The organism is Aquirufa sp. ROCK2-A2, assembly GCF_054558485.1.
Window position 1 is genome coordinate 1 of the sequence record NZ_JBPXKA010000007.1, and the last position, 57,671, is coordinate 57,671.

Annotated in this window: 43 protein-coding genes and 1 tRNA gene (1 of these 44 running past the window's edge); 26 read left to right on the forward strand and 18 right to left on the reverse strand. The window is 35.7% G+C overall.

The genetic code is table 11. The features are described from left to right. Positions 1 to 283 precede the first annotated feature (283 nt). Complete coding sequence (locus V7S76_RS09535) at positions 284 to 1,717, forward strand: circularly permuted type 2 ATP-grasp protein (RefSeq protein ID WP_459509870.1); 1,434 nt, start codon at positions 284 to 286, stop codon at positions 1,715 to 1,717. Here V7S76_RS09535 and lysA read toward each other — a convergent pair. Beyond that, entirely contained in the window at positions 1,714 to 2,946 is a 1,233-nt protein-coding gene (lysA, locus tag V7S76_RS09540) for a diaminopimelate decarboxylase (protein WP_459509871.1), read from the reverse strand. The two genes, V7S76_RS09535 and lysA, sit on opposite strands and share 4 nt — an antisense overlap. 43 nt (positions 2,947 to 2,989) lie before the next feature. Between lysA and V7S76_RS09545 the strand changes: the two genes are divergently transcribed. Genes V7S76_RS09545 through V7S76_RS09555 form a run of 3 tightly spaced genes read left to right on the forward strand, consistent with a single transcriptional unit; the run spans position 2,990 to position 5,560 of the window. After that, positions 2,990 to 4,324 carry an alkaline phosphatase D family protein gene (locus V7S76_RS09545; RefSeq protein WP_459509872.1) on the forward strand — a complete coding sequence of 445 codons (1,335 nt, stop codon included), beginning with the start codon at positions 2,990 to 2,992 and terminating at the stop codon, positions 4,322 to 4,324. A gap of 1 nt (position 4,325) precedes the next feature. After that, complete coding sequence (locus V7S76_RS09550; RefSeq protein ID WP_459509873.1) at positions 4,326 to 4,763, forward strand: OsmC family protein; 438 nt, start codon at positions 4,326 to 4,328, stop codon at positions 4,761 to 4,763. Between the two features lie 2 nt (positions 4,764 to 4,765). Beyond that, positions 4,766 to 5,560 carry a thymidylate synthase gene (locus V7S76_RS09555; protein WP_459509874.1) on the forward strand — a complete coding sequence of 265 codons (795 nt, stop codon included), beginning with the start codon at positions 4,766 to 4,768 and terminating at the stop codon, positions 5,558 to 5,560. Between the two features lie 83 nt (positions 5,561 to 5,643). On the opposite strand, the gene V7S76_RS09560 is transcribed toward V7S76_RS09555, so the two are convergent. The 8 genes from V7S76_RS09560 to V7S76_RS09595 form a co-directional block, all read right to left on the reverse strand. Next, positions 5,644 to 6,603, reverse strand: a complete 960-nt coding sequence (locus tag V7S76_RS09560; protein ID WP_459509875.1) for an AAA family ATPase — start codon at positions 6,601 to 6,603, stop codon at positions 5,644 to 5,646. Between the two features lie 2 nt (positions 6,604 to 6,605). After that, on the reverse strand, positions 6,606 to 7,967 hold the full coding sequence (locus V7S76_RS09565) for a peptidylprolyl isomerase (protein WP_459509876.1): 1,362 nt from the start codon (positions 7,965 to 7,967) through the stop codon (positions 6,606 to 6,608). A gap of 7 nt (positions 7,968 to 7,974) precedes the next feature. Next, on the reverse strand, positions 7,975 to 10,236 hold the full coding sequence (locus V7S76_RS09570; protein ID WP_459509877.1) for a peptidylprolyl isomerase: 2,262 nt from the start codon (positions 10,234 to 10,236) through the stop codon (positions 7,975 to 7,977). 84 nt (positions 10,237 to 10,320) lie between these two features. Next, positions 10,321 to 11,037, reverse strand: coding sequence for a hypothetical protein (locus tag V7S76_RS09575; protein ID WP_459509878.1), 717 nt, complete (start codon positions 11,035 to 11,037; stop codon positions 10,321 to 10,323). Continuing rightward, positions 11,034 to 12,086: an agmatine deiminase family protein gene (locus V7S76_RS09580; protein WP_459509879.1), complete on the reverse strand. Its 1,053-nt coding sequence runs from the start codon at positions 12,084 to 12,086 to the stop codon at positions 11,034 to 11,036. The genes V7S76_RS09575 and V7S76_RS09580 overlap by 4 nt, the downstream gene beginning before the upstream one ends. After that, complete coding sequence (locus V7S76_RS09585; RefSeq protein WP_459509880.1) at positions 12,083 to 12,856, reverse strand: type III pantothenate kinase; 774 nt, start codon at positions 12,854 to 12,856, stop codon at positions 12,083 to 12,085. The genes V7S76_RS09580 and V7S76_RS09585 overlap by 4 nt, the downstream gene beginning before the upstream one ends. Before the next feature lie 9 nt (positions 12,857 to 12,865). Beyond that, positions 12,866 to 14,797: an NAD(+) synthase gene (gene nadE, locus V7S76_RS09590; protein WP_459509881.1), complete on the reverse strand. Its 1,932-nt coding sequence runs from the start codon at positions 14,795 to 14,797 to the stop codon at positions 12,866 to 12,868. Beyond that, on the reverse strand, positions 14,797 to 15,099 hold the full coding sequence (locus V7S76_RS09595) for a hypothetical protein (RefSeq protein WP_459509882.1): 303 nt from the start codon (positions 15,097 to 15,099) through the stop codon (positions 14,797 to 14,799). The genes nadE and V7S76_RS09595 overlap by 1 nt, the downstream gene beginning before the upstream one ends. Before the next feature lie 96 nt (positions 15,100 to 15,195). Here V7S76_RS09595 and V7S76_RS09600 point away from each other — a divergent pair, with 96 nt between their 5' ends. Then, complete coding sequence (locus V7S76_RS09600) at positions 15,196 to 15,843, forward strand: 7-carboxy-7-deazaguanine synthase QueE (protein WP_459509883.1); 648 nt, start codon at positions 15,196 to 15,198, stop codon at positions 15,841 to 15,843. 1 nt (position 15,844) lies between these two features. After that, a complete protein-coding gene (locus V7S76_RS09605; protein ID WP_459509884.1) occupies positions 15,845 to 17,065 on the forward strand; it encodes an OmpA family protein in 1,221 nt (406 codons plus the stop codon). Positions 17,066 to 17,643: 578 nt separating this feature from the next. Here the strand turns inward: V7S76_RS09605 and V7S76_RS09610 are convergent. Both V7S76_RS09610 and V7S76_RS09615 read right to left on the reverse strand, forming a co-directional pair. Next, positions 17,644 to 18,090: a septal ring lytic transglycosylase RlpA family protein gene (locus tag V7S76_RS09610; RefSeq protein WP_459509885.1), complete on the reverse strand. Its 447-nt coding sequence runs from the start codon at positions 18,088 to 18,090 to the stop codon at positions 17,644 to 17,646. A 95-nt stretch (positions 18,091 to 18,185) separates the two neighbouring features. Continuing rightward, a complete protein-coding gene (locus V7S76_RS09615; RefSeq protein WP_459509886.1) occupies positions 18,186 to 19,457 on the reverse strand; it encodes a citrate synthase in 1,272 nt (423 codons plus the stop codon). Between the two features lie 182 nt (positions 19,458 to 19,639). Between V7S76_RS09615 and pepT the strand changes: the two genes are divergently transcribed. After that, positions 19,640 to 20,896: a peptidase T gene (gene pepT / locus V7S76_RS09620; RefSeq protein ID WP_459509887.1), complete on the forward strand. Its 1,257-nt coding sequence runs from the start codon at positions 19,640 to 19,642 to the stop codon at positions 20,894 to 20,896. A gap of 143 nt (positions 20,897 to 21,039) precedes the next feature. On the opposite strand, the gene guaA is transcribed toward pepT, so the two are convergent. Together guaA and V7S76_RS09630 are read right to left on the reverse strand one after the other, a co-directional pair. After that, on the reverse strand, positions 21,040 to 22,563 hold the full coding sequence (gene guaA / locus V7S76_RS09625; RefSeq protein ID WP_459509888.1) for a glutamine-hydrolyzing GMP synthase: 1,524 nt from the start codon (positions 22,561 to 22,563) through the stop codon (positions 21,040 to 21,042). Between the two features lie 66 nt (positions 22,564 to 22,629). Beyond that, positions 22,630 to 23,805 (reverse strand): exo-beta-N-acetylmuramidase NamZ family protein, encoded by a 1,176-nt coding sequence (locus V7S76_RS09630; RefSeq protein WP_459509889.1) that lies wholly within the window; start codon positions 23,803 to 23,805, stop codon positions 22,630 to 22,632. 73 nt (positions 23,806 to 23,878) lie between these two features. Between V7S76_RS09630 and V7S76_RS09635 the strand changes: the two genes are divergently transcribed. Together V7S76_RS09635 and V7S76_RS09640 are read left to right on the forward strand one after the other, a co-directional pair. Next, on the forward strand, positions 23,879 to 25,087 hold the full coding sequence (locus V7S76_RS09635; protein WP_459509890.1) for an ABC transporter permease: 1,209 nt from the start codon (positions 23,879 to 23,881) through the stop codon (positions 25,085 to 25,087). Continuing rightward, positions 25,087 to 26,946 (forward strand): M61 family metallopeptidase, encoded by a 1,860-nt coding sequence (locus tag V7S76_RS09640; RefSeq protein ID WP_459509891.1) that lies wholly within the window; start codon positions 25,087 to 25,089, stop codon positions 26,944 to 26,946. The genes V7S76_RS09635 and V7S76_RS09640 overlap by 1 nt, the downstream gene beginning before the upstream one ends. Here V7S76_RS09640 and V7S76_RS09645 read toward each other — a convergent pair. Beyond that, on the reverse strand, positions 26,939 to 29,215 hold the full coding sequence (locus tag V7S76_RS09645; protein ID WP_459509892.1) for an NADP-dependent malic enzyme: 2,277 nt from the start codon (positions 29,213 to 29,215) through the stop codon (positions 26,939 to 26,941). The two genes, V7S76_RS09640 and V7S76_RS09645, sit on opposite strands and share 8 nt — an antisense overlap. Positions 29,216 to 29,240: 25 nt before the next feature. Then, positions 29,241 to 30,497 carry a cation:dicarboxylate symporter family transporter gene (locus V7S76_RS09650; protein ID WP_459509893.1) on the reverse strand — a complete coding sequence of 419 codons (1,257 nt, stop codon included), beginning with the start codon at positions 30,495 to 30,497 and terminating at the stop codon, positions 29,241 to 29,243. A gap of 130 nt (positions 30,498 to 30,627) precedes the next feature. Between V7S76_RS09650 and trxB the strand changes: the two genes are divergently transcribed. The 3 genes from trxB to bshB1 are packed head-to-tail and all read left to right on the forward strand — an operon-like array spanning position 30,628 to position 33,398. After that, positions 30,628 to 31,566, forward strand: a complete 939-nt coding sequence (trxB, locus tag V7S76_RS09655) for a thioredoxin-disulfide reductase (RefSeq protein ID WP_459509894.1) — start codon at positions 30,628 to 30,630, stop codon at positions 31,564 to 31,566. A gap of 9 nt (positions 31,567 to 31,575) precedes the next feature. After that, positions 31,576 to 32,673, forward strand: a complete 1,098-nt coding sequence (locus tag V7S76_RS09660) for a peptidoglycan DD-metalloendopeptidase family protein (protein WP_459509895.1) — start codon at positions 31,576 to 31,578, stop codon at positions 32,671 to 32,673. A gap of 11 nt (positions 32,674 to 32,684) precedes the next feature. Beyond that, the gene (bshB1, locus tag V7S76_RS09665; RefSeq protein ID WP_459509896.1) at positions 32,685 to 33,398 is read left to right on the forward strand and encodes a bacillithiol biosynthesis deacetylase BshB1; all 714 of its coding nucleotides are present in this window, start codon (positions 32,685 to 32,687) and stop codon (positions 33,396 to 33,398) included. Positions 33,399 to 33,460: 62 nt separating this feature from the next. On the opposite strand, the gene pdxH is transcribed toward bshB1, so the two are convergent. Beyond that, the gene (pdxH, locus tag V7S76_RS09670) at positions 33,461 to 34,093 is read right to left on the reverse strand and encodes a pyridoxamine 5'-phosphate oxidase (RefSeq protein ID WP_459509897.1); all 633 of its coding nucleotides are present in this window, start codon (positions 34,091 to 34,093) and stop codon (positions 33,461 to 33,463) included. A 65-nt stretch (positions 34,094 to 34,158) separates the two neighbouring features. On the opposite strand from pdxH, the gene polA reads away from it, so the two are divergent. Then, complete coding sequence (gene polA, locus V7S76_RS09675; protein WP_459509898.1) at positions 34,159 to 36,987, forward strand: DNA polymerase I; 2,829 nt, start codon at positions 34,159 to 34,161, stop codon at positions 36,985 to 36,987. An 11-nt stretch (positions 36,988 to 36,998) separates the two neighbouring features. Continuing rightward, complete coding sequence (locus tag V7S76_RS09680) at positions 36,999 to 37,994, forward strand: glycosyltransferase family 2 protein (protein WP_459509899.1); 996 nt, start codon at positions 36,999 to 37,001, stop codon at positions 37,992 to 37,994. Between the two features lie 131 nt (positions 37,995 to 38,125). On the opposite strand, the gene V7S76_RS09685 is transcribed toward V7S76_RS09680, so the two are convergent. Both V7S76_RS09685 and V7S76_RS09690 read right to left on the reverse strand, forming a co-directional pair. Next, a complete protein-coding gene (locus V7S76_RS09685) occupies positions 38,126 to 38,992 on the reverse strand; it encodes a carbon-nitrogen hydrolase (protein WP_459509900.1) in 867 nt (288 codons plus the stop codon). Further along, positions 38,989 to 39,954 carry a glycosyltransferase family 9 protein gene (locus V7S76_RS09690; RefSeq protein WP_459509901.1) on the reverse strand — a complete coding sequence of 322 codons (966 nt, stop codon included), beginning with the start codon at positions 39,952 to 39,954 and terminating at the stop codon, positions 38,989 to 38,991. Before V7S76_RS09690 ends, V7S76_RS09685 begins: the two co-directional genes overlap by 4 nt. 98 nt (positions 39,955 to 40,052) lie before the next feature. Between V7S76_RS09690 and V7S76_RS09695 the strand changes: the two genes are divergently transcribed. The 12 genes from V7S76_RS09695 to V7S76_RS09750 all read left to right on the forward strand — a co-directional run. Beyond that, a complete protein-coding gene (locus V7S76_RS09695) occupies positions 40,053 to 41,531 on the forward strand; it encodes a glycine--tRNA ligase (protein WP_459509902.1) in 1,479 nt (492 codons plus the stop codon). A gap of 23 nt (positions 41,532 to 41,554) precedes the next feature. Further along, entirely contained in the window at positions 41,555 to 43,591 is a 2,037-nt protein-coding gene (locus tag V7S76_RS09700) for a DUF349 domain-containing protein (protein WP_459509903.1), read from the forward strand. A gap of 72 nt (positions 43,592 to 43,663) precedes the next feature. Then, positions 43,664 to 43,736 (forward strand) — tRNA-Thr (locus V7S76_RS09705). Positions 43,737 to 44,155: 419 nt separating this feature from the next. Continuing rightward, positions 44,156 to 45,163, forward strand: a complete 1,008-nt coding sequence (locus V7S76_RS09710; protein ID WP_459509904.1) for a helix-turn-helix transcriptional regulator — start codon at positions 44,156 to 44,158, stop codon at positions 45,161 to 45,163. Between the two features lie 65 nt (positions 45,164 to 45,228). Then, complete coding sequence (locus V7S76_RS09715) at positions 45,229 to 47,676, forward strand: N-6 DNA methylase (RefSeq protein ID WP_459509905.1); 2,448 nt, start codon at positions 45,229 to 45,231, stop codon at positions 47,674 to 47,676. A gap of 2 nt (positions 47,677 to 47,678) precedes the next feature. Then, positions 47,679 to 48,827 (forward strand): hypothetical protein, encoded by a 1,149-nt coding sequence (locus V7S76_RS09720; RefSeq protein WP_459509906.1) that lies wholly within the window; start codon positions 47,679 to 47,681, stop codon positions 48,825 to 48,827. 11 nt (positions 48,828 to 48,838) lie between these two features. Beyond that, positions 48,839 to 51,205, forward strand: coding sequence for a type I restriction-modification system subunit M (locus tag V7S76_RS09725; protein WP_459509907.1), 2,367 nt, complete (start codon positions 48,839 to 48,841; stop codon positions 51,203 to 51,205). A 23-nt stretch (positions 51,206 to 51,228) separates the two neighbouring features. Continuing rightward, positions 51,229 to 52,530, forward strand: a complete 1,302-nt coding sequence (locus tag V7S76_RS09730) for a restriction endonuclease subunit S (RefSeq protein WP_459509908.1) — start codon at positions 51,229 to 51,231, stop codon at positions 52,528 to 52,530. A gap of 2 nt (positions 52,531 to 52,532) precedes the next feature. Further along, positions 52,533 to 53,606 carry a DUF4917 family protein gene (locus V7S76_RS09735; RefSeq protein ID WP_459509909.1) on the forward strand — a complete coding sequence of 358 codons (1,074 nt, stop codon included), beginning with the start codon at positions 52,533 to 52,535 and terminating at the stop codon, positions 53,604 to 53,606. Beyond that, a complete protein-coding gene (locus tag V7S76_RS09740; RefSeq protein ID WP_459509910.1) occupies positions 53,603 to 56,707 on the forward strand; it encodes a type I restriction endonuclease subunit R in 3,105 nt (1,034 codons plus the stop codon). Before V7S76_RS09735 ends, V7S76_RS09740 begins: the two co-directional genes overlap by 4 nt. Positions 56,708 to 56,740: 33 nt before the next feature. Next, the gene (locus tag V7S76_RS09745; protein WP_459509911.1) at positions 56,741 to 56,995 is read left to right on the forward strand and encodes a hypothetical protein; all 255 of its coding nucleotides are present in this window, start codon (positions 56,741 to 56,743) and stop codon (positions 56,993 to 56,995) included. Between the two features lie 51 nt (positions 56,996 to 57,046). After that, positions 57,047 to 57,671, forward strand: the 5' portion of a protein-coding gene (locus V7S76_RS09750) for a 3'-5' exonuclease (protein ID WP_459509912.1). 275 nt of this gene lie beyond the right edge of the window; 625 of the gene's 900 nt are visible here — the first part of the coding sequence; its start codon is at positions 57,047 to 57,049; the stop codon falls past the right edge of the window.

Genomic DNA, 57,671 nt, shown 5'->3' on the forward strand with positions numbered 1-57,671 from the left:
CGATTGACAACTTCTTTGCGAAGTTCTTCCGAAAAGATCAGCTGAACTCTAAATGATGTTTTTTTCATGTTTCTTCTTGTTTAAAAAGAAGAAAGATGTGTCAACTTTTTTCAGGCACCGTCAGTAATAGGTAATAGGTATTAGGTATTAGGTAAACAATTGTACCATTTCAATAAATAAAAGTCTAATTCCATTCTAATTGAAAATTATTATTCATATTTTTAATATAATCGAAAATAAAATTTTAAATTATTCCTAATCATGCATCTAAAAAATTATATCAATGGCAAATTTCAGTTTTAACAATTATGAAACCGAGGGATTTTTCGATGAAATGTTCACCTCCGAGAATCAAGTTAGAGAAGGCTACAGCCACTTTAAGGACCGAGTAGAACAATTAAGTGTAGAGGAATTTACTCGTAGACAATTATCTGCTGAAAGAGCCCTTATGGCCATGGGCATCACTTTCAATGTATATGCTGAAAATGAAGGGACCGAACGGATTATGCCGGTTGATATTATTCCTAGAATATTAAATTCGAATGAATGGGATAAATTAGAACGAGGGTTGAAGCAACGAATTACTGCACTCAATTTATTTTTATCGGATATTTATTCAGATCAAAAAATCATCAAGGATGGGATAATTCCCAGAGAAGTGATTTATTCTTCCAAAAACTTTCTAGAGCCGTGTATGGGAATTAAACCACCCAAAAATATTTGGATTCACATCACTGGAACTGATTTAATTAGGGGAAATGATGGAGAATACATGGTTTTGGAAGATAATTTACGTTGTCCATCTGGGGTTTCCTATATGTTGGAGAACAGGGAATTATTGAAACAAACCTTCCCTGAAGTTGTGGCCAAAACGCAAATTAGACCCATCTCAGATTATCCACACAAATTGCTTCAAATGTTGCAATTTATTAGTGACCGACCAGATCCAACAGTGGTTGTGTTGACACCCGGTATATATAATTCTGCCTATTTTGAGCATTCCTATTTGGCACAACAAATGGGCGTAGAATTGGTAGATGCACGTGATTTAGTGGTGCATGATGGGTATGTCAAAATGAGAACGACCAAAGGATTTCAAATTGTGGATGTGATTTACCGACGAATTGATGACACATTTTTAGATTCAACGACATTCAATCCGGATTCATTGATTGGAATACCGGGTATTTTTGATGTGTATAAAAATGGAAAAGTGGCTTTGGCGAATGCTCCTGGAACCGGTGTAGCAGATGACAAAGTAATATATGCCTATGTTCCCAGAATTATCAAATATTATTTAGGAGAAGACCCCATCATCCCTAACGTAGAAACGTACATCTGTGGTGAAGAAAAGGATCGCAATTATGTATTGGAAAATATCGAAAAATTAGTGGTCAAAGAGGCTAATGAGGCGGGTGGATATGGCATGCTGATTGGACCAAAATCAACAAAAGAAGAACAAGAGAAATTCAAACAATACATCATTGAAAATCCAAGAAATTACATCGCTCAGCCAACTATTTCACTATCACGAGTTCCATGTTTAATCAATGACCATGCGGAAGGAAGGCACGTGGACTTAAGGCCCTATATTTTATATGGAGATGGTGTTCAAGTAATTCCAGGTGGATTAACTCGGGTAGCTTTAAGAAAAGGATCCTTGGTCGTAAATTCTTCTCAAGGTGGAGGTTCCAAAGATACTTGGGTACTTTATTAAACCTGGTTTCTTAAAATATCATCCATGGTTTCTCTCTTACGAATCAATTTAGCTTTGCCGCCATCGATTAAAACCTCTGCTGGCAAAAAACGGGAATTGTAATGAGAAGCCATGGTGAATCCATAGGCTCCGCCATTTGCAAAAGCAATGACATCTCCTTCTTGAGCTACATTCAACAAGCGTTCATTTTGTTTTCCATCCAGACCAAAAGAAAAGGTGTCGGTTTCACAAATATTACCTACCACTCTATATTCTTCTTTTTGGGATTCATCGGCATTGGACGCATTAAATATATAATGAAAAGAACCGTACATCATTGGACGAATCAAATGATTTAAACCCGTATTCAATCCCAAAAAAGTTTTAATCGGATCATTTTTGACCACGGTCGCAGAAGCTAAGAAGGTTCCCGCTTCAGACACTAGGAATTTTCCTGGCTCTACCCATAATTTCAATGGTTTGCCATATTGCTCACAAAATTTCAAAAAAGCATTTCCCATCCCCTGACCTACTTCCTGCATATTAACTCCGGGATCTTGAGGCGAATATGGTACCTTAAAACCACCTCCCAAATCAATTAATTCCAAGTCTTTGAAATCAATCGCAAATTCAAAAATCGCTTTAGCCGCTTCTTGAAAGGTATAACTATCCTTAATATCCGAACCCGTATGTTGATGTAATCCAATTACTCTTATGCCATATTCTTTCACTAAATCCAAAATTTCCGCTTTTTGATGAATCGAAATTCCAAATTTGGATTCCGGATGAGCCGTCATAATTTTCTCGTTCCCTCCACCAAAAACATGTGGCTTGATTCGAATTAAGCATGGCTGACTAGAACCGTATTTTTTTCCGAATTTTTCTAATACGGAAAGATTATCCAAATTAACAATGGCACCATTTTCAACCGCATATTCTACTTCAGAAAAATCGACGCCACTGGGTGTAAACGTAATTTCAGAACCTTGAAATCCTGCTAATAAACCCAATTCCAATTCCTGAGGCGATACCACATCCAACTCCACGCCCTCTTGCTTCATCAACCTCAAAATTGATAAGTTCGTATTCGCTTTACATGCATACTTGATATGTAATGGAATTTGCGCAAAACTGTCTCTTAAAACTGAGATTTTTTCTCTAATTTTGTCAGCGTCATATACATACAGAGGTGTACCAAATTCTTGTGCTAAATTAACTAAAGGGATTCCTTGGATTGCGTAATATGCCATTTGCTTTGAATTAAGGCACAAAGATAATCTAAACTTTTGATCAATGAATTCAAATTCACTTTTTAAACGAACATTTCAACTTATTTGCGTCGTACTATGGGTCGTTTCTGGTCCGGTTTTCGCACAAGTCAAAAGTGGTCCTATGTTGGGATATTCAGAAATGAAGGAAGTTTTGGTTTGGGTTCAAACAGAAAAATCAGCGAAGGTCGTATTGAAATATTATGAAAAAGGTCAAAATCAAATATTTAGTACTGAACCCATCACAACTGAAAAAAAATCAGCATTTTCTGCCAAATTGATTGCTGATCAGGTAAGCATGGGAAAAAAATACACCTATGAAATATGGGTCGACAATAAAAAAGTAGCATTTGATTATCCTTTGGAGTTTCAAACTCAAACATTGTGGCAGTATAGATCAGATCCTCCTAATTTCTCCTTTGTCTTTGGGTCCTGCAATTACATCAATGAAGCTGAAACGGATAGGCCAGGAAGACCATACGGTGGTGCGGATGAAATTTATCAAGCTATGTACGACAAAAAGCCAGATTTCATGATTTGGGGTGGTGATAATTTCTATTACAGAGAACCAGATTGGAATACTCGGACTGGTATGATGCACCGAAATGATCACACCCGAGGTCAAAAATCGGTTCAAGCATTATTAGCCAACACCCATCATTATGCCATTTGGGATGACCACGATTATGGTCCGAACGATGCCGACAGATCCTTTGCCAACAAACATACCTCTTTGGAATTATTTAAAATGTATTGGGGTAATCCAAATTATATTTTCCCCAATGAAGGCATCACTGGTCAATTTCAATGGTCGGATGTGGAATTTTTCTTAATGGATGATCGTTGGAATAAAGCACCTAACGATTTGGTCGATCCTGCCAAAGATTACTTTGGACAAAAGCAATTAAATTGGTTGTTAGATGCCATGACAACCAGTAAAGCACCTTTTAAAATAGTGGTCAATGGTGGTCAAATTATCAATCCAGCCAAGATTTTTGAAAATATGGCGAATTACGAAAAAGAACGAAATCAATTATTAACCGAAATTCAAAAACGTAAAATTCAAGGCGTAGTCTTTTTATCTGGAGACCGTCATGTTTCCAATTTGTGGAAATTAGATCGTCCAGGTACTTATCCTTTATACGATTTAACGGTTAGTCCATTTACTGCGGGTGGCGCAAAAGCAAATATTTTAGACAAAAATGCGCAATTGGTGGAAGGAACTACGATTGAGGATAGAGCATTTTCGATATTATCCGTTTCGGGTCCAATGAATGATCGCACATTAACGATTACCTTATATTCCTCCACAGGAAAAGAATTTTGGAAAAAAGAGATCAAAGCAAAAGAATTAAAATAACATGGAAGTAGTATTAAATAGATTAGATAAAGATTTTCATTTTGAAGCATTGGGAAGTTCCGCTATCCCTGTTCATATAGATGCCGCAGAAGGTATCGGTGGGCATAACGCAGGTGCTAGACCTATGGAATTATTGTTAATGGGATTAGGCGGGTGTACAGCCATTGATGTCATTTTGATTCTAAAAAAACAGCGACAAATAGTGGAAGATTTTCAAATCCGTGTTTCAGGAACTAGAGAAAAAATTGAAGGTACTGAAAAAACGCCATTTCGTACCATCAATATTCAATTTGAATTAAAAGGTGAAATTGACGCGATCAAGGCCTTAAAAGCCATTGTATTATCCATGGAAAAATACTGCTCAGCGACAGCGCAATTAGAACCAAGTTCAATCATCACACACAGCCTAATGATCAATGGGCAGAAAATCGAAGAATAAAAATGAAAGCATATTTAGATCTACTGCAACATATCAAGGCAAATGGAACGTATAAATCTGATCGTACTGGTACAGGCACTACCAGTGTCTTTGGCTATCAAATGCGATTCAATTTAGAAGAAGGATTTCCGTTGGTGACGACAAAAAAAACCCATTTGAAATCAATCATCTATGAATTACTTTGGTTTTTAAAAGGAGAAACGAATACGGCTTATCTCAAAGAAAACAATGTGAGTATTTGGGATGAATGGGCTGACGAAAATGGAGATCTTGGACCCGTTTACGGAAAGCAATGGAGATCATGGGAGGCGCCAAATGGGCAAGTGATTGACCAAATTAAGGATGTTATTGAAACCCTAAAAAAGAATCCAGATTCAAGACGAATCATTGTTAGCGCGTGGAATGTAGCCGATTTACCTAAAATGGCATTGATGCCTTGTCATGCCTTTTTCCAATTCTATGTGGCAGATGGTAAATTATCTTGTCAATTATACCAAAGATCTGCCGACGTATTTTTAGGTGTTCCTTTCAATATTGCAAGTTATGCTTTATTAACCATGATGGTCGCTCAGGTGTGCGATTTAGGTTTAGGAGATTTTGTATGGACGGGCGGAGACACCCATTTGTATTCGAATCATATGGAGCAAGTTGACTTGCAACTGACTAGAGAACCTCGTAGTTTGCCCATTATGAAAATCAACCCAGCCGTAAAAGATATTTTTGAATTCCAATTCGAAGATTTCACTTTAGAAGGATATGATCCATATCCAGGAATTAAAGCTCCGGTGGCGGTTTAATATCAATGATGAATCAGAGTTTATCATTGATGAGAACTAGTTTTTAAAATGATTATCATTTTAAAAAAATAGAAAATTCATAATTACATAATAATTTCCCCTATCAAATCCTCAGCACTAAAACCTTTAGCCTCGGCTTTATAATTGGGTATAATACGATGTTGGAGAACGGGAATCGCGATAGAACGAAGATCCTCTAAGTTAGGAGAAAATCTACCATGTAGAATGGATCTACATTTAGCTGCTAAAATTAAATTTTGAGATGCTCTAGGTCCAGCGCCCCAAGAAATATACTCTTTACTAATGCTGGCTGCCTTTTCAGATGTAGGTCGAGTGGATTGAACCCATTTAACAGCGGTTTCAATTAAATGATCTGGCACTGGGACTTTTTGAACCAATTCTTGATACTCCAACAACTGATGTATGGTTAAAATCGAATGACTTACATCATGGTCCTCTGAATTATTCATTTTTACTACTTCTAATTCTTCTTGGTAAGAAGGATAATCCAATTTAAGCATGAACAAAAATCGGTCCAACTGTGCCTCTGGAAGCGGATAAGTCCCCTCCTGCTCAATCGGATTTTGAGTTGCTAAAACAAAAAATGGATTAGGTAATTCATGACTAATACCACCAACAGAAACGGTCTGTTCTTGCATGGCTTCCAATAAGGCAGATTGAGTTTTGGGTGGCGTTCGATTTATCTCATCAGCTAAGACAATATTGGTGAAAACAGGACCTTTATTGAAAATAAAGTTTCGTTGATTATCCAACATTTCAGTTCCAATAATGTCAGAAGGCATCAAATCTGGCGTAAATTGAATGCGATGGAAATCTAGATCAATTAGGGAGGATAAGGTTTGAACCAAACGAGTTTTGGCTAAACCAGGAACACCCACCAATAAACAATGCCCTTTACTAAAAAGGGCATTAATTAATAATTCAACGGTTTGATGTTGACCAACAATTCGCTTTGATATTTCTTTTTTAAGTAATTCAAAGTGATTGGATAAGTTTTCGGCTAATTGAACATCATTTCCCATCCTTATTCGCTTCGGGACTCGCCACTTAAAATTTTACAATCTACATAATCCTCGTCAATGTAAATGAACACATCTTTTTTGGCTGTTAAAAACCAATTATCAATCGCATCATTTCTTTTTCGGTTCAATGCTATCACAGATAATTTTTGATAATCGTCGTTTAAATTAGCAAAATGAGGTGGATGTTTTACTTTGTAAAATAAAATCCTCACCGCACTACGGCCATCTTCTGTACGATAAGAAATCGGTGCAGAAACAGTTCCTACTGTCATGGAATCTAAAGAAAAATACAACCCCGGTTCCATGCTGCTATCAAAAGGAATTCGCATGGTTCTAGTACTTGGATCCAATAACATTCCTCCAGCATCCTGTGTCATTTTGTCCTCCGAATGTAAGGCAGCAGCACGATCAAATTTCAAGGAATCTCTTTGAATCAAAACTCGAATACTGTCCAAAAATTTAGTAGGTTCAGTTAAATCCAATTTTTGATAATCAGGACGCAATAAAATATGTCTGGCATGATATTCTTGACCACGCGTTTCCAACAATTGAATTAAGTGAAAACCAAATTCAGATTCGATGATATCTGACATCATATTAGGTTTCAACTTTAAAGCAGCAGCTTCAAAAGGTGCTACCATTTGTCCACGCTTAGAAAATCCTAAATCGCCACCTTTTCTTCCACTACCCAAATCTTCCGAATAAAGTTTGGCCAAATCTTCAAAGGCTTCCCCCTTTTCAATTCGTTTTTTGTAGTCCAAAAGCTTGTTAATTAAATCTTGTTTTTCATTGGCATTCGGTTTCGCTAGGCGAACGATATGACCAACCTCCACTTCCGATGGCAAATAAGGCAAGGAATCTTTGGGAATGGAATTGAAAAATGCTTCTACTTCTTTCGGAGTAATTTTGACATTCTCCGAAATTTTTTCTTGCATTTTTCGGCCAGTCAATTGCTCCTTTAATGAAACTCGTAAATCTTCTTTCAAATTAATGATTGATTTTCCAAAGGCTTCAACAATATTCTTGGAAGATCCATATTGTTGCTCCATTTGTTCCATTCTAGAGTTTAACTCTGCTTCTACCCTTTTATCTTCGACAATAACAGAGTCAATTTCTGCTTTTGCAAGCATCAATTTGTTAATCACCAAACTCTCCAAAATTTGGCATTTTCCCGGAGTATTGGGTTGACCACTTACTTGATACTGTTGATATTGTTGTTCTACTTCCGATTTTAGCACAAAATGGTTATCCACCTTCGCCACAATCTTATCCAACAATTCACCTTTTTTCTCATCTTGAGAATATGCCATTCCACTACTTAAAACCAATCCTAAAAGGCATACCCACTTTGTCAATTTCATCATATAATTTCTATTGCATTAATTTTTGTAGTTCTTCTTGCTTTATTTCTACTGGATGGGACTTTTTCAAATTTTCCATCCACTCTTTTTCAAACTTAACTTGCAAGTTACGAATAATTGTACTTCTAGACTCATCAAAACTCTTAATTCGTTCAGGTTCCGACTTAATTATTTCAACATAGACATTTCTACCATTGTCTTCTATGTTTCTTTTGCCAATTTGGGATTCAGATGCATCCACAAAAACATTATCACCTTTGTAAAAATATAACTCTTTTGCCTCTAAACTATTCGGTTTGATGGAATTAAATCGTTTCACCACATCTTCCATTGATTGCGAATAAAATTTAAAACTAACTCGAGCATTTTTGGCTTTATCGGTTTTCGATATTGGACTTAATTTACCTTCTTCTTTTTCAATAAATCGATGAGAAAGAATACCTTTCTTACTAATTTCCTTCACAATCTTATTTATTCTAGAAGCTATTAAGGTATCCATTTCTGAAGCATCTATATGTCCTGAAACCTCCAAAACATAGTCTTTATTTTTCAACATTACCAATTGCAATTCGGAAATCAACTTTTTAGCGTTATCAGTTAAATCACTCGTACCCAATTTAAAAGTAACATCTGGATACCTTTTATTCATTGGATAAGGCGCATTTTTCAATAAATCCAATGCATCTGCTAATGTTTTTGGACTATCTGCTGAAATAAATTTGGCATATACTCGTGCTGGTAAAATAAACTCAGTTGAATGAGCCTTGTAATAATTAGATTGATTCAATGAATCCAAAGAAGGTTCATAAATCATCTTTTCCGTGATTTTACTATAAAGACTGCCCTCTAAAAACTCCTGCATTTGCTCTTTAAATGCTGGATATTTTTTCTCCAACTGCTGTTCCTCTAATTGTAAGGTATTTTGATCAATGAACTCATCCAACCAATCTGCCTCAGAAATACTAGGTAAAAATCCAAGTTCCTTTAATTTGCGTTTTTGTTGGGCAACTATGAAACTATAAAAATCTTGAATGGAAAAGGATCTATCCGAAATCTGAAATAGATTATATTTCAAAAAAGGTTCATCCCCAACTCGGTCCCGAGTAAAACGATCAATAGCCATTTTTTTATTGATCTCATTGACCACTAAACTATTTTCTTTACGAACCCGTTTCATAAATGCCAATCGAATCAAATTCGCGCGTTCGGGGTCTGTCGTTACCTTTTGACGAAGGTATTCACTCATTTCATCAAAGGTCAACAAAGGCTTTTTATCCAATAACTTAAAAATTTGCCAGCCAAGATTGGTTCGAATAGGTTTCGAAATATCACCCAAACGCTGCAAGCCAAAAAGTTTATCCTGTAATTCCTCACTTAAATCAGAAGAATAATACCATCGGCGAAGCTCTCCTCCCCGACCTGTAGAATATGGATCTTCCGAATAATTCTTACAAACCACTTCAAAGGATTCACCAGCTGCCAAATATGCTTCCACTTGTTCGATTCTCTTTTTGGCTTCTACTTGTAGGTTGGTATTGGCATTGACAGCGACAGACACCAAAATATGGGCTAATCGTATCTTTCCCTGATTCGGTCGTTGATTGATCAATTTAATAATATGATAACCTGTTTTTGTTCGAACAGGTCTAGAAAAAGACCCTAAACCCAATTGATAGACCGTATTTTCAAAGGCATATTGTGTCTGTAAACTAGTTATATAACCTAAATTTCCACCTTTGGCAGCGGTCAAATCATCTTCGGAATATTTTTGTGCAACTGCTGAAAAATCTTCATTTAATTTCAACTTTTTGTAAATATTTTCAATTTTTTGATAAGCAATTAGGGTGTCGCCAGGACTTGGATTGGCAGGTAATTTCACCAAAATATGCGCTACTTGTTTTTCATCTTTTAATCGAGAATAGGCCTCTTTAACGAATTCATCCACTTTTTCATTATCAATTAAATACGGACTTGCCAGTTCCTTTCGAAATCCTTGATATTCTTCTTGAAAACCTACTGATTCAGGAATTTTGGTTAATTCCGCGGATAATATTTTATAATGATAATCGATATAATCTTGTAAAAACTTATCCTTATTTTCAGCACGTACACTATCACTTTCAATTAATCTTCGATAATCGGACAAAAAACGTTCAGAACTGATTTTTTTAGGACCTAATTGAATGATATCTTTTGTTTGAGCAAAAATTGAATTACCCAACAGAGAAAAGAAAAGGAAAATGTAAACTTTAAATATGTTCTTAATTGACATGTTAACTAATTTGCATGAAGGCTATTTCGTTAAAACGAAAAGCAGCCTGTAAAATTACGAATTATACTCAATAAAATATTTTATTTAATTCGCCACTGAAATTATATGATACGAAAATTGATAATCATAGCTATCTAAGGCATTTTTTCCGCCTTTCCAATTTCCTCTTTTGAATCTGTTGACCTTCCCATTTGGTATTTCTTCAAAGTCCCAAATCAATTCAGAAACGCCTAGCAAATCATTTTGATCAAATTTAGATAAAAAATACATCCCCATTCCTCCAGCTCTCGTTCCCCACAAAAACCATCCCAATGGATTACTCACGGCACTCCACTCCGCCAATGCAATCGGCACCTGAAGAATGCCCCCAAATGTATTCACCTGATTCAAGGTCTTCGAAATTTGGTCATAATCATCTATTTCCCACAAGGATAATTGTATCCCTAATTTCTGATTTTTCAACAGTCGCATCGCGGGTAAATGCAATGAATCCAAATTGATTTCATCTCCTTGCTTAATTTTACCCAATTTTTTGATCGCTGCAGAAGTTTGAATAATTTTGTTTCCTTCTATCACAGAAATGGAGTAATTCAATAACAGCTCATCTGAAAAAGTAATATTTTCTTGAATATCATTCGCTTTAAGGCTTTTCAAACTCAAAATAATCTGCTTACTAATTCGCTTAGATGCTTGGGCCTTCACAACCTCATTAACAGGTTTTTGATTCATTGGAAGAGACTTTCGTTGACACGCTCCCAACATCACCGAACAAAACATTAAAATTAAGATGGAGTGTTTCATAGACAAGACTGTGGTTCTTGCTGAGTTAAACAATGAAAACTCCCTTGGCCCCAAATAATTTCCCTAGCCGACAAACCGATTATCTTACGATCAGTGAATAATTTTGATAAGGTTTGAAGGGCAAATTCGTCCTGCGGACAATCAAAAATTGGAACAATGACAGCAGCATTACAGATATAAAAATTGGCATATGAACCCGGCGCTCTAAACTCATCGATGATGACAGGGTCTGGCATTGGAATTTCCACAATATTCAAGGGCTTTCCAGAAATCAACCGCATTTCTTTTAATTCCTTCAGATTTTGAGCCAAAACTGCATGATTATCATCATCTACTTTAGGCTCTACCATAGTGATTACCGTATCTTCATTCACAAATCGTACTGTATCGTCAATATGTCCGTCTGTATCATCACCAACTATTCCGTCCGAAACCCATAAAACTTGTTCTACTCCATAATAATCGCACAAATAGCGTTCTATTTCCGCTTGACTTAAATGTGGATTCCGATTTGGATTTAATAAGCAAGAACGACTCGTCAAGACTGTACCTGCCCCATTGAATTCCACTGAACCACCTTCCATGATGATTCCTGGACTAACAATGGGTAAATCTAACGTTTGTGCAATGGTTCTAGGTAAACGATTATCATCATCAAAAGGGGGATATTTTCCACCCCAAGCATTGTATTCCCAATCCAACATTAAGCGCTCCGAACTATTTTTTTTAACTAAAAAAGAAGGCCCGTGATCTCTGCACCAAGCATCGTTGGTAGGGTTGATATGACATGAAATTCTATTTTCATCGATACCGTAAACGGGCAATTGAGATAAAATAAAGGATTCCAATGTTTCATCATTGACATTTAAATGAACATGTTCACCTTGAGAAATTGCTTTTATCAAAGCAAAATATTCGGGATACATAGAAGCCAATTTACCTTCTTGCCATGAATGATCATTGTGAGGAAAAGTCAACCAAGTAGCAACATGCGGATGCCATTCTGCTGGAAAAAAATACTTTTCCGACTTAGGAGTAGAAATTGTCATGATAATTTTTTTTGCGAAATAATGCGCAAACCTTCAAGAGTGATTAATTTATTTACTTCGTCGAAATACGATTGTAGAGGTGTCAATATTGATGATAAACCTCCAGTAGCAATGACTTTTATATGTTCTCCTTTTTCTTCTTTTACTCGAAAAATCATTTCTTTCACCATACCCACATACCCCCATAAAATACCTGCTTGAATAGCAGAAACGGTATCATAACCCAAAGCAGATTTAGGAACTTCTAAGGGTACTTCTGGCAATTGAGCCGTTTGAGAAAATAAGGATTTTACAGCAGTTTTTAGTCCAGGAGCTATCGAAACGCCTTCCATTTTTCCCTTAGAATTAACCAAAGTAAAGGTCAAAGCTGTACCAAAATCGACAATTAAAACATCTGTTTGATAATTTTCAAAGGCATAAACGGAATTAGCTACCAAATCGGAACCAATTTCATCGGGAGAAATCACTTGCACAGGAAAATAAGGCAAATGATAAATCGGATTGGCCACCACAAGTGCTTGAATTCCTAACCAGGCCTCTAATCCCCTTTGTATTTGAGAAAGGATTCCTGGTACTACACAAGATATCGTTAATTTCTCTGGCTTGATGGAACCAATTTTCTTTTCCATCCATTCTTGCCGAATCCAAGTTTCCATTCGCATGGCAGTCCAAGGTTGATGGGTAGAAGATCGAAGGATTTCTTTCCAATTCCCATTTTCATAAAAACCAAAAACTATATCGGTATTACCTATATCTACGACTAATAACATGCCTAATTGTTAAAATAAATCTTTTTCTAGTCCACCAGATAAAATAGGAAAACGTAACCACGATTTGGGATCTAAACTATAATCGTCCACATGAAATCCTGGTGCATATCGTTCTCTTTTCCATTGGTTTCTAGCCCAAAGTCGGAAATATCTTTGGCAAAATTCCATTAATTTCTCTTCAGAAAACTGATTCCCATACTCTATGACCAAATTTCTGAAACATTCCTTGGGTGAAAGTTTATGATAGAACGCCCATCTTTCAATCGAATTTAAGATGGGATAAGGCATTAAATCCTCTTCATCAATTTGTTTACTTGCCAAAGGCCTCAATTCAGCACTCGGTTCTAATTGATTAACAGATGACAATCCCAATACTTTTAGCTCATTATCCAAACCCGTATATTCCAACCATTTTAACCAGGTACGAATAAAGCTTTTATCGATACCGGCAATCGGGGAAATCGAACCAGACGTGTCACCATCCATCGTAGCATATCCGACACTTGCTTCTGACCGATTGGAAGTAGCTAGTAATAATGCATTTTTAATATTGGCCAACATCCATATACTTGGACTTCTCACACGGGCTTGAACGTTTTGCAAAGTAACATCATCCAACTCCCAAGTTAATTCCCGCTGCAAAACTCCTTCAATTAAGCCTCGATAACCATCAACTAAATCATCTATTTCAATCTCACAATGAGTAGATTGAATAAAATCTGCTAATTTTTTGGCAGAATCTCGGGTATCTTGAGAAGAATTTTTCGTTCCTTGATACATGGTGGTTAATATTTTACTTGTCAATTCAGATACATTAGAAACCTCTGAAATCCATGGAATGAATGATAATTTCTGTTGTATTTGTTCAAAGGACAAATCTTTGGAAGCCAATTGTAGACTCAAATAACACAAACTCGCAATGGCCGAGGAATCGGCACCACCAGAAAGAGAAATTACCCAACCATTGGAATATGATTTTCGCATGTAGTCCCACAATCCTAAGGAAATAGCTCTTGCAAATTCTTCTTCTTTTTTATAGTCAGAAATTTCCCAAGAAGCTAAATCAAAATTTTCAGCAACATTGGTATGTGAGTGATGCACTTTTTCAACGACAAGCACATCTTCTCCATTTGAAATCAGCTTGTCTAATTCCAATTCTGCAAAGATTAATTCAGAATCCCTAAACGAAAAACGTTGGGTTTGCGCAACAATCTTGTCTTGATGAACAATATAAGCATCTCCATCAAAAATAATTCTACCTGATTCATTGCCCAACAAATTGGCAAAAACATAAGCACCCCCAATAATTTTGGAACCCTCAATGGCTAAATGTTGACGAATAACTGACTTTCCAAATGAAAAATGGGAGGCTGTTGGATTACAAATAATCGAAACGCCTCTTTCAGCTAAAGCATGTGCGGGACGATTTACACCCTCCCAAGCATCTTGGCAAATTTCAATTCCCAAACACAATTCACCGAATTGAATTCGATAATCGCCCATTGGAACAGATAAACCATCTTTGACAAAAATTTCTCGTTGATTTTGAGGCCAAGGTTTGAACCATCGTGGTTCATAATGAACTCCATCATTCGCCAAAAATTGTTTAGGAATTAAGGCTTGAATTTGATGATTATACAAACAAGCTGCTACGTTGTAAAGTTGTCCTTGAAATAAAACGGGTAATCCGACCCAAACTAAAGTGTTGGACACGGTTTGGGATAATTTCAATAAAGACTCCCAAGATTTTTCGATGGTAAAATTGGATAAAAATTGATCTTCGCATCCATAACCACATAGGCTTAATTCTGGTAAACAGAGAATATCAATCTTTTTGGAATGTGCATCATTCACCAATTGGGTAATGCGCAATAAATTACCTTTCCAATCCAAGGGTGTTTGATTAATAACCCCAGCTCCTAGTACGATTTTTGTCGTCATTAATTTCGGGGTTTATTCGTCTTTTTTGTAGGCAATATTTTTTTGTACCAAGCTTTTTTTGTTTCTACTTGATTGGGACCAGCACCGGCATAATTAGAAGTTCGAACGTGTTTATAACGTGGCGTATACATCCATGAAAATGCTTGACGAGGTCTATAATACCTGTCGCCATGCCTATGTTCTACCTGCACTCGACAGGTTTCTCTTGGGCATCTGGCTGACCAACAAGCATTTAAACTCAATAATGACACTAGTCCAATTGAACATAATCCAATAAATCTTAGAAGAGATTTTTTTGTCATTAATTTATCAAAGAGTTAGAATACCCATGGAAAGAACGTAACTCTATTAGTTTAATTACAAATCAAAGCTTAATTTTACTAGCTAATTATCAAAAAATGCAATCAGACTTCAAAGATATAAAAAGCGAGTTAAAAAGAAATGATTTTCAATACCCTGTGATGGAATCTTTTTATACGATTCAAGGGGAAGGGAAATATCAAGGACATGCTGCTTATTTTATTCGTTTAGGAGGTTGTGAAGTAGGATGTCATTGGTGTGATGTCAAAGAATCTTGGCCAATTGATTCCCATCCACGCAAATCTGTACAACAATTATTGGATGAAGCCTCGGTATTCCCAGGTCGGATAGTTGTTATTACTGGCGGAGAACCTTTGATGCATGATTTGAATCCTTTGACCAATGCTTTTCAAGAAGCAGGATTTCGGACACATATTGAAACATCGGGTGTTTGCAAAGAAGTGACGGGAAGTTGGGATTGGGTTTGTTTTTCCCCAAAGAAATTCAAAGATGCGAACATTGGAATTTTTGACTTGGTTGATGAATTGAAAGTAGTTGTGTATCATCCTTCAGATATTGCATGGGCAGAAACTTTTATTCCCAAAATTCCTTCCAAAGCCCTTTTATTGTTGCAACCAGAATGGTCAAAACAAATAGAAAATAATCCTTTGATTGTTGATTTTGTTAAATCAAATCCAGCATGGAATATTTCGGTACAAACCCACAAATTTTTACAAATTCCTTAGTATGATAGGCTTTTGTTTGATTTCTTGTTTATCACTATTTACCCAAATAGATAGTTCAAAAATCATTCAAAAAATTCCATTAACCCCACTGAATCAATACAAATCTCAATATTTCCCGAACTATTCGGATGCCCATAAGTCCATCTATTTTACAGCCAGAGAAAGTACACATCGAGATGAAGATTTATTTGTCTCTTCTTTTACGAACAATCAATTTCAAGTTCCTCAAAATATTCAAGAGTTAAATCAAGAAAATAATGAAGGGACACCTAGCCTTTCCACTGATGGTACAAGGATGATTTTCTCTGCCTGCGATTATCCAAATACATACGGAGGATGTGATTTATTCGAAACACTTTGGAATGGAAATAATTGGACAAAGCCAAAGAATTTAGGATATCTCATTAATTCCCATGATTGGGAAGGACACCCCAATCTAAGCAAAGATGGAAACTCTTTGTATTTTTCTTCAGATAGACCAGGTGGAAAAGGCAAAAAAGATATATGGATTTCCCAAAGAAATCAACAAGGCATTTGGCAAATTCCTATAAACCTCGGAAATCACATCAACACCCAATTTGATGAGCAAAGTCCATTTTATCTAGAAGATAAAAAGATTCTCATTTTTTCAAGCGATCAAAAAGGAGGTCTAGGAGGTTTAGATTTTTATCAAAGTTTACTAACTGATAATATATTTGGGCTTTCTCAAAATATCAAACCATTAAACTCGATCAAAGATGATGCGGGAATATGTGTAGGCACGCAGTCAAATGAATATTTCATCAGCAGTTCTTTGAGCGGAAAAGATTTAATCTATTCGGTCAATATTCCTGACGAATTTTGGTTAAAACCACCTCCTATAGTAGAAAAGCCTCTCCAATCGAAAACATTCGAAAGTTTACAATTTGAAGATATCCAATTTGATAGCAATCAATGGGAATTACCCTCTAAAACACCCAATAGTTTAAAGGAATTGGTCCTTTATTTAAAAGAATATACTCAACAAAAAGTAAAAATCAGTGGCCATACCGATGAAAATGGCACAGAAGAATTGAATCAAATTCTATCTGAAAAACGTGCCTTATCTGTCAAACTTTATTTAATTCAGCAAGGAATATCCAATGATCGAATTACATTTCAAGGTTTTGGCTATTCACAATCGTCCTCTAAAAATCAAGCTAAAAAACGCAGGATTGAGATTGAGATTATAGATGATAGATAATAGGTAATAGGTAAAAGGTAATAGGTAATAGGTAATAGGTAATAGGTAATAGGTAATAGGTAATAGGTAATAGGTAATAGGTAATAGGTAATAATAGGAATTAAGGGTTAAAAAACATATCAATCAATCAATCAATCAATCAATCAATCAATCAATCAATCAATCGAAATATTCATTTATGCCAACGCTTAATCCTAACGAAAGATTTGAACGTAGCGGCAAGGCGGAGCTTTGACAATGCGCATGGGCGATGTGCGACAGGGTCAAAGAAAATAGCCGTGAGCGAAGTGAAAATCGGTCAGTCAGCTCTAGCTGACGGATTCGTCTTGGATTAAGCAAAACAAAAAAGTTTTTTTGTTTCTTTTTTTTCAAAAAAAGAAATGCCATAGAAAAAGAATTAGCCCGAAAATTGCATTTCTGTAAAATGAAGAGTGAAAAAGTAAATTTAAAATTGGCTAGTTATCAAATTATTTGAATTTAGCTTACTGAAAATTTTAACACTTAATTCGTATTAATAGGTAAAAGGTAATAGGTAAAAGGTAATAGGTAATAGGTAATAGGTATTCATCATCTTTTACCTATTTACTTTTACCTAACTTCTTCTTCTCTTTCTTTTTCAAAACCGCCAATAAAGAATCTGTTAATTCTTTTTCTCCAAGCAGGCGAACTTTCACAGCAGCGATACCTGTACCAATGATACCTAATTCTTTGGCAGCAATATAAGAAACATCAATTAATCGTGTTTTTTTATGAGGTCCACGATCATTGACACGAACATAGGTTTTCTTTTGTGTTCGTAGGGATGTCACTTCCAACCATGAATTAAACGGATAGGTTCGGTGGGCACAGGTAAATTTATTTGAATTAAACTTTTCTCCAGAAGTGGTTCTGCGTCCATTTAGACGTTTACTGTAAAAGGAAGCTAAACCAGTGGAATCTTCTTGCGCTTTGGTATTGATGCCAATCAATAATAGAATGAAGATGGCTAAGCATTTGATAGGACTATGATGAAGTTGTATTCGCATAAGTCTGGCAAAATTAGGCTTATAAATACGATAAAACAAAAAAGGCTTCTCTTTTGAGAAGCCTTTTTGACTTAAAATATGTTAAAACATTTTAATTATCTCTGAGCAATTTCTACAAAGTCTCTAGAAGTAGCGCCCGTATAAATTTGTCTAGGACGACCTATTGGCTCTTTATTCACTCTCATTTCTTTCCATTGAGCAATCCAACCTGGTAAACGACCAATCGCGAACATAACGGTAAACATATTCGTTGGAATTCCTAATGCACGGTAGATAATACCTGAATAAAAGTCAACATTTGGATATAATTTACGAGCTACAAAATACTCGTCGTTCAAAGCCGCTTCTTCCAATTTTTGAGCGATAGATAAAACTGGATCATTCACACCTAATGCTTTTAACACATCATCAGCTGCTTTTTTAATAATTTTAGCACGAGGATCAAAGTTTTTGTACACTCTATGACCAAATCCCATTAAACGGAAACCTGAATTCTTATCTTTTGCCATCGCGATGTACTTATCAGTATCACCACCATCTGCTTTAATTGCTTCCAACATTTCAATCACCTCTTGATTAGCACCACCATGCAATGGACCCCACAAAGCATTGATACCTGCTGAAATAGATGCGTATAAATTAGCATGAGATGAACCTACCAAACGTACAGTAGATGTAGAACAGTTTTGCTCATGATCAGCATGTAAAATCAATAATTTATTCAAAGCTTTAGCAACAACCGTATCCACTTGATAATCAGCACCTGCTTTCGCAAACATCAATTTCAAAAATCCAGATACATAGTCCAAAGATGCATCAGGTTGGACGATATCTTCACCTAAGGATTTTTTATAAGACCAAGTCGACATGATTGGCAACTGAGCCAATAATTTAAATATACTTTTTTCATCGTCACCCGGAGCATCTGTAGAATTAAAAGCAGACATTGCGCCAACTGCCGCTGAAATAACACACATAGGGTGTGCCTCTACTGGGAAATTATTGGAAATTGAATGAATACCCGTATTTACGCTTGCCTCCGCAGAAATAGCTGCTGAAAATTCGTCCAATTGGACCTGAGTAGGTAATTCACCATAAATAAGTAAATAAGCCACTTCAATAAAAGTAGCTTTGTCAGCTAATTCTTCAATACTGTAACCTCTGTAACGAAGGATACCTTCTTCACCATCCAAATAGGTAATGGCACTTTTAGTAGCTCCTGTATTTTTAAATCCGGGATCATAGGTCACGAAACCTGATAAATCACGTAATTTGGCAATATCAATCGCCTTTTCATTTTCAGAACCTACTAAAGTTGGAAGTTCATACGATTTCCCCTCGAGGTTGATAACAGCAGTTTGAGACATATTTAATTAAGCTTTAACTTGATCTAATCTTTTCAATTTGAAAACAGTATAGCACATTTTACAAATTGAAACCATAAATATAACACGGAATTTTGAAAGGTTGCTTACCTTTACAAATACAAAAAAAATAAATTTAATTATCACAATTTTTTCTTCATATATTTCAAAAAAAACGAGTCTTTATGAGCGATTTATCTCAAAAAATTAAAAAATACTCTTTTACTTCTTTAGAGCGATTTCTTAGATATGTGCAAATTGATACTCAATCAGATCCGAATTCTGCATCCTTCCCTTCTACTGAAAAACAAAAAAATCTATCAATTGTTTTAGTCGATGAATTAAAAAAAATGGGTTTAGATAATGCTCATACCGATGAACATGGCTATGTGTATGCTTTTCTGCCTTCCAATACTTCCATCGACAAACCTACCTTATGTTTTTTGGCTCATATCGATACCTCTCCTGATTGTTCCGGTGAACATGTAAAACCCATTGTCCATCATAATTACCAAGGCCAAGATCTTGTTCTACCAGATGATACTAATCAAGTCTTACGTGCCAAAGATCACCCTGATTTGCTGGAGCAAATGGGCAATGATATTGTGACAGCCAGCGGAACAACCTTACTTGGCGCAGATAACAAAGCTGGAGTAGCAGAAATCATGGATGCCGTCCATTTTTGGCAAAGCCATCCCGAAGTACTACATGGACCTATTTCCATTGTTTTTACGCCAGATGAAGAAGTGGGTAGAGGTACCGAGCAAATAGATTTAAAGAAAATCAATGCCAAATATGGCTACACCTTAGACGGAGAAAAACGTGGACATTTAGAAAACGAAACCTTTTCTGCGGATGGATTTACTTTGACCATTAAAGGAGTTTCTCAACATCCGGGATTTGCCAAAAACCGAATGGAAAGTGCCATCAAAATCGCATCAGAGATTATTACTGCACTGCCCAACAAAGAATTAAGTCCAGAAACAACCGAAGGCAAAGAAGGTTTTATCCACCCAGTTGGTATTCAAGGAACCGTCGAAGAAGCCAAAATAGATTTTATATTAAGGGATTTTGATACAAAAAATTTACCGCTATACGGAGAATTCATCATTTCATTAACCAAGGAAATTTTGAGCACTTACCCAAATTCATCTTTTACATATGAGCAAAAAGAACAATACCGTAACATGAATGAAATCCTGGTTAATCATCGTGAATGCCTTGAATTTGCCTTAAGTGCCATGGAAAGAGCTGGATTAGAACCTACATTAACTTCCATCCGTGGTGGTACAGATGGTTCACGATTAACCTTCATGGGCTTACCTTGTCCCAATATCTTCGCTGGAGAACATGCATTCCATAGCAAACATGAATGGGTATCTGTTCAAGATATGCAAAAGGCCACCGAAACAGTGATTTATTTGGCGGATGAAGCGAGATAGGTATTAAGTAATAGGTATTTAGGTATTTAGGTAATAGGTAATATCTTGTTTTTTCTTTTTTCTCTTTTCTCTTTTCTTTTACCTATTACCTATTACCTATTACCTATTACCTTTTACCTATTACCTATTACCTAAAAAAATGTCTATTCCCACTCTATCGTTGCTGGTGGCTTAGAAGAAATATCATATACCACGCGATTTACACCTTTTACTTTATTAATGATTTCATTGGAAATTTTACCCAAGAATTCATAAGGTAAATGACACCAATCGGCTGTCATGCCATCCAAACTAGTAACAGCACGTAAAGCAACAACTTGCTCATAAGTTCTTTCATCTCCCATCACTCCTACCGAGTGAATTGGCAACAAAATAGCGCCTGCTTGCCAAACTTGATCATAAAGACCGTCTGACTTTAATCCATTAATAAATATGGCATCCACTTTTTGTAATATATCCACTTTCTCAGGAGTAATATCTCCCAAAATACGAATAGCTAATCCAGGACCTGGAAAAGGATGACGACCTAAGATTTCTTGAGGTATCCCTAAAGTCTTACCAACCAAACGAACTTCATCTTTAAACAATGTATTCAATGGCTCAACCACTTTCAACTTCATGAAATCAGGTAATCCACCAACATTATGATGCGATTTTATGGTGGCTGAAGGTCCTTTAACCGAAACCGACTCGATTACATCGGGATAAATGGTTCCTTGACCCAACCAAGCCACTCCTTCAATTAAATGTGATTCATGATCGAATACATCAATAAAGGTTTTTCCGATTGCTTTTCTCTTTTGTTCAGGATCACTTAATCCAGCTAAAGCACCATAAAAACGATCTTTCGAATTAACTCCTTTGACATTTAACCCCAAAGATTTATAAGATTCTAAAACCTCTTCAAATTCATTTTTGCGAAGAAGTCCATTGTCGACAAATATGCAATATAAATTCTTGCCAATAGCATGATGTAACAATACAGCCGCAACTGAACTGTCTACACCACCCGACAAACCTAAAACCACTTTATCATTTCCAAGCTTTTCTTTTAATTGTGCGACGGTTGATTCAACAAAGGAATCAGATGTCCATGTTTGAGCACAAGCACAAACCTTCACCACAAAATTTCCTAGAATGATACCTCCATCGGTACTATGCGTTACTTCTGGATGAAATTGTATACCAAAAATGGATTTCGTTTTATGTGAAAATGCAGCTACTTGAACAGATTCTGTTGAACCTATCACTTCATATTCCGAAGGTAATTCGATGATGGTATCACCATGCGACATCCACACTTGACTATTCGCAGAAACACCATTCCATAAAATATGGTCTTTTACACTGGTTAAATGTGCACGGCCATATTCTCTATGTTGAGATGCTTGAACGCTGCCTCCTCCTATGTGAGCCAATAATTGAGCGCCATAGCAAATACCTAAAATGGGTCTATCTCCTAATTTGGCTAAATCGATACGAGGTGAATCTTCTTCACGAACAGAACATGGGCTACCCGATAAAATGATTCCTTTTACAGAATCATCCATAGATGGAATATTATTGTAGGGGTGAATTTCACAATATACTTTGAGTTCGCGTACACGTCTTGCGATTAATTGAGTTACCTGAGAACCAAAGTCAAGAATTATAATTTTTTCCGTCATTACCTAGAATTGCTTGAAAATAAACAGCAAAGGTCGGAAAATTTTTGAAAAGATTTCAATTAATTTTCAATTGGGATAGATGAGATACTGTTTTCTCATTTTTTTATACTTTGCCAAATCATCTTTCCAAGAATCCCTAATTTCTTGTTCCGTTTTGCCTGTTAGCATTTGAATCCTCAATTGATCTGTCCCGGCTAACTTATCAAAAAAAGAAGCCGATGTAAAAAAGGATTCCGATTTACCGGATTTCTCAAAAAAATAAAATAAATATTGCAAACTAAGTCCCACATTTCGGACATCGATTGTACTTAAATCAAAACCATAACATACTTGATTTTTCAATGGTGGATCCATAGCACCTGGCTTAGGTACAGGCGTAAATTGAAAATCACCCAAACCTGACATATTAGTCCCAACCACTTGAAATTGTTTATCTGTCCCTCTTCCCACACTGACATTAGTTCCTTCAAACAAACATAAAGAAGGATATAAAGCAATTGCTTGGTCATTAGGTAAATTAGGAGAAGGTGCAATGGAAATATGAACGGGATCTGAATGACGATAATTTTTCACAGGAATAACTGTAAGCTGGCAATTCACTCCATTATTTAACCATTTTTCTCCGTTAAACATATTGGCTAGTTCACCTATGGTACAGCCATGCAATAGAGGAATCGGATTAATACCCACAAAAGATATGAATTTTCTATCTAACACAGGACCATCAATAAATTTGCCATTGGGATTTCCTCTGTCCAAAATCATCAAGGGGACATTATTCTCTGCACAGGCTTCTAAAACATATTGAAGCGTAGAAATATAGGTATAAAAACGAGTCCCAACATCTTGAATGTCAAAAATCACCAAATCAATTCCAGCTAAATCCTCCGCCGTTGGTTTTTTATGTTTCCCATACAAAGAGATGATCGGTAGTCCTGTTTTTTGATCCACCTCATTATTGATATGTGCACCCGCATCGGCATTACCTCTAAATCCATGTTCAGGAGCAAAATATTTTTTAATCTGAACTCCCCTACTTAAAAGTGTATCAGCTAAATGTACACCATTAATTACCGAAGTATGATTCACTACCAAGGCAATGTTTTTGCCTGCCAACTTGGGCAAATACAAATTCATTTGGTAAGAACCCGGAAGAATAACTTTTGGCTTATTTGAAAAGGCATTTGTTTCAAAAATCAAAAAAGAGAACAATAAAAAGCTAATTTTGCAGAATAGTTTCATTTGAATTTGGGATGAACAAACAAGAATGTTCAAATATCGAATAAATTATCTAAAAATTTAACCTTGTTTAAGAATGAATTTTCCTCTTTTTGTCGCACGCAGGATTCGAAATACTCAGGATACTTCTTTCTCAAAGACCGTTACGTTGGTCGGCATTGGTACTGTTGCCATTGGGGCGGCAATTATATTAATCTCATTTTCCATTCTATTTGGCTTCAAAGAATCCATCATTCAAAAATTAGTTAATTTTTCTGGCAATGTACGCATCAGTAAAATTAGTGCGAATCATTCCTTGTCGGAGAGCCCCATTGTTCGAAATCTAAATTGGGAAAATCAAATTCGTCAAAATCCGAATGTAGATCATTTACAAGCTCACGTTCAAAATCCAGGTATTTTGGTTGGAGAAATTGGATTGAGTGGTGTAATTGTAAAAGGTATCGGCAATGATATGCCTCCTCAACAATTGAACAAAAATTTAATCGAAGGAAAAGCCAATCTAACAGAGAATCAAACCATTATTATCAGCAAGGCTTTATCAAAACAACTGAAAGCAAAGTTAAACGACAAATTGATTGTCTATTTTTTAAGTAATCCTGAAAGGCCGAGAAAAGTAAAGATTACAGGTATTTATGAAACAGGTCTAGAGGAATTGGATAAAATGTACGTTTTAGCTGATCGAGATTGGGTTCAAAAAATGAATGGTTGGACAAAAGATTCCTTGGGAACTTATGAACTTTTTTACAAGGATGAAGTAGATTTTAATGCAGTTACCACACCTATTGAAAAAAATATGCCTTTGGAATGGAAATTGGATACGATTTATGAAATTTATCCTGCCATGTTTGATTGGATGATGATGTTGGATCGAAATATTGTCATTTTCATCAGTTTATTGCTGATTGTAGCATCCTTTAACTTAATCGCAACGCTTTGGGTTTTGATCATGGAAAGAATACCCATGGTTGGACTTTTAAAGGCTCTTGGTTGTGATCATAAACAAATTCAACGCATATTTTGGTGGAATGGCTTTTTCATACTTATTAGAGGACTCATTCTTGCAAATATTATTGCAGCTGCCTTTTGCTTTATTCAAGATCAATATCAAATCATTCCATTGGATCCAGAAAGTTATTACATGTCTTCCGTACCTATTTATTGGTCATGGGAAACATGGTTGTATGTCAATGTAATTACCTGTTTATTGGTGGCAATCATCATTTCCCTACCAACCCTTTTTATCAAAAAAATTAATCCCCAAGAAGCCTTAAATTATAAAAACTAATGTTGAAGAACCTTACACTTTTATTCTCGATCCTTTCTCTTCCGCTTTGGGCACAAAATGAAGTGGTTTATTCCGTAGATTTAACAAACGTTCAAAACGACCAATTATCTATTGAGGTTTTGGCACCCAAATTTAAGACGTCCAATGTGACTTATTATTTGCCCAAAATTGTTCCAGGAACGTATGCCAACTATGATTTTGGAAGATATGTGAGTGAATTCAAAGCCTTTGATAAAAATGGAAAGGAATTGTCGGTTAAAAAAAATGGTTTGAATGGTTACACTATAAAATCAGCAAATACCCTTTACAAAATAAGTTATTTGGTAGACGATTCATGGGATAGTCCTGAAATAGAAGGTGAATATATTTTCGAGCCTGCGGGTAGCTCTTTTGAAGAAAATAAATTATTTGCTTTGAATACGCATTGCCTTTTTGGTTATTTTGAAGGATTTGAAAAGACAAAAATCAAATTAGAAATTCAAAAACCCAATGGCTTTTATGGTGCAACTTCTTTGAAAAATGTCGCATCACAAAAAAGCAAAAAAGATCAATTCCAAATTGCTTCTTATCAAGAATTAGTGGATTCCCCATTGATGTACTCAAAACCTGACACGGTTCAATTTAAAATAGCCAACGCGGATATTTTGATTTCGGTGTATACGCCTAACAATTTATTGACTGCCGAGCAAGTGGCACAAAAGATTAGACCCTTGTTGGAATTACAAAAAAACTACTTGGGTGGAACATTACCCGTCGATAAATACGCCTATTTAATTATCCTATCGGATCATTTGAAAAATGGTAGCTACGGCGCTTTGGAACATGCACAATCGTCTTTTTATTATTTGCCAGAGGGTAATATTCAGACCCTTGGACAAACCATTTCGGATGTGAGTGCACATGAGTTTTTCCATGTATTGACACCCTTAAATATTCATTCAGAGGAAATTGGTAATTTCAATTTCAATCAACCCAAGATGTCTCAACATTTATGGCTTTATGAAGGATTAACGGAATATGCCGCGCATCATGCCCAATTAAAAGAAAATCAAGATCTTAAACGATTTTTAAATACGATCAAAGAAAAATGGGAAACGATGAATGTCCAATTTGATAATTCGATACCATTTACGGAAATGAGTAAAAATGTCTTGGATAAATATAAATCAGAGTATAGCAATGTGTATCAAAAAGGTGCTTTATTGGGATTTGGATTGGATTTATCGTTAAGAAAATGGAGCAATGGGCAATATGGGACACAAAATATGTTGGAAGATTTAGCCAAAATTTATGGTAAAAATAAATCGTTCAAAGACGATGAATTATTTGAACAAATCGAAAAGCTTACTGGAAAATCAGAAATTAGAACGTTTTTCAATTCCTATATCCAAGGAAATAAACCTCTTCCTTTGAATGAATGGCTCCATTGGATAGGATATGAACTCAAAGCCAAAGAAATGAAAAATACCAAACGTTCGATGGGTTTTGATTTTCAAGGATTAAACGTCAATGCATCGACACACCGATTGGTGATCAATTCTGGCTCAAGTATTGATGAATTTGGTCAAACGATGGGATTATTAGCCAAAGATGAATTGATATCCATTAACTCTTATCCATTGGATATGGAAAATTTCTCGATGAGTGTGGGTAATTTTTTTGCCCAAGTTAAGGTGGGAGATATCATTGAATTACAAATAGCTAGACCCAACAAAGAAAAAGGCTTTGATAATTTTACGCTCAAAGCCCCTTTTAAACTTATTCAAGAAAATCAAATCAATGTCATCAGTGAATTGGTAAGTCCCAACGAATCACAGGTAAAATTGCGAAATGCTTGGATGAAGCCCTCCGCTAAGTAATAGCCTGGGCTTCCACTACCGCAATAGCAACCATATTGACAATTTCTCGGACAGAAGCACCTAACTGAAGAACATGCACTGGCTTTTTCAAACCTAATAGAATGGGCCCCACATATTCGATTTCAGCTGCTTCTTTCAACAAATTATAAGCAATATTAGCTGCCGAAAGATTCGGAAAAATCAAGGTGTTGGCATTTTCATTTCCTAGTTTGGCGAAAGGATAATTCTGTTGACGTAATTCTTTATCAAAAGCCAAATGTGCTTGCATCTCTCCTTCTATAATCCACTGAGGATGTTTTTCCTGTAGAATCTGAGAAGCTTCCCTCATTTTGATGGCATCTTCCCCATCCGCTGACCCAAAATTGGAATAACTCAACATGGCAATACGAGGTGTAATATTGAATCGCTCGATGGCTTCGGCTGTCAATTCTGTGATTTCAACCAAATCATTCACATTCGGCTGGAAATTGATGGTGGTGTCTGAGAAAAACAAAGGCCCTTTTTTGCTTAACAGCAAATACATACCAGCTACTTTATTAACCCCTTTCTTCTTACCAATTATTTGCAAAGCCGGGCGGATCGCTTCTGGGTAATTTTTGGTTAATCCCGAAATCACCCCATCAGCACGTCCTGTTTCCAACATCATGGCAGCAAAATAATTGCTTTTCTTTACTTGCTTGTCCGCTTCCCACTGAGTATATCCTCTGCGTTTTCTTTTTTCATAAAACAGATCGGCAAACTCTTTCAACAAAGGTTTGTTTTCGTTTTCCTTTATATCGATAATTTGAGCACCTGATAAATCAATGTGATGTTCTAAACTAATCGTTTCAATAGCCTTTTGGTTACCCAACAAAATAGGCAAAGCAATTCCTTCATCCAATACTTCCCGAACAGCCTTTAAAACTTGTAGGTTTTCTGCTTCTGCAAATATGATTCGTTTGGGATTCGATTTCGCCCGATTCAAAATGAATTTCATCACTTGATTATCTAGTCCCAATCGTTTCGACAATTGGTTTTCATAATCATCCCAATTCATAATTGGTTTGGTGGCAACTCCAGACTCCATGGCTGCTTTGGCGACTGCCATGGAAATGGAAGTAATCAAACGAGGATCCACAGGTTTTGGGATGATATACTCTGGACCAAAACTCATACTTTTTTCGTTATAGGCTAAATTAACGATGTCGGGTACAGGTTTTTTGGCCAAAGCAGCGAGTGCTTTGGCAGCAGCCAATTTCATTTCATCATTGATGGAGGAGGCCCGCACATCCAAAGCACCACGGAAAATAAAAGGAAATCCTAGTACATTATTGACTTGATTCGGATAATCGGAACGACCAGTGGCCATGATCAAATCATCTCTTACCGATTTGGCCTCTTCGTATCCTATTTCAGGAATTGGATTGGCCATGGCGAAAACGATGGGATTGGGAGCCATGGTCGCTACCATTTCTTTTTTCAAAATATGGCCTACAGACAAACCTAAAAACACATCAGCGCCAATCATGGCTTCGGCAAGTGTAGGTTCCTTGGTAATTTCACAAGCTAAAGGACTCAAATAAGGATTCAAATCATTTCTAGATTGGGATACTAATCCATCTTTATCAAAAATGAAGAAATTTTCAATTTTGGCTCCCAGTTTCAGATAGAGTTTTATGCAGGATATTGCAGCAGCTCCTGCTCCAGACACGACAAATTTTACTTGTGAAATATCTTTGTTCACTATTTCCAATGCGTTAATCAAAGCAGCAGATGATATAATGGCGGTACCATGTTGATCATCATGCATAATCGGAATGGATAAACGCTTTTTGAGCTTTTCCTCAATTTCAAAACATTCGGGAGATTTGATATCCTCTAAATTGATTCCACCAAAGGTTGGTTCTAAACGAACAACGGTTTCCACAAAATCATCTGGATTTGTACAAGCTAATTCTAAATCAAAAACATCGATGTCTGCAAAAATTTTGAATAAAACTCCTTTACCTTCCATGACCGGTTTACTAGCCTCTGGACCAATATTACCCAAGCCCAAAACGGCAGTTCCATTGGAAATCACTCCCACCAAATTCCCTTTAGCGGTGTAATCATATACTTTTTCGATGGAAGATGCGATTTCCAGACAAGGTTCAGCCACTCCTGGAGAATAGGCTAAGGATAAATCTCTTTGTGTAGCGGTTGATTTAGTGGGTTTTACTTCTATTTTGCCCGGTTTACCAGCAGAGTGGTATTCCAAAGCATCTTGTTTTAAGATAGGCGAAATTGACATATATGTAATTTATTGATGAAATTCACTATTCAAGCGGTGGAGTAAATTCTCCCTCATGTTTGGCAATCCAAATGGTCGCCACACCATTTCCAATAAAATTAGTAATGGCTCTAGCCTCCGACATAAAACGATCTACACCTAATAACAAAGCTAAACCCTCCATGGGAATGACTTGAAGGGCAGTAAGTGTGGAGGCTAATACCACAAAACCACTACCTGTTACGCCTGCTGCACCTTTTGATGTAATCATTAAAACGCCAATAATGGTTAATAATTGCTCCCAGCTCAATTGAATCCCATAAACTTGGGCTAAAAACAAGGTAGCCATGGAAAGATAAATACTGGTCCCATCTAAATTAAACGAGTATCCTGCAGGAACCACTAAACCTACTACCGATTTAGAGCAACCCATTTTTTCTAATTTATGCATCAAAGATGGTAAAGCTGCTTCAGAAGAGGAAGTTCCTAAAACGATTAAAAGTTCAGCTTTGATATAACCCAAAAATGACCCGATTTTTTCTCCGCAACTTCTCATGATCAAACCTAAAATAAGGAAGATAAATATAGCCATGGTCAGATAAACAGAAGTCATTAATTTAGCCAAAGGCAATAAAGAATGAATGCCAAATTTACCAATGGTATAAGCCATTCCTCCCAAAGCACCCAGAGGAGCTAAAATCATGATAGCGTGTAAACCTTTGAAAACCCAATGAGAGGCTTGCTGCATACCAGCAATCATTCTCGCCTTTCCTCGTACTTGATTTAAAAATATTCCAAAAAAGATGGAAAAGAATAAAATCTGAATGGTGAAATTTTCCTTAAAAAAAGATAACCAAGAAAATGAAGCGGCTTTTTGAGTGTATTTACTAATATCACCATTGGAAATTCCATCGGTAATTACTCCTAGACCTGGTGTCAATAAATGAGATACAGCTAATCCAATGATTAAAGCAAGTGTGGTGACAATTTCGAAATACAACAAAGCTTTTCCACCTACTCGGCCAACTTTTTTCAAATTCCCCATGTTGACGATTCCTAAGCTGATGGTTAAGAAAATGATGGGATGGATAAATAATTTGACTAAACTGATAAAAAATCCACTTAAAACTTCACTCAGAGAAGGTCCTACACTCAAATCTGCTCCCAAAAAAGAATAGGTCCATTTCTTCTCGAAAACAGGATATAAAGCGATGTCGGGATAAAAATGTCCTATTATAACACCCAATAAAATGGATAAAAGAACCCAAAAAGTTAAGTTAGATGTAATATTCTTTTTATTCATGCGTTTTGTCTAGAGTTATTAAACAAATGTAATAATTAAGACTTAAAAATCATTGTTTGTGATTGTAAGCTTATTTCCCGAATTTTGCTGGCTCGTGAACTATTAAAGGGAATTATTTGTTAGCAATATTATGGCAGAAAAAATTAAATGTTTGATTATAGGTTCTGGTCCTGCGGGATATACAGCCGCAATTTATGCATCTAGAGCAGGTTTACACCCCATTATGTACCAAGGTGGACAACCGGGAGGACAATTAACCACGACAACTGAAGTGGATAATTTCCCAGGATACCCACATGGAGTAGATGGTCCGGCCATGATGCAAGATTTGGAAAATCAAGCCAAAAGATTCGGTACAGATGTTCGTTTTGGTTTAGCAACAAAGGTCGATTTTCATTCAAATCCTAAAAAAGTTTGGATTGATGAAACCACTGAACTGGAAGCAGATGCTGTTATTATTGCGACTGGAGCGTCGGCAAAATGGTTGGGATTAGAAGGAGAAACGACTTTCAATGGATTAGGTGTTTCAGCATGTGCCGTTTGTGATGGCTTCTTTTATCGCAATCAGACTGTAGCGGTGGTTGGTGCAGGAGATACAGCCGCTGAAGAAGCAAGTTATTTAGCTAATTTGTGCGAAAAGGTTCATATGATTGTGAGAAGAGATGAAATGAGAGCCTCATTAATCATGCAAGAAAGAGTTAAGAAAAATCCTAAAATTGAAATTCACTGGAATTCTGAAACAGAAGAGATTTTAGGAGATGCCAATGGAGTAACGGGCATTCGATTGAAAAATAATCAAACAGGAACTACAGAGGAAATAGCCTTAAACGGATTTTTTGTGGCCATTGGACATCAACCTAATACGGGTATTTTCAAAGGACAATTAGAGATGGATGGCCAAGAATATTTGATTACCGAAAAAGGAAGTTCAAGAACAAATATCGAAGGCGTTTTTGCATGCGGAGATGTTCAAGATTCCATTTATCGTCAAGCAGTAACTGCCGCTGGCAGTGGTTGTATGGCGGCCTTAGATGCTGAAAGATGGTTGGCAGCTAAAGGTTTACATTAATACATATGTATGAAATTATCTTTTGTTCTTAGTTCATTATTGGTTTTGTTGATCTCTTTTGTCTCTCAAGGACAAGAGAAATCTTTGTTCAAAAAAAATACCAAAATTGAAATAAAACCCAATTCTACCAAAACCAGTAATAAAGACGATTTAGACGAATTACCTCCTCTACAGTTTAGAGTAGACACTGAGTCAAGTGGTAAAGTAGCTGGTTCTGAAATAGAGGAAAGAAAGTACGAACCCATCAAATTTCAAAACCCAAGTATCAGTAATTTTGATACCACCTCGGTAGACGAAGGCGAGTCATTTGTAGTTGAAATTGAGGAAGAAAATGCACCCGAAGGAAGTGAAGATTTTGTGACAGTCGCTTCGTATTATTCCATTTGGGATACCAAAAATATCGACCCATATGATATAGATGCCAAAGATTTGGATGAGCCCGTTGATATTGAATTATACAATATCCCATCCGGCAGAAACTGGTCAAATCCTTTATCAACTATCAAACAAACAAGTCCATTTGGTCCAAGATGGGGTAGATTACACGCCGGTGTCGATTTAGATTTGGAAACAGGCTACCCCGTTTTATCGGCTTTTGATGGAATTGTGCGAATATCGGGCTTTAACTATGGTGGGTATGGAAATTATGTGGTCGTCCGACATTACAATGGTTTGGAAACCCTTTATGGACACTTATCCAAGCGAAATTTTGAACCTGGACAATTTGTCAAAGCAGGAGATGAAATTGGTTTAGGTGGAAATACAGGAAGAAGTACCGGATCCCACTTGCACTTCGAAACAAGGTACGAGGGGAATCCGTTTAATCCTGTCAATGTCTATGATTTTGGAAAAGCAGAACCCGTTTCTGACCATATTCTCATATCGGCAAGAACATTTGACCGTCGTTTACTTTCCTTGAAAAATGAATATGGTAGTGCTGGTGACAAAATACGTTCTAGAAGAAAAGCTTGGACCAAAGTACGTTCCGGAGATACATTAGGTTCTATTGCCCAAAGAGCTGGAATTTCGGCAAGTAAATTAGCTAGATTAAATGGATTGAGATTGACTTCTACCATTCGAGCAGGAAAAAGATTACGTATACATTAATTCGTTGAAAGATGAAACTAGATATATTGGTGATGGCCGCCCATCCAGATGATGCGGAACTTTCTTGCTCAGGTACCATTGCAGAATACATCCAACGAGGCAAAAAAGTCGGGATAGTCGATTTTACTCGTGGTGAATTAGGTACGAGAGGGACACCAGAAATACGTTTAGCTGAATCAGAAGATTCGACTCAGATTTTGGGCATTCATGTTAGAAAAAATTTAGGTATTCGCGATGGATTTTTTCAAAATGATGAAGCAACGCAACTCCAATTAATTCAGGTCATTAGACGCTATCAACCTGAAATTGTATTAGCCAATGCCTTAGAAGACCGTCATCCAGATCATGGAAAAGGAGCAAAATTAGCGATTGATGCATGTTTTTTATCTGGTTTACGACAAATTAAAACAACAGATACCCAAACGGGATTAGAACAAACGGCTTGGAGGCCAACTCATTTATTCCACTATATTCAAGACAGATACCTAGAACCCGATTTTGTGATTGATATCACTTCACATTGGGCATTGAAAGAAAAAGCTATTCGCGCATTTAAAAGTCAATTTTTTGACCCCAATTCGTCCGAACCTAATTCCTATATTTCCTCTCCAGACTTCCTTAATTTCATTGAAGCGCGTGCCATGGAAATGGGTCATAAAATTGGCAAAAAATACGGTGAAGGTTTTCAGACACAAAAAACCATGGAGGTGAAGAACTTGATATAGGTAAGATAGGTAAAAGGTAATAGGTAATAGGTAATAGGTAATAGGTAATAGGTAATAGGTAATCAAGGGGCCAACCTTCCAATTTCCCAAATCCCATTCACGAGTTCATAGACCACTCGATCATGTAATCTAGATGGGCGACCTTGCCAAAATTCCAAATAATCTGGAATCAATTCATAACCACCCCAATGCGCTGGTTTAGGGATAATTTTTCCTTCATATTGCTCTTTCAATTCCTGAAAACGTTTTTCTAGGATTTCCCTTGAATCAATTTTACTGCTTTGTTCAGAAACCCAAGCGCCTAATTGAGATTCACGTGGTCTTTGTTGGAAATATTCTTCTGAAAGAGACGATTCTAATTTTTGCACATGGCCCTCAATGCGTATCTGTCTTTCTAGTTCGCCCCAAAAAAATGTCAAAGAAGCTTGAGGATGATGATTTAAATCAGCCCCCTTTTTAGAAAAATAGTTGGTAAAAAAGGTGAAACCGTGAGTAGCACTTTTCAACAGAACAATTCGTCCAGATATTCGAGCATTTTGACCTAAAGTACTTAAAAACATGGCATTAGGTTCCGCTATTTTGGCATTGACAGCCTCTTGAAACCAAATCCGAAATTGCTCCATCGGATTGGGATTTACTTGCGATTCCAGTAATTCTCCTTTTTGATAATTCTCACGAAGGGCAGCTAAATTCATAATTAATCTATTTATTCATTATCTTTGAAATTGGGTTCCTACCCTTTCAAAATAAGTCTAAATATATGAAAAAATTATTCCTTTTTGATGCGATGGCATTGATTTATCGCGCACATTTTGCATTTGCCAAAACACCTCGAATTTCATCAAAAGGAATCAATACCAGTGCCGTTTTCGGTTTTGCGAATACGATTTTGGAAGTTATCCAAAAAGAAAAGCCTGATTATTTAGGAGTTGCATTTGATACACATGCTCCTACTTTTCGTCACATTGAATACACTCCCTACAAAGCACAGCGACAAGAACAACCAGAAGATATTACCATTGCTATCCCTTACGTTAAACGTTTGGTAGAAGCCATGGATATTCCTTTGCTTATTTTAGATGGCTATGAGGCGGATGATATTATAGGAACCATTGCTAAAAAGGCCGTTAGAGCGAATCCAGAAATAGAAGTCTATATGATGACTCCCGATAAAGATTATGGTCAATTGGTTGAAGAACGCATCAAAATGTACAAACCTGCCTTTATGGGCAAGGGCGTAGAAATTTTAGGTCCAAAAGAGGTTTGCCAACGTTGGAACATCGAACATGTCGATCAGGTGATAGATATGTTGGGTTTAATGGGTGATGCGGTTGATAATATCCCAGGAATTCCCGGTGTTGGTGAAAAAACGGCCCAAAAACTACTCGAACAATTTGGTTCTTTGGAAAACCTATTGGAAAATACCGATCAGCTGAAAGGTAAACTTCAAGAAAATTTAATCAATTTCAGAGAGCAAGGAATTCTTTCCAAACATTTGGCAAGAATCATGATTGAGGTTCCCATTGAATATGAAGAAGAAAAATTATTGGCTACTCCACCCAATAAAACCTTATTAGAGCCATTATTAGAAGAATTAGAATTCCGAACCTTACGCAAAAGAATTTTGGGAGAACCTACAATTCCTGAACCTAGCAAACCCAAAGTAAGTCCCAAAAAAGACATCAACCAGATGGATATGTTTGCCAATCCGGGAGCAGCTGAAAGTGAGACTTCTGAGGAAGAAATAGCGGAAGAAGAATTCAAAAGCAATTTAAAGAATCTACAAAATACAGCTCATCAATACCATTTGATTCAAGGTGAGAATGCGATCAAATCATTGATTGGCTTTTTAGCTCGACAAACTAGTTTTTGCTTTGATACCGAAACGACTAGTTTACAAGCCGTGGAGGCAGAATTAGTCGGTATGTCCTTTTCCTACCGGAGTGGTGAAGCCTTTTATGTACCTTTTCCAGCGGATCAAGCCGAATCACAACAACAAGTCGATTTATTCAAAGAATTGTTTGAAAACGAGTCGATTCAAAAAGTCGCACAAAACATCAAATATGACATGAGCGTCTTGGCCAATTATGGTATTGAAATCAAAGGTGAAATCTATGATACCATGTTGGCGCATTATTTGATTGAGCCTGAAAAACGACATAACATGGACGCCATGAGTCTATCCTACTTGGGCTATGAACCCATGTCGATAGAAAACTTAATTGGTAAAAAAGGTGCCAAACAAGGAAATATGAGGGAAGTTGAATTGCCTCTTATCAAAGAATACGCGGCGGAAGATGCCGATATTACCTTGCAAATTAAACCACATTTGGATAAACAATTAGCTACGAATCCTAAAACTATACATTTGCTAAAAGAGGTGGAAATGCCTCTTTCCAGGATTTTATCCAGCATTGAACGAGAAGGAGTTAATTTAGATATTCCGTTCTTAAAGGAACTTTCCAAAAATTTGGAAACAGATTCCCAAATTGTTCAAAGGAATATTTTTGAATTGGCCGGTCAAGAATTCAATATTGCTTCTCCCAAGCAATTAGGTGAAATTTTATTTGAAAAATTGAAATTAGATCCCAAAGCCAAAAAGACCAAAACAGGTCAATATATGACGGGAGAAGAGGTCTTATCCAAATTGGAAGCCGAACATAAAATTGCTTCCATGATTTTGGATTTTCGTGAATTACAGAAATTGAAATCGACTTATGTGGATGCCTTACCGCAATTAATTTGTGGAAAAACAGGACGAATTCACACATCATTCATGCAGGCAGTAACTGCTACGGGAAGATTATCTTCCAAAGATCCAAACTTACAAAACATCCCAATTCGAACTGAAAGAGGAAGAGAAATCCGAAAAGCTTTTATTCCTCGAAATGAGCAATACCAAATTCTTTCTGCGGATTATTCGCAAATTGAATTGAGAATCATGGCGGCATTTTCAAAAGATGAATCCATGTGTGAAGCCTTCAATTTAGGACTTGATGTACACAAAGCCACAGCAGCGAAGGTATTTAAAGTGGCTCTAGAAGATGTAAGTTCAGATATGCGTCGAAAAGCGAAAACAGTCAATTTTGGAATCATTTATGGGGTTTCCGCCTTTGGATTAGCCGGGCAAATTGGCATATCAAGAACAGAAGCCAAAGAAATCATTGATCAATATTTCGTAGAATTCCCCAAAGTTAAATCTTACATGGATGATAGCATTGCGAAAGCCAGAGAAGATGGATTTGTCGAAACTATTTTAGGCAGACGAAGATATTTAAAAGATATTCTATCGAGCAACATGAATGAACGAGGTTTTGCCGAAAGAAATGCCATCAATGCGCCTATACAAGGGTCTGCGGCAGATATGATCAAAATGGCGATGATTCAAGTACAAGATTTTTTAGTGAAAGAAAATTTGAAATCCAAAATGATATTGACCGTCCATGATGAATTGGTCTTCGATGCGCATGTGGACGAAATTAATTACCTTCGTGAGAAAATTGATCACATTATGTGTCATGCTTTGGATTTAGGAGTAAAAATAGAAACAGGAATTGGAGTTGGTTCCAATTGGTTAGAGGCACATTAATTACCTGATAAGTGAAAATTTCCATTGCCCTTTGCACCCGAAATGGTGAAAAATTTTTGAGAACGCAACTCGCCAGCTTGGTTGATCAAACTTTAGCAGCTGACGAAATCATCGTGTGCGATGAAGGCTCCACGGATCAGACATTGGATATTTTGGAACAATTCAAAAATAAATTACCTCTTAAAATACATGTTAATCCAGAACGATTAGGTACTTTCCGGAATTTCGAAAAAGCATTTTCCCTTTGTACAGGGGATATCGTTTTTCCAGCCGATCAAGATGATTATTGGGATCCTCAAAAATTAGAACGTATTTCAGAGCATTTCAAAATGAATCCGGAAACAAATGTCGTTTTTTCAGATGCTATTTTAGTTGATGAATTTGGGCGAAAATCCGAAACACGTTTGTGGCAAACCTTTCGTTTCAGAGAAGAACAACAAAAACAATGGAAAGAAGGGAAAGCCTTGGAGATATTATTGGATGGAAATCGAGTGACAGGTTGTACCATGGGGGTTCGGAAAACATTTTTGGATCGAATATTACCATTTCCAAGCAATATTCCTTCGACCATCTTGCACGATGCCTACATTGCGTTTTTAGGAGCTTTGGGTCAAAGCATCGACTTCCTTCCCGCTGCCTATGTGCATTATCGATTGCATTCTCAACAACAAGTAGGAGTTAAAGGCAATCTCGCCAAAGCACCTAGTCTTTTGGACAGAATCAATCGACCGCATTTTGAAAAAACAAAACCCTATATTGAAAAATTAGTCATTCTAGAAGAATTGCAAAGAGTGGCTCATCAATTCAATCCACAAGTCAAATTTGAGCCCCTTGAAACAAAAATACTCTATTATTCCAGAAGAGGATTTTTACCCAAAGCGCGTTGGAAAAGACTTAAAAAAACCTTGGAAAATTTACTTTCTGGTAATTATCACCGCTTTCAAGACATCGATTCCAAAAGCTTTTTACAGCCCTATTTGATGTTTTTGGGGGATCTGATTGAATAGAGAAAGAGGTAATAGGTAATAGGTAATAGGTAATAGGTAATAGGTAATAGGTAAAAGGTAATAGGTAATAGGTAAAAGGTAAAAGGTAATAGGTAATAGGTAATAGGTAACTCTTCTATTTTCTCTCCTCCTTAATCAATAAATCGCTTTGTAATATCTCCATATGAATCAATTCTTCGATCTCTGAAGAATGGCCAAGTACGGCGATAGTATTCAGCAGAATCGACATTCACTTCAATTACGGTGATTTCTTCTTTGTGATGCGGCGCTTGGTAAATAACACGGCCGAAGGCATTACTCACAAAACTTCCACCCCAAAATTGTTGTCCATTTTCTACTCCTACCCGATTAACCGAGACGACTGGAATTCCATTGGCAACGGAATGGCTTCGTTGAATGGTTTGCCATGCCTGGTATTGTTCCCGATTAATTTCTCCATCTTTTTCCTCCATATCCCAACCAATCGCTGTTGGATAAACCAATACTTCTGCTCCTTGTAAGGCTGTTAAACGCGCAGCTTCGGGATACCATTGGTCCCAGCAAATAAGTACCCCAATTTTGGCAAATTTTGTTTCAAATACTTGGTAACCTAAGTCGCCTGGAGTAAAATAATATTTTTCATAATAGCCAGGATCATCCGGAATGTGCATTTTTCGATATTTTCCCAAATACATTCCATCCGCGTCAATCACAGCTGTTGTATTATGGTACAATCCTGCTGCTCTTTTCTCAAACAAAGAAGCAATAATCACCACTCCCAATTCCTTCGCTAATTCACCTAAAAGATCCGTGGATTTACCCGGAATTTCTTCCGCCAATTGGAAAAATTCTTGTTTTTCTTCAAAACAAAAATACACCGATTTGAAAAGCTCTTGTAAACAAATCACTTGCGCACCTTTTTGTGCCGCTTCACGAATGGCTTGAAGCGTTTTAGTCCAGTTTTCTTCAACATTTTCTGAACAAGATAATTGCACTAAAGCAAAGGAAACATTTTTCATAAGGCTTTGGAAGCTTGAATGATGGGTTCTAAGGATAATTGATTCATGCAATTGAAATGATTCAAGGGACAAAAATTAGTCCCCTGCGTCGTGCATGGCCGACAAGTTAATTCTTTATTTTCAATGGAAGTAAATTCCGCTTGGTAAGGATAAAATCCAAAGCCGGCATGTGTACCTCCCCAAATCACAAACATTTTCTTTTGTAATGCGGCAGCAATGTGCATCATAGATGAATCATGTACGATGGCAAATTGCGATTGTTGAATGATGGAAGCCGACTGTGCTAAACTCGTTTGATCACACAAATTCAGCACTTTTTCAGGGAATAGTGTCGACAGACGAAAACCAAAATTTTCATCCCAACGGTCTCCTATCAACACCAATTTTCCTTCCACTTGATCGCACAATTCTATCATTTTGGGATAAGACAAGACCTTCGTCATGTGCTGAGCGCCTATGGCAAAAACAATGTATTTTTCAGGAATACCCCATTCTTGTAAGTCGACTTTCTGATTTTCTGGAATAAAAAAATCCAAACCTTTCCCATCCGAGTGAATATCCAAAGGGGCTAAAGCATCGAAATTCCGATCCACTAAATGTTTCTGGGGCAAACGATTCACTTTTGTTTTCACAAAAGCATTGCGCTCTTGGGTGAATTTATTGATTTGAAAAGGGATCTTTCCTATTAATAGACACAATAAAGTGGAACGAATATTTTTATGCAAATCGACAATGATGTCAAATTTCTGCCTACGAAGTTCAGCTGCTAAATTCCATAGACTTCCGGAATAACAGTGTATTTGATGGACATTTGGATTATTTTCCCAAACCGACACAAAATTCTTTTTGGTAACAACATGAATTTCTGCTTCAGGATATTTCGTTTTTAGGGCTCTGACAATAGGTGTTGTCAGGATTATATCCCCTAAAGATGAAAAGCGAATGCAGAGAATTTTCGTCATTATGTAAAAATAGCGATGCAAAATTAAGAAAATTAACATGTTAAGCCTCAAACTTTCATTCTTTTCGGTAAATTGCGCTCTAATTTTGAAAATTGTTAATGGAAAATAAAAAGCAAGACACTGCTTCCGCGCTTAAGGATATTATATCGCATGCCAAAGAATACGGTTTCGTATTCCCCTCATCCGAAATTTACGATGGATTACAAGCTGTTTATGACTACGGTCAAAACGGTGTTGAATTAAAAAATAATTTAAAAACAGTATGGTACAAAGCCATGACCATGCTGAATGATAATGTAGTGGGTATTGATGCATCCATTTTTATGCATCCCTTGACTTGGAAGGCTTCTGGACACGTAGATTCATTCAATGATCCGATGATAGACAACAAGGATTCGAAGAAAAGATACCGTGCTGACACTCTTTTGGAAGAAAAAGCTGCACAATATGATGCAGAAGGTGATGAAGCAAGAGGAAAAGCCTTGTTACAAAAAATGGCGAAATGTTTGGATGACAGTGATTTAGAAGGCGTTCGACAAATCATTATTGATGAAAACATCAAATGTCCGGTTTCTAATACAGCCAATTGGACCGAAGTACGTCAATTTAACTTGATGTTCTCTACGCAAGTTGGGGCCGTTTCAGAAGATGCTAGTTTAATTTATTTACGTCCAGAGACCGCACAAGGTATATTTGTCAATTTCTTAAATGTGCAAAAAACAGGAAGAATGAAAGTTCCTTTTGGTATTGCTCAAATAGGAAAAGCCTTTAGAAATGAGATTGTCGCTAGAAATTTCATCTTTAGAATGAGGGAATTTGAACAAATGGAAATGCAATTTTTCGTTCGGCCTGGTACGGAGATGGATTGGTATAAGCAGTGGAAAGAAACAAGAATGAAGTTTCACCAAGCGATTGGACTTCCTGCCAATAAATTAAAATTCCATGACCATGAGAAGCTAGCGCATTATGCCAACGCAGCTGTGGACATTGAATATGAATTCCCATTTGGTTTCAAAGAAATGGAAGGCATTCACAGTAGAACGGATTTTGATTTGAAAGCCCATCAAGAACTTTCGAAAAAGAAACAACAATATTTTGATCCAGAAATCAACGAAAGTTACATTCCTTATGTAGTTGAAACATCCGTTGGCGCTGATCGTTTGTTTTTAGCGATACTTTGCAATGCCTATACAGAAGAAACAGTTGGTGAAGGTGATCAAGAAAAACAAAGAACGTATTTAAATTTCCATCCAGCCATTGCCCCTATCAAAGTGGCCGTATTGCCATTGGTGAAAAAAGATGGATTGGCAGAAAAAGCACAAGAATTAACGAATAAATTAAAATTTGCCTTTAACACCACGTATGACGAGAGTGGTGCTATTGGAAAACGTTACACTCGTCATGATTTAATAGGAACTCCATTTTGTGTCGTGGTTGATTACCAAACCATGGAAGACGATACGGTAACGGTTCGTTATCGAAACACAATGGAACAAGAGCGCATTTCTATAGCAGACCTAAAAGAAAAAATTGGGTATGCTGTATCGATGGAGCGTATTTTTGAAAAACTAATTTAGTAAAAACGCAAACAACGATGAGTATGATGACCGAAGAAACTAGCCAAGAAATGGAAAAACCATTGGAAACTTCTGTAGAACAAACAAATGAGAAATCCGAAGAAACTTCAGTAGAAGAAACTTCTGTAGAACCTTCTGATGCAACTTCTGAAATAACATCTGTAGAATCTGCTGAGGAAACTTCAGACGAAATTTCTGCAGAAGTAACTGAAGAACCGTCTGTAGAAAAATCAACTGAAATTCCAGCGGAGGAACCCATCATTGCAGTGGCAGAAACAATCTTTCCTGTGGAAGAAAAACAAGTTGAATTACCAACTTTGGATTTTGCTAGTGCTAGCAAGGATGCATTGTTAGGCTTTTTCGATAAAATCAAAACATTATCCGAAGAAAATCAACAAGCTGGTTTTTTCAAAAAGGTAGATGAAATCATCAAAGAAGGCAAAGCTGCCTATGATGCACACAAGAATAGTGAGCGTTCGGCAGCATTAGCGTCATTTAAAGCATCCAATGAAGATTCTGAAGAGGGATTTAGCTTTAAGTCCGATGAAATTGGTCATCAAATTGAAACGATTCTAGGGAATTTGCGTTCAACCAAACAAAACTTTTTTCAGCAATTAGAAAAGCAAAAAGAAAAAGCTTTGGAAGGCAAAAATCGCTTGATTGTAGAATTAAGAAATTTAGTTGATTCGGATGACCATTCAGATCCTGCGCATGTCAATGCAAGTTTTAAAACATTTAAAAAGATTCAAGAAGAATGGAAAAGCTTAGGAAACGCTGCTGGACCACAAAATCAAACGTTATGGCAAAGTTATCATGCCTTGGTGGATCGTTTTTACAGCAATAGAAGTATCTTTTTTGAGTTATTGGAATTAGATAGAAAGAAAAATCTTCAGGCAAAAGAAATTATAGCCAAAAAATTAGAAGGATTAGCAGCTGAATTAGGAAAAGGTGGCGTTCTTCAAAAATTATTGAAAGAAGCTGAAGAGTTATTTGAAGAATACAAACACATCGGTCCGGCACAAAGAGATGAAAACGAAGCGTTATGGCAACGGGTGAAGAAATCTTTGGATGTTTTATTTGAGCAAAAGCGACAAATCAATGAAGCACAAAAAGCTGTATTTGAGGATAATTTAAAAATCAAAAAAGAATTAGCTGATTTAATGAAGCACCATGCTGGCTTTAGTTCCACTAGTATTTCAGAATGGAATCAAGCTTCCAAGTCGGTTTTAGCCTTGCAAGAGCAATGGGGTAAATTAAAAGGAGGATTACCGAGAGAAGGTGGCAAAGAAGTGAGTAATGCTTTTTGGTCTGATTTGAAATTGTTTTTCAAACATAAGAGTGAATTTTTCACCAAAATTGATGCAGAACGCAAGGCAAATTTAGCTGCCAAGCAACAATTGGTGGATCAGGTGAATGGTATTGTAGAAACGGGAACGGAAACTCCGGAAATCACACAAATGGTGATTGATTTGCAGAAAAAATGGAAAGACATAGGTCATGTTCCAGAAAAGCAAAAAGATCAAATTTATGCGAAATTCAAGGCAGCTTGTGATGCTTATTTCAATTTAAAGAGAGAAAAAGGCAAAGGATCTAAGGATGCAGAGTTTGATGCTAATTTAGTGGCTAAACAAGAATTGTTGGTCGAATTAGAAGCCATGTTGAAAGACCCTAGCTTATTGGCTACTTTGGGTGAAAAGAAAGCGGCTTGGGATGCGATTGGATTTGTGCCTAAAAAAGAGGTAAGAAACATGCAAGAGAAATTCCGCAACACTTGGAATGCCTTGATAGATTTAGCTAGAACCCAACCAAAAGAGCAATTAGCAGCTTGGGGTTTTGAGTTAAAATCGATGTCGACAGAAGAAAAAAATCATTCAGAAGACCGCAAAGCACCTAATGGTGATGCGCGCAAGAAGATTCAAGCATTGGAAAATGATATTGCCGTGTTAACCAATAACTTAGAGTTTTTTGCTAAGTCGAAAAACTCTGAAAAACTGCGTTTAGAGGTAGAGAAAAAGATTGCGAAAGCGCAAGAAGATTTGGACAAATTAAAAAAAGAATAAAAAAAATGGATTTTTTTTGATGCATCATTTGGCATTTAAAGCGATTTAGATTACTTTTGCATCATCAAATAAGCCTCCTTAGCTCAGCTGGTAGAGCAACTGACTTGTAATCAGTAGGTCATTGGTTCGATCCCGATAGGAGGCTCTTGTAAATGCTTGATAATCAATAGATTGTCAAGCATTTTTTGTTTACTCCCACCCTGCCGCAAATTATTTGCAAACAATTTGCAAACATCCTTCAAAATCCAATCGCTCTTTTGCAAATCATTATAATAAATATCTACAAATCGATCCTTTGCAAAACATCCTATTTATACCGTTTAATAAATCAATATTAAGAAAATGAACTTTTTGTCACTAAAATAATTCCAGCGAATAATAACTATTAAACATTTATAAGTATTTTTAATTTGTTAAAAGATTTGAATGTTTTAAAAATAAATAGAACCACTAGTTAACATGAGTAAAACCTTTATACTTGTAGATACTGCAACTATTCACTATTTCTTAAAATTACAAGTTCAAATCCTACACAATGGTTGTTTTATTAACCTCTATTAGTTAATGGCTACAAATAAATTTGCAACAATTCGATATCAAGCTTTAGACCGTTGTTTCTCCAACTTTGGGAGAAATTATGATATCAATGGTCTTGTTGAAAAGTGCAATGAAGCTATTTACGAATATTCAGGTATTGAAGATGGTGTTAAGAAGCGACAAGTATATGAGGATATTAAATTCATGCAAAGCGAACAAGGCTGGTCTGTTCCATTAGAAATAACAAAAAATGGGAAAAGAGCCTTTTATAGATATACAACGAAAGGCTTTTCTATTAGCCAAAAACCATTAAATGAGGACGAAGTAAATCAGTTAAAGGAAACTATTTCCATTTTGGACCGATTTAAAGGTATTGAGCAATTTGCTTGGATGGAGGATATCAAGATAAAAATGGAGACGGCATACAAAGTGAAAACCGAAGATCTGCCAATAGTCAGCTTTGAGCAAAACCCGTATTTAAGAGGTTTGGAACACTTCTCTAAACTATTTTCTGCCATTCAATATAAAACAGTCATAAAAGTAAAATATCAAGGCTATAAGCAATCCGAACCTGTTGAAATGATCATTCACCCCTATCATCTCAAACAATACAACAGTAGGTGGTTTCTATTCGGTTTGAATAATGAAAGAAATGAAATTTCAAATTTAGCTTTAGATAGAATTTTAAATTTTGAAGAAAGTCCTATCCAATTCATTCCAAGTGAAATCGACTTTTTAGAATATTTCGATGATGTAATCGGTGTGACCATAAGAGGTGAGATTCCTACCGAAAAAATCCTACTACAAATTGATAATAATCGATGGGCTTACATTGAAAGTAAACCAATTCATGGTTCACAAAAAGTTAAAGAAAAAAATGATATGGGAGTGACGATTCAATTAGAACTTCAAATAAATAATGAGCTCATAAATATCCTTTTAGGATTTGGCGCAGATATTACTGTCCTAGAACCAGAACATTTAAAACTAACTATCAAAAATAAAGTAAAACTGATGAATGAAAAATATTTCTAAGTGTGCACTTGTAATGCACATATTGAGTAGACCTTTGTTTTATGAAACACGAAAATATTATGTTTATGACTGAAAGTGACGATAGTGTAGCCAAAAATCAAGCTCTAAAAAATAACATTTGGAAGTTATTTGATATTCTTAGAAAAGAAAACTTTTCTTCGGAAGATTATTACTTGTTACTGTTCCTACTAGTCCCCTACAAAGATTATTTGAATGTAAGTGAGGTAACAAGTAAGTCCCAATTGATTGATATCATAGAAAAGCATCAACGTACAAATCCAAACGAAGGGTATTTTTCACAATATATTCGAATGTGTGGCTATTTTGTACCATACATTAAAAAATTAAGCGATAATGGATTTACTGACCTTTTAAGTTTAATCTCAAAAATAGATCGAAAAGATTTAAAAGAAAATTTTAATGATGTCTTGCAACTAATTTCATTATCCCAAGGAAGATTTTCTGATGAAATTTTACAGCCCAATGAATTAACTCGCTTAATTTGGAATTTAGCTGATTTAGAAAATAATGCTAAGATTTTCAATCCCTTTGCAGGATCAGCCTCATTAGCCGTTACTATTGAAAAGGACCAAGATTATTTAGGACAAGAAATAAATCCTAAAAAATGGGCTCAGGGATTTTTAAGGTTTTTGGCCTATGGAAAGAAGAATTTTTCAAACTTCAAAAGAGAAGATTCATTTCAGGCATGGCCAGAGCCCTCTAAAAAATTTGACTTAATCATTTCTAGTCCTCCATTAAATCTAAATATTAGACATTTAAACATCAATGGAAAGTTTATATCAAATTACAAAACGGTTGAACAATTTATAGTAGAAAATTCACTGAATAATTTGACGGAAAAAGGGAAGCTTATTTTGCTAACTGGTTTAGGATTTATTCAGAAAATGAATGGTGAAGAACATATTATTACACATTTGGTTGATAAAGACTTAATTGATTCGATTATTTTATTTCCAAGTGGAATCTTTCCACAAACCAATTTTGCCTGCGCTTTATTAATAATTGATAAGGCAAAAAAATATCCAGGTAAAGTCAAATTTATTGATGCTCAAAAATTCTTGGTATCGAAAAACACCAAGAAAAAAGAAATGAATTTTTCGGCTTTAAATAACTTATTAGGTGGCGAAATAGAGGAAGAGGAAGGCATCTTAAAGGTGGTTCTTAATAATGAAATTCGTAAGAGAGATTATAATTTGAATGTAGCGAGTTATTTACAACAAGAAATTGAAGGTGTAAAGCTGGGTGATTTAGTAGAAATTGTAAAAGGCAAAAAAGATAATTTACCTAATTTGGGTAAAATTGTTCGAATTCGTGATTTGAAAGGCGACAATATTGACTTCTATCTTGATTTAAACGAAGTTGAAGAAACAGAATTGAATAGAACTGATTTTGAAGCTTTGTCCGAATCTAGTCTTTTACTTTCCTTGAGATGGAATTCATTGAAACCTACATTTTTCAATTTTAAAGGTGAGGCAATATATAAAAACCGAGATATATTATCATGTAGCATAAATGAGTCCCTAGTGGATACTGCATATTTAGTGAATGAATTAAATGCCGATTATATTCAAGATCAATTAAAAATAATTCGCAGAGGAATCACTATCCCTTTTATCAAAAAGGACGATTTAATGAAGGTAGTAGTAAAGCTTCCTTCTCTAAATGAACAAAGAGCAAAAGTTCAAGGTGTTCACGAACTATCTGATAAAATTAAAAGTCTTCAAGAAGACCGTAATGCTTTGGTTCATGGCAAGACTTTAAATCAATTCAATGAATTCGCTTCTTTAAAGCATACTTTAGGAAGACCTCGTCAAAATATCCTAGATTGGTCTCGTAATTTATTGGATTTTTTAGCTATGAAAAAGGAAGGTTTTGAATCATTGAATAAATCTTTTTCCGAATTCTATGAAATTGATATTTTCTCGGCTCTTAAAGAAATTAAGCGAGATATAAACTTTATCACTGAAGTACTTGAAAAGGGAGAGAACGGTCTTATCTTATCTGAGCACGAAAAAGAAATAATTCCGATTTCTGATATTAATATCATAATCGACGAACTTTCAAATAATGGGTTTAACTTCAAGATAAAAAAGCAATTGCTAAAAGGTGAAAAACTAAAAGAAAGGGGTATTTATGTTAATAAAACGCTATTAAACACTTTGTTAAATAATATTTTGACAAATGCTAACAAGTATGCATTTGATAAAAAGTCTGAGGGGAATGAAGTAATTATTGAATTGACTGAATTAGAGGATTGCCTTTCCATGGAAATTAGAAATAATGGCAAACCATTTCCAAACAACTTTGATAGGGAGAAATTTATTACTAAATACTCTACTGCCGATTTAAGCACAGGTAGTGGATTAGGAGGTTATGACATTAATCGTATTGCAACCGATTTTAACAATCCAAATTGGAATTTATCATTGAATGAAGACCCCATTTTTCCAGTGAAATTTAGTTTCCAATTTCCAATTTTATTGACTAATTAAATATGGAAAAGTTTTTTTATAATATATTGTGGATAGACGATGAGCATGAAATGCTTACAGGTTTAAAAGGGCGTGCAAAATATAACGGCATTAATCTAGTTCCATTTAAATCATTGAATAGTGGCATGAATGAATTGGAAAGGAATTTTACTTTTTATGACGGTGTATTACTGGACGCTAAATTCTTTGAAAATGAAGACGATGTTAAAGGCTCGGAAGACACATCCAATGTACATAGAGCTAAGGATAGATTGCTCCAACTTAAGAAGAAATTTGAAGTATTTGTTCTTACAGGTCAAGCAGAAGCTTATGAAAATAAAGAATTTCAAAAAGCTTTTACCAAAGTTTATAGTAAAGGAAGTGATCAGGAAATAGAAAGTCTATTTTCAGACATAAAAGTTGCATCAGCAACACAGGAAGATACCCAAATTCGTCATAAATACCATCGTGTATTTGATGTTTGTGTAGAAAAATATATTGGAGAAAATGCTTACCATGATTTACTCTCAATTCTAAAAAAAGAAAATTTCGAATACGCCTTTACAGATCCTAATCTTTATTTCAATCTATTAAGAAAAATAATGGATGACTTATTTATAGCTTTAAATAGATATGGATTAATGCCAGATGTGTTTGTAAAACCTTCAGTTGCATTAAATGAATCAAGTAAGTTTCTTTCGGGTATTGTTGAGAAAGGATATAAATTAGAAGCTCCTATTTTTCCAAAAGTTGTTTCCGATCATGTTCGCAGTATCTTGGCAGTTTGTCAACCTGCTGCTCACCGCTCAGAAATAGATAGTTTTATAACTGAAGTTAATTCACCGTACTTGTTGCTAAGTGTAACATATCAAGTACTTGATGTATTGCTTTGGTTCAAAGGTTTTGTAGATGCAAATAGTGATGTAGAATTAAATAAATCTAAATATAGGACTATAGATTTGGGCATTACTTCTAGCATAGTAACAGGTACTGTTGAGCAGGATGAAAAGGGAAATTTTCATTGTGCAGAATTTATTTTAACATACAAGCATATAAATGAAATGGGATATAAAGTTGGTGATACAATTAGAATTATAAAAGAGGTTAACAATACGAATGAGAAAACAATGCACCTATATCCCAAAAGTGTATTACAAACAGAGAAAATTTAATTAGAATTAAGATGAACCAATCAGTACACAATAAATCAATATCCTTCATTTGGTCAATAGCAGACGATTGTTTGCGTGATGTTTATGTGAGAGGGAAATACCGTGATGTAATTCTACCTATGGTAGTCCTTCGTAGACTCGATGCTTTACTTGAACCAACTAAAGCAGCTGTATTGGAAGAGTTGGTTTTCCAAAGAGATGAAGCAAAATTCACGGAATGGGATGAAAATGGTTTGCGACAAGCTAGTGGTTATGTCTTTTATAACACCAGTGAATGGACATTGCAACGCTTACACGATACAGCAACAAATAATCAGCAAATTCTTCAAGCTAATTTTGAAGATTACTTGAATGGATTTAGCGGTAACGTAAAAGAAATCATTGAGAAGTTTAAGCTCAAAAGTCAGGTTCGCCACATGGCATCAAAAGATGTATTGTTAAATGTGTTGGAAAAATTTACTTCTCCATATATAAACCTCACTCCTTTTGAAAAAAATGATCCAGATGGACGCAAATTGCCGCCTTTGACCAATTTGGGAATGGGCTATGTCTTTGAAGAATTGATCCGTAAGTTTAACGAAGATAATAATGAAGAAGCTGGAGAACACTTCACACCTCGTGAGGTAATTGATTTAATGACCCACATTATTTTTGAACCAATCAAAGATAAACTTCCTCCCGTTATGACCATTTATGATCCTGCCTGTGGTAGTGGTGGTATGTTGACAGAATCACAGAATTTTGTAAAGGATGAAGAAGGCGAAATAAAAGCCAAAGGTGATGTGTATTTGTTTGGCAAGGAAATCAACGATGAAACTTATGCAATTTGCAAATCGGATATGATGATTAAGGGGAACAACCCCGAAAATATCCGAGTGGGCTCAACGCTAAGCACAGACGAATTTGCTGGAAATAACTTTGACTTCATGCTCTCAAATCCACCTTACGGTAAATCTTGGGCAAGTGAACAGAAATACATTAAGGATGGTAAAGAGATCATTGACCCACGTTTTCAAATAACACTAAAAAACTATTGGGGAATTGAGGATGCTGCTGATGCGACACCCCGTTCATCGGATGGGCAATTGCTGTTTTTGATGGAGATGGTAAATAAAATGAAGCCACTATCTCAAAGTCCTTTGGGTTCACGAATTGCTTCAGTACACAACGGAAGTAGTTTATTTACAGGAGATGCGGGTGGTGGTGAAAGCAATATACGCAGATACATCATTGAAAACGATTGGTTGGAAGCCATTGTGCAAATGCCTAATAACTTATTTTACAATACTGGTATCACTACCTATATTTGGATTCTAAGCAACAATAAAGCCGATAACCGAAAAGGTAAAGTACAATTGATAGATGGTGGTTTATTGTTCCGAAAATTGCGTAAAAACCTGGGTAATAAAAACTGTGAATTTGCCCCTGAACAAATTAAGGAAATTGTTTCTGTTTATTCCAAAATGCAAGCAGTTGATCGTGCAATTAACGCAGAAACAAAAGAGGAAGAAGGTATTGCTTCTCAATTGTTTGACAATACAGATTTTGGTTATTACAAAGTTACCATTGAGCGACCTAAGCGATTAAAAGCACAATTTACCCCTGAGCGTATAGCTGAGTTGCGATTTGATAAAACCTTACGTGAACCAATGATTTGGGCTTATGAAACTTTTGGAGAAACAGTTTACTCTGACATTACCAAACACGAAAAAGAAATTACCGAGTGGTGCGAAAAAAATGAGCTTAACCTCAATGCGAAACAAAGCAAAACATTGGTGAGTGAAGCCTTATGGACAAAACAATTGGACTTGCTTAATACAGCAACAGAATTAATGAAAGCCATTGGCAATACTGAATACAACGACTTTAATGTGTTTAAAGAAAAGGTTGAAGAGGTATTGAAGGCGAAGAAATTAAAATTATCTTCTTCCGAAAAAAACACCATTTTAAATGCAGTAAGTTGGTACGATGCAACAGCCGAAAAAGTAGTAAAAGGTATCACCAAATTAACAGGTGATAAACTGGAGCAATTGCTTGAGCATTTGGATTGCAAAGAAAATGAACTGGCAAACCATGGCTATTTTGCTACCGACAAAAAAGGCGAATACCTCGAGTATGAAACCGAAAGCGATTTGCGTGATACAGAAAATGTACCTCTCAAAGAAAACATTTACAACTACTTTTTGCGTGAAGTAAAACCACATGTTGACGAAGCCTGGATAAATCTGGATGCCACCAAAATTGGTTATGAAATTAGCTTCAACAAATACTTCTACCGATACAAACCACTGCGTGCAATTGAAGAAGTAAGCACCGATATTTTGAAACTTGAAGAATTGAGTGATGGTTTAATTCGTGAAATTTTAAATCTGGCTTAATGGAAACGGTAATAGATATTACGATGGTTAAAAAATATCCTGTTTATAAAGATTCAGGGGTAGAGTGGATTGAAGATGTTCCTTCACATTGGGAAGTAAAAAAGTTTAAACGAGTTTTCTATGAAATAAAGAAACGAAGCAATCCTGAATTGAATTGCGGTTCGATAAGTTTTGGGAAAGTAGTTTACAAGGACGATGAAAAAATTCCTGAATCAACAAAGAGATCATATCAAGTTGTACAGGAAGGTGACTTTTTAGTAAACCCGCTGAATCTAAATTATGACTTAATAAGTTTGAGAATTGCTTTATCAGATATTGATGTTGTTGTTAGTTCAGGATATATCGTACTAAGTAATTCTGTCAAACTTGATAAAACATTTTACAAATATTTCCTACATCGGTTTGATGTTGCATTTATGAAATTATTGGGTTCAGGTGTCAGACAAACATTAAACTGGAATGACATTGCGAATTGTGATTTAATTTTTCCACCCCTTCCCGAACAAACCGCCATTGCAAATTTTCTCGACCGAAAAACAGCCTTAATTGACCAAGCAATTGAAATCAAACAAAAGCAAATTGAGCTTCTCAAAGAACGTAGGCAAATACTAATACACAAAGCAGTCACCCGTGGGTTAAATCCTAATGTAAAAATGAAGGACAGTGGTGTGGAATGGATTGGGGAGATACCTGAACATTGGGAAGTGAAGAGATTAAAGTATTTGGCTTCCTATTTCAAAGGAAATGCTTTTAGTTCTACTGTTTTTAGTTCCGAAGGAATACCAATTGTAAAAGCTAGTAATATTAAAAAATGGAGCATTGAAAACATCACAAGTTTTGTTTCACTGGATAACCAAAAACGAGCATTCGAAAACTTTAGACTAATCGAGGGAGACATCATCATTTCAACAGTAGGAAGTAAACCTGAAATAAAAGAATCTTCGGTTGGTCAGTTAGCAATTGTGAATAAAGAATATGATGGTTCTTACCTAAACCAAAATACAGTTTGTATTAGACCTAAAAAAGATGCAATAGACAAATATTATTTAAAATGTGTTTTTACAAGTAATTATCTGAGAGCAAATTTTGATTCAATTTCACTTTGGATTGCAAATCAAGCCTATATCGAAATAGACAATATTCTTCAAATAGCAATCACTGCTCCTCCAAAATATGAACAAATTGCCATATCGGAATACATTGGAATTACATCAACCAAAATCGCCACCGCCATTTCTCTTAAAGAACAAGAAATCGAAAAACTAAAAGAATACAAAGCTACTTTGATAAATAGTGCGGTAACGGGGAAAATAAAATTTTGTTAAATATGACCACATTGAAATCTGATTTAAAAATTGAAGATATTCAGTCCTATCAAGAAGTGATTGCTTATCTCACAAAGAATAATCGCAAAAAACATTTACTCATGGGTAATGGATTTAGCATTGCATATGATCCAAAAATATTCTCGTATAATGCTTTATATGATTTTATTACTGAATTAAACGACCCAATTTTATCTAAACTGTTCGAAGTAATCAACACCAAAAACTTTGAACTAATTATGCAACAACTTGATAATTTCATTGAAATATCAACAGCATTAAGTAGTGATAAAGAACTTACTGTTAAACTTAAGCACGCCAATAAACTCCTTCAAAATAGTCTTATTGATGCCATAAGTAAATTGCATCCTGATCACGTATTTAACATACCAGACGAAAAAAGTGTCTCATGTTTTAGTTTTCTCAGTGAATTTTTGGATAATGAAGGAAAGGTAATATCTACAAATTATGATTTACTTCTTTATTGGGCACTAATGCGAAATGAATCTAAAAAAGCTGTGGATGGTTTTGGCAGAGATTTATTAAATCCAAATGAAGTCAAACTTGGAGCAGACCAAGACTGGTCTGATTTATACTGGGGCAAAAACAAGGAAGATCAAAGTGTTTTTCATCTGCACGGTACGTTACCAATTTTCGACAATGGCGTTGATATTGAAAAAGAAGTTTATAGTGACCAAGCTTATTTGCTAACCAATATAAAAGAAAGACTTAATAAAAAGGAATACCCGATTTTCGTTACGGCAGGCAGTGGTAATGAAAAGCTACAGCACATTATGCACAATAAATACTTGACTTTTTGCTATGACACCCTTTGTGCTATTGAAGGCTCACTAATTTCTTTTGGTTTTAATTTTGGTGAATATGATGAGCATATTATTGATGCTATAAACAAGGCTTCAAAAAATGGTGCTCGAGCAGGAGATAAATTATTGAGTATATATATTGGAGTATTTTCACAGGCGGATTTGGACTACATAAAATCAATTGAAAATAAATTTAAGTGTAAGGTCAATGTATATGATTCAAAAACCGCCAATATTTGGAATAAAATATGACATCAAAAACAAACGAGCAAGCATTAGAAGCTACAATCGAAAAGAGACTTACAGGCACTTGTCTTGAAGAGCTAAAGGAGCAAAATTTTGCTTTAAACATCGTAAACGAACGTAAGGAGCTCTATCGTTCCGGTAGTGGCTATTTCCTTGGAATGCCTGAAGATTTTAATGCTAAATACGCCATTGATGAATATCGTTTCTGGGATTTTCTAGAAACCACTCAAAAGGATGAATTAGCCAAACTCCAAAAACAAAGTGATTGGAAATTAAAAATTCTGGAACGATTAGATAGGATGATTAAAAAATACGGCATCCTGCGTTTGTTTCGAAAAGGCTTAGATGTAGATGATGCACACTTTACTTTGTTATATCCGTTGCCATTAGCCAGCAGTAGTGAAACCGTTAAGGCAAATTTCGAAAGTAATCAGTTCAGTGAAACCCGACAACTTCGCTATTCATTAACCAATACTGGTGAAGAGATTGACATGGTGCTTTTTGTAAATGGTTTGCCATTTGCCACCATGGAGTTGAAGAACCATTGGACAGGGCAAAATGCCAAGGTTCATGGTCAAAGTCAATACAAATTTAAGAGAGACATAACTCAACCTTTATTAAATTTTGGTCGTTGTATTGTTCACTTTGCAGTGGATACCGATGAAGCCTACATGACAACTAAGCTAGATGGAGCAAGTACTTACTTTTTGCCATTTAATTTAGGACAACGTGAGCCATTATTTGGAAAAGGTAATCCTCTGAACCCTTTTGGCCATAAAACATCTTATTTATGGGAAGAAATATTTACCCGAAACAGTGTAGCTAATATTATTCAACATTTTGTTCGCTTTGACGGAAAAGATACTGATCCACTTAACAAAAAGACTTTGTATTTTCCACGTTACCACCAATTAGATGTGGTGCGAAAACTCATTAACGATGCCAGTAAAAAAGGCGTTGGACAAACGTATTTAATTCAGCACTCTGCTGGTTCAGGTAAATCAAATTCAATTACTTGGGCTGCTTATCAGTTAATCGAAACCTATCCAGAAAATGACACATTGCCGGGTAGCAAAGGGATTTCAAATCCACTATTTGATTCTGTAATTGTAGTAACTGACAGGCGTTTATTAGATAAACAACTTCGAGAAAATATCAGAGAGTTTTCTGAGGTAAAAAATATTGTTGCGCCTGCATACTCATCCAAAGAATTAAAAGAAAGTTTGGAGAGTGGCAAAAAAATCATCATTACCACCATTCAGAAGTTTCCGTTCATAGTTGATGGCATTTCGGATTTAAGTGATAAACGATTTGCAGTAATTATTGACGAAGCTCACAGCAGTCAGAGTGGAACTGCGGCAGGTAAAATGAACCAAGCCATGGGCAACACCTCTGAACTGAGCGAAGAGGAAGAGGAACAAGACCCACAAGATAAAATACTAGAAGCTATGCGTTCACGCAAAATGCGAGGCAATGCTTCCTACTTAGCTTTCACTGCAACACCTAAAAATAATACATTAGAACGATTTGGAGTAAAACAAACAGATGGAAAATTCAAACCTTTCCACTTGTATTCTATGAAACAAGCCATAGAAGAAGGGTTCATTCTAGACGTATTAGCTAACTATACTACATATAAAAGCTATTATGAAATTAAAAAATCAATAGAGGAAAATCCATTATTTGATACTACAAAAGCTCAAAAGAAACTAAGAACTTATGTTGAGCAAAACAAACAAACGATTGCCACGAAGGCAGACATAATGCTTGAACACTTTTTGACGAAATTGGTAAATACCAAAAAGTTAAAAGGGAAAGCAAAAGCAATTGTGGCAACACAAAGCATCGAGTCGGCAATAAACTATTACTTTACCTTGAAGCAATTATTAGAAGACAAGGGGAATCCATTTAAGATTGCAATTGCTTTCTCAGGAACAAAAAAAATTAAAGGAATTGAATATACGGAAGACAGTATTAATGATTTTCCCGCAAAATTAGATACAGCCAAACCAACGGACCCTGGGTATATTTCTGATAAAATTGCACGCTATGTTGACATGGATGAATATCGGATACTAGTAGTAGCTGATAAATACTTAACAGGTTATGATCAACCAAAATTAACCGCTATGTATGTTGATAAAAAACTACAAGGGGTTAAAGCAGTTCAAGCCTTATCAAGATTAAACCGTTCATCAGACAGATTAGGAAAGAAAACGGAAGATTTGTTTATACTAGATTTTTACAATGCAACAGAGGATATAAAAAAATCATTTGACCCATTTTATACTTCAACATCATTAAGTCAAGCTACTGACGTTAATATACTTCATGAATTAAAATCAAATTTGGATGATACAGGTGTTTATGAATGGAGTGAAGTAGAGGATTTTGTTGCCAAGTACTTTAAAGGTGTTGATGCACAAGAATTAAGCCCGATCATTGGCATTGCTGAAGAACGATTTAACTCCACTTTGGAATTAGAAGATAAAGCAAAAGCGGATTATAAAATTAAGGCAAAGCACTTCGTTAAAATATATGGTCAAATGGCATCAATCATGCCTTACGAAGTTGCAGCGTGGGAAAAGCTATTTTGGTTCTTGAAATTTTTAATTCCAAAGCTCATAATTGTGGACCTTGAAAAAGATGCGCTAGACGGACTGTTAAATTCGGTTGATCTTTCAACCTACGGTTTAGAACGGGTTAAGTTAAATACAAGTATTGGACTTGATGCCTCTGAAACTGAAGTTGATCCACAGAATCCAAATCCAAGAGGTGCACATGGAGGCGACATTGAAAAAGACGAACTAGATTTAATAATACAAAGTTTCAATGAACGCTGGTTTCAAGGATGGGAAGCAACCCCAGAAGAGCAAAGAGCAAAATTTGTAAACCTAGCTCAAAAGATGAAGGACCATGCCGACTTTAAGGAAAAATATGCGGATAATTCCGATAACCAAAATAGAGAAATTGCTTTCAATAAAATCTTTGATGAAGTAATGGGCAAGCAACGTAAAAACGAACTTGACTTGTACCGATTAGTTTCACAAGACGAAGGATTTAAAATAGCAATGCAAGACACAATTAAAAGAATGTTGAGGATATAAAATACATCCATTGAACTTAAATCAAAAATTAACATGAACGAAGATGAAGAAGATGAGGGTTATTATTCTCACACGCATAATTTTAGCGCATTAGATTATAGAACAACTACAGAACCTACTGCCGAAGAAATCGAAGAAAAGCGTAAAATTAGTGAAGCGGCCGAAAAAATAGCTAAGTATGAGATGTTGTATGATGGGATGTATAAATTAATGTTAGCTGCTGCTTTAAGAAATGAAAATTTAGATGAAACATACGAAGACCTGAAACTTTGGATGACGTTTATGTGAAAAATTAAATTTATGGTTATTGAATAACTTTTTTATTAAAAGTATAAAAAAATGTACCTATTTATTGATACGGAAACAACCGGGTTACCAGATTATAAAATTAATAATTTCTCTAATGTTCGACTTGTCCAAATTGCTTGGATTCTTTATGACAAAAGTCATAAACTAGTGGAGAAGAGAGACTTTATCATTCGTCCGATAGGATATGAAATAACTCAAGAATCATTTAATATTCATAATATTAGCAATAAATTAGCTTTAGATGCAGGAAAAGATATTAACAAAGTCTTAATTGAGTTAAAGAAAATTATTTCTAACACTACTTACATTATCGCTCATAACGTAGAGTTTGATTTAAATGTTCTTAAAAATGAATTTTCCAAGAACAACATTTATATTGATCTACACAATAAAAATTTCATTTGTACAATGACAAAATCCTCAGATTTTGTTGGTATTTATAATTCAAATGGCTTAAAATGGCCTAAACTTTCAGAGTTATATTTTAAAATTTTCAGTAAAGAATTTGATGAATCCCATAATGCAGTAAAAGATATTGAGGCCACTGCTAAATGTTTTTGGTATTTACTAGAAAATAAAATAATTGATATTTCTAAAAACTCTGATAAAAACTTAAACTATTCACCCAAAAAAATAGAAGTAAATAACAACTTAA

Bases quoted from the DNA above. Each gene is read 5' to 3' on its own strand.
- V7S76_RS09725 (WP_459509907.1), top strand. From the start codon at position 48,839: ATGAACCAATCAGTACACAATAAATCAATATCCTTCATTTGGTCAATA.
- V7S76_RS09735 (WP_459509909.1), top strand. From the start codon at position 52,533: ATGACCACATTGAAATCTGATTTAAAAATTGAAGATATTCAGTCCTAT.
- V7S76_RS09640 (WP_459509891.1), top strand. From the start codon at position 25,087: ATGTTGAAGAACCTTACACTTTTATTCTCGATCCTTTCTCTTCCGCTT.
- guaA (WP_459509888.1), bottom strand. From the start codon at position 22,563: ATGACGGAAAAAATTATAATTCTTGACTTTGGTTCTCAGGTAACTCAA.
- V7S76_RS09715 (WP_459509905.1), top strand. From the start codon at position 45,229: ATGACTGAAAGTGACGATAGTGTAGCCAAAAATCAAGCTCTAAAAAAT.
- V7S76_RS09550 (WP_459509873.1), top strand. From the start codon at position 4,326: ATGGAAGTAGTATTAAATAGATTAGATAAAGATTTTCATTTTGAAGCA.
- pdxH (WP_459509897.1), bottom strand. From the start codon at position 34,093: ATGAATTTAGCTGCCCTTCGTGAGAATTATCAAAAAGGAGAATTACTG.
- V7S76_RS09645 (WP_459509892.1), bottom strand. From the start codon at position 29,215: ATGTCAATTTCGCCTATCTTAAAACAAGATGCTTTGGAATACCACTCT.
- V7S76_RS09565 (WP_459509876.1), bottom strand. From the start codon at position 7,967: ATGATGAAATTGACAAAGTGGGTATGCCTTTTAGGATTGGTTTTAAGT.
- V7S76_RS09685 (WP_459509900.1), bottom strand. From the start codon at position 38,992: ATGAAAAATGTTTCCTTTGCTTTAGTGCAATTATCTTGTTCAGAAAAT.
- V7S76_RS09600 (WP_459509883.1), top strand. From the start codon at position 15,196: ATGCAATCAGACTTCAAAGATATAAAAAGCGAGTTAAAAAGAAATGAT.
- V7S76_RS09745 (WP_459509911.1), top strand. From the start codon at position 56,741: ATGAACGAAGATGAAGAAGATGAGGGTTATTATTCTCACACGCATAAT.
- V7S76_RS09690 (WP_459509901.1), bottom strand. From the start codon at position 39,954: ATGACGAAAATTCTCTGCATTCGCTTTTCATCTTTAGGGGATATAATC.
- V7S76_RS09730 (WP_459509908.1), top strand. From the start codon at position 51,229: ATGGTTAAAAAATATCCTGTTTATAAAGATTCAGGGGTAGAGTGGATT.
- trxB (WP_459509894.1), top strand. From the start codon at position 30,628: ATGGCAGAAAAAATTAAATGTTTGATTATAGGTTCTGGTCCTGCGGGA.
- V7S76_RS09710 (WP_459509904.1), top strand. From the start codon at position 44,156: ATGGCTACAAATAAATTTGCAACAATTCGATATCAAGCTTTAGACCGT.
- V7S76_RS09580 (WP_459509879.1), bottom strand. From the start codon at position 12,086: ATGACAATTTCTACTCCTAAGTCGGAAAAGTATTTTTTTCCAGCAGAA.
- V7S76_RS09615 (WP_459509886.1), bottom strand. From the start codon at position 19,457: ATGTCTCAAACTGCTGTTATCAACCTCGAGGGGAAATCGTATGAACTT.
- V7S76_RS09720 (WP_459509906.1), top strand. From the start codon at position 47,679: ATGGAAAAGTTTTTTTATAATATATTGTGGATAGACGATGAGCATGAA.
- polA (WP_459509898.1), top strand. From the start codon at position 34,159: ATGAAAAAATTATTCCTTTTTGATGCGATGGCATTGATTTATCGCGCA.
- V7S76_RS09700 (WP_459509903.1), top strand. From the start codon at position 41,555: ATGATGACCGAAGAAACTAGCCAAGAAATGGAAAAACCATTGGAAACT.
- V7S76_RS09585 (WP_459509880.1), bottom strand. From the start codon at position 12,856: ATGTTATTAGTCGTAGATATAGGTAATACCGATATAGTTTTTGGTTTT.
- bshB1 (WP_459509896.1), top strand. From the start codon at position 32,685: ATGAAACTAGATATATTGGTGATGGCCGCCCATCCAGATGATGCGGAA.
- V7S76_RS09650 (WP_459509893.1), bottom strand. From the start codon at position 30,497: ATGAATAAAAAGAATATTACATCTAACTTAACTTTTTGGGTTCTTTTA.
- pepT (WP_459509887.1), top strand. From the start codon at position 19,640: ATGAGCGATTTATCTCAAAAAATTAAAAAATACTCTTTTACTTCTTTA.
- nadE (WP_459509881.1), bottom strand. From the start codon at position 14,797: ATGACGACAAAAATCGTACTAGGAGCTGGGGTTATTAATCAAACACCC.
- V7S76_RS09560 (WP_459509875.1), bottom strand. From the start codon at position 6,603: ATGGGAAATGATGTTCAATTAGCCGAAAACTTATCCAATCACTTTGAA.
- V7S76_RS09630 (WP_459509889.1), bottom strand. From the start codon at position 23,805: ATGAAACTATTCTGCAAAATTAGCTTTTTATTGTTCTCTTTTTTGATT.
- V7S76_RS09610 (WP_459509885.1), bottom strand. From the start codon at position 18,090: ATGCGAATACAACTTCATCATAGTCCTATCAAATGCTTAGCCATCTTC.
- V7S76_RS09555 (WP_459509874.1), top strand. From the start codon at position 4,766: ATGAAAGCATATTTAGATCTACTGCAACATATCAAGGCAAATGGAACG.
- V7S76_RS09740 (WP_459509910.1), top strand. From the start codon at position 53,603: ATGACATCAAAAACAAACGAGCAAGCATTAGAAGCTACAATCGAAAAG.
- V7S76_RS09535 (WP_459509870.1), top strand. From the start codon at position 284: ATGGCAAATTTCAGTTTTAACAATTATGAAACCGAGGGATTTTTCGAT.
- V7S76_RS09595 (WP_459509882.1), bottom strand. From the start codon at position 15,099: ATGACAAAAAAATCTCTTCTAAGATTTATTGGATTATGTTCAATTGGA.
- V7S76_RS09575 (WP_459509878.1), bottom strand. From the start codon at position 11,037: ATGAAACACTCCATCTTAATTTTAATGTTTTGTTCGGTGATGTTGGGA.
- lysA (WP_459509871.1), bottom strand. From the start codon at position 2,946: ATGGCATATTACGCAATCCAAGGAATCCCTTTAGTTAATTTAGCACAA.
- V7S76_RS09695 (WP_459509902.1), top strand. From the start codon at position 40,053: ATGGAAAATAAAAAGCAAGACACTGCTTCCGCGCTTAAGGATATTATA.
- V7S76_RS09660 (WP_459509895.1), top strand. From the start codon at position 31,576: ATGAAATTATCTTTTGTTCTTAGTTCATTATTGGTTTTGTTGATCTCT.
- V7S76_RS09570 (WP_459509877.1), bottom strand. From the start codon at position 10,236: ATGTCAATTAAGAACATATTTAAAGTTTACATTTTCCTTTTCTTTTCT.
- V7S76_RS09605 (WP_459509884.1), top strand. From the start codon at position 15,845: ATGATAGGCTTTTGTTTGATTTCTTGTTTATCACTATTTACCCAAATA.
- V7S76_RS09635 (WP_459509890.1), top strand. From the start codon at position 23,879: ATGAATTTTCCTCTTTTTGTCGCACGCAGGATTCGAAATACTCAGGAT.
- V7S76_RS09545 (WP_459509872.1), top strand. From the start codon at position 2,990: ATGAATTCAAATTCACTTTTTAAACGAACATTTCAACTTATTTGCGTC.